The 57,671-nt window shown below is 51.5% G+C and carries 50 protein-coding genes, 3 tRNA genes and 1 pseudogene (1 of these 54 running past the window's edge); 27 read left to right on the top strand and 27 right to left on the bottom strand.

From position 1 onward, the window contains the following. On the bottom strand, positions 1 to 721 hold the beginning of the coding sequence (gene asnB / locus A9165_RS06230; protein WP_065955283.1) for an asparagine synthase B. Its footprint begins 944 nt before the window's first position; only the first 721 of its 1,665 coding nucleotides appear in the window; its start codon is at positions 719 to 721; its stop codon lies off the left edge, out of view. 154 nt (positions 722 to 875) lie between these two features. Here asnB and A9165_RS06225 point away from each other — a divergent pair, with 154 nt between their 5' ends. The 6 genes from A9165_RS06225 to A9165_RS06200 all read left to right on the top strand — a co-directional run bounded on the left by A9165_RS06225 (position 876) and on the right by A9165_RS06200 (position 5,892). Continuing rightward, positions 876 to 1,694, top strand: coding sequence for a DUF3025 domain-containing protein (locus A9165_RS06225; RefSeq protein ID WP_065955282.1), 819 nt, complete (start codon positions 876 to 878; stop codon positions 1,692 to 1,694). A 12-nt stretch (positions 1,695 to 1,706) separates the two neighbouring features. Beyond that, positions 1,707 to 2,507 carry an ABC transporter ATP-binding protein gene (locus A9165_RS06220; RefSeq protein WP_008951827.1) on the top strand — a complete coding sequence of 267 codons (801 nt, stop codon included), beginning with the start codon at positions 1,707 to 1,709 and terminating at the stop codon, positions 2,505 to 2,507. Beyond that, a complete protein-coding gene (locus A9165_RS06215) occupies positions 2,507 to 3,709 on the top strand; it encodes an ABC transporter permease (protein WP_065955281.1) in 1,203 nt (400 codons plus the stop codon). The genes A9165_RS06220 and A9165_RS06215 overlap by 1 nt, the downstream gene beginning before the upstream one ends. Before the next feature lie 93 nt (positions 3,710 to 3,802). Continuing rightward, a complete protein-coding gene (locus tag A9165_RS06210; protein ID WP_008951828.1) occupies positions 3,803 to 4,009 on the top strand; it encodes a bacterioferritin-associated ferredoxin in 207 nt (68 codons plus the stop codon). 133 nt (positions 4,010 to 4,142) lie between these two features. Then, positions 4,143 to 5,036, top strand: coding sequence for an aspartoacylase (locus A9165_RS06205; RefSeq protein ID WP_065955280.1), 894 nt, complete (start codon positions 4,143 to 4,145; stop codon positions 5,034 to 5,036). 52 nt (positions 5,037 to 5,088) lie between these two features. After that, entirely contained in the window at positions 5,089 to 5,892 is an 804-nt protein-coding gene (locus A9165_RS06200; protein WP_065955279.1) for an ABC transporter substrate-binding protein, read from the top strand. Between the two features lie 48 nt (positions 5,893 to 5,940). Here the strand turns inward: A9165_RS06200 and gloA are convergent, their stop codons facing one another. The 12 genes from gloA to A9165_RS06140 all read right to left on the bottom strand — a co-directional run bounded on the left by gloA (position 5,941) and on the right by A9165_RS06140 (position 15,356). Beyond that, positions 5,941 to 6,342, bottom strand: coding sequence for a lactoylglutathione lyase (gene gloA / locus A9165_RS06195; protein ID WP_065955278.1), 402 nt, complete (start codon positions 6,340 to 6,342; stop codon positions 5,941 to 5,943). A gap of 9 nt (positions 6,343 to 6,351) precedes the next feature. After that, a complete protein-coding gene (gene nth, locus A9165_RS06190) occupies positions 6,352 to 6,984 on the bottom strand; it encodes an endonuclease III (RefSeq protein ID WP_065955277.1) in 633 nt (210 codons plus the stop codon). A gap of 12 nt (positions 6,985 to 6,996) precedes the next feature. Continuing rightward, on the bottom strand, positions 6,997 to 7,692 hold the full coding sequence (locus tag A9165_RS06185; RefSeq protein WP_008608215.1) for an electron transport complex subunit E: 696 nt from the start codon (positions 7,690 to 7,692) through the stop codon (positions 6,997 to 6,999). Then, on the bottom strand, positions 7,689 to 8,321 hold the full coding sequence (rsxG, locus tag A9165_RS06180) for an electron transport complex subunit RsxG (protein WP_008951833.1): 633 nt from the start codon (positions 8,319 to 8,321) through the stop codon (positions 7,689 to 7,691). Before rsxG ends, A9165_RS06185 begins: the two co-directional genes overlap by 4 nt. After that, positions 8,318 to 9,385 (bottom strand): electron transport complex subunit RsxD, encoded by a 1,068-nt coding sequence (gene rsxD, locus A9165_RS06175; protein ID WP_008951834.1) that lies wholly within the window; start codon positions 9,383 to 9,385, stop codon positions 8,318 to 8,320. The genes rsxG and rsxD overlap by 4 nt, the downstream gene beginning before the upstream one ends. Beyond that, complete coding sequence (gene rsxC, locus A9165_RS06170; protein ID WP_065955276.1) at positions 9,382 to 11,745, bottom strand: electron transport complex subunit RsxC; 2,364 nt, start codon at positions 11,743 to 11,745, stop codon at positions 9,382 to 9,384. The genes rsxD and rsxC overlap by 4 nt, the downstream gene beginning before the upstream one ends. Before the next feature lie 6 nt (positions 11,746 to 11,751). Further along, on the bottom strand, positions 11,752 to 12,303 hold the full coding sequence (rsxB, locus tag A9165_RS06165) for an electron transport complex subunit RsxB (RefSeq protein WP_008608220.1): 552 nt from the start codon (positions 12,301 to 12,303) through the stop codon (positions 11,752 to 11,754). After that, positions 12,300 to 12,884, bottom strand: a complete 585-nt coding sequence (gene rsxA / locus A9165_RS06160) for an electron transport complex subunit RsxA (protein ID WP_008608221.1) — start codon at positions 12,882 to 12,884, stop codon at positions 12,300 to 12,302. Before rsxA ends, rsxB begins: the two co-directional genes overlap by 4 nt. Before the next feature lie 121 nt (positions 12,885 to 13,005). Beyond that, on the bottom strand, positions 13,006 to 14,934 hold the full coding sequence (locus A9165_RS06155) for an EAL domain-containing protein (RefSeq protein ID WP_083216232.1): 1,929 nt from the start codon (positions 14,932 to 14,934) through the stop codon (positions 13,006 to 13,008). 139 nt (positions 14,935 to 15,073) lie between these two features. Beyond that, positions 15,074 to 15,150, bottom strand: a tRNA-Asn gene (locus A9165_RS06150). A gap of 31 nt (positions 15,151 to 15,181) precedes the next feature. Then, positions 15,182 to 15,258 (bottom strand) — tRNA-Asn (locus A9165_RS06145). Between the two features lie 21 nt (positions 15,259 to 15,279). Beyond that, positions 15,280 to 15,356 (bottom strand) — tRNA-Asn (locus tag A9165_RS06140). Between the two features lie 520 nt (positions 15,357 to 15,876). On the opposite strand from A9165_RS06140, the gene A9165_RS06135 reads away from it, so the two are divergent. From A9165_RS06135 to A9165_RS06125, 3 genes are all read left to right on the top strand, one after another. After that, positions 15,877 to 17,229: an MATE family efflux transporter gene (locus tag A9165_RS06135; protein WP_065955275.1), complete on the top strand. Its 1,353-nt coding sequence runs from the start codon at positions 15,877 to 15,879 to the stop codon at positions 17,227 to 17,229. 8 nt (positions 17,230 to 17,237) lie between these two features. Then, positions 17,238 to 19,253 carry an excinuclease ABC subunit UvrB gene (gene uvrB, locus A9165_RS06130; RefSeq protein ID WP_065955274.1) on the top strand — a complete coding sequence of 672 codons (2,016 nt, stop codon included), beginning with the start codon at positions 17,238 to 17,240 and terminating at the stop codon, positions 19,251 to 19,253. Positions 19,254 to 19,373: 120 nt separating this feature from the next. Beyond that, positions 19,374 to 20,162, top strand: a complete 789-nt coding sequence (locus tag A9165_RS06125) for a putative porin (RefSeq protein WP_065955273.1) — start codon at positions 19,374 to 19,376, stop codon at positions 20,160 to 20,162. 57 nt (positions 20,163 to 20,219) lie between these two features. Here the strand turns inward: A9165_RS06125 and A9165_RS06120 are convergent, their stop codons facing one another. The 9 genes from A9165_RS06120 to A9165_RS06080 form a co-directional block, all read right to left on the bottom strand. Further along, positions 20,220 to 21,497 carry an acetyl-CoA hydrolase/transferase family protein gene (locus A9165_RS06120; RefSeq protein WP_065955272.1) on the bottom strand — a complete coding sequence of 426 codons (1,278 nt, stop codon included), beginning with the start codon at positions 21,495 to 21,497 and terminating at the stop codon, positions 20,220 to 20,222. Between the two features lie 123 nt (positions 21,498 to 21,620). Further along, positions 21,621 to 23,708: an elongation factor G gene (fusA, locus tag A9165_RS06115; protein ID WP_065955271.1), complete on the bottom strand. Its 2,088-nt coding sequence runs from the start codon at positions 23,706 to 23,708 to the stop codon at positions 21,621 to 21,623. 129 nt (positions 23,709 to 23,837) lie between these two features. After that, positions 23,838 to 25,235: a 30S ribosomal protein S12 methylthiotransferase RimO gene (rimO, locus tag A9165_RS06110; protein ID WP_065955270.1), complete on the bottom strand. Its 1,398-nt coding sequence runs from the start codon at positions 25,233 to 25,235 to the stop codon at positions 23,838 to 23,840. A 97-nt stretch (positions 25,236 to 25,332) separates the two neighbouring features. Beyond that, a complete protein-coding gene (locus A9165_RS06105; protein ID WP_008983735.1) occupies positions 25,333 to 25,746 on the bottom strand; it encodes a BLUF domain-containing protein in 414 nt (137 codons plus the stop codon). A 9-nt stretch (positions 25,747 to 25,755) separates the two neighbouring features. After that, positions 25,756 to 26,691 carry a ribosome biogenesis GTPase YlqF gene (gene ylqF, locus A9165_RS06100; RefSeq protein ID WP_065955269.1) on the bottom strand — a complete coding sequence of 312 codons (936 nt, stop codon included), beginning with the start codon at positions 26,689 to 26,691 and terminating at the stop codon, positions 25,756 to 25,758. Between the two features lie 18 nt (positions 26,692 to 26,709). Beyond that, positions 26,710 to 27,216 (bottom strand): DUF3087 family protein, encoded by a 507-nt coding sequence (locus A9165_RS06095; protein ID WP_065955268.1) that lies wholly within the window; start codon positions 27,214 to 27,216, stop codon positions 26,710 to 26,712. 12 nt (positions 27,217 to 27,228) lie between these two features. Continuing rightward, entirely contained in the window at positions 27,229 to 28,275 is a 1,047-nt protein-coding gene (locus tag A9165_RS06090) for a CsiV family protein (protein WP_065955267.1), read from the bottom strand. Continuing rightward, on the bottom strand, positions 28,275 to 31,751 hold the full coding sequence (gene mfd, locus A9165_RS06085) for a transcription-repair coupling factor (protein ID WP_065955266.1): 3,477 nt from the start codon (positions 31,749 to 31,751) through the stop codon (positions 28,275 to 28,277). Before mfd ends, A9165_RS06090 begins: the two co-directional genes overlap by 1 nt. Positions 31,752 to 31,859: 108 nt before the next feature. Continuing rightward, positions 31,860 to 32,438, bottom strand: a complete 579-nt coding sequence (locus A9165_RS06080) for a PilZ domain-containing protein (protein ID WP_065955265.1) — start codon at positions 32,436 to 32,438, stop codon at positions 31,860 to 31,862. 109 nt (positions 32,439 to 32,547) lie between these two features. On the opposite strand from A9165_RS06080, the gene A9165_RS06075 reads away from it, so the two are divergent. The 3 genes from A9165_RS06075 to A9165_RS06065 are packed head-to-tail and all read left to right on the top strand — an operon-like array spanning position 32,548 to position 35,655. Next, positions 32,548 to 33,747, top strand: a complete 1,200-nt coding sequence (locus A9165_RS06075) for a lipoprotein-releasing ABC transporter permease subunit (protein WP_065955325.1) — start codon at positions 32,548 to 32,550, stop codon at positions 33,745 to 33,747. Continuing rightward, complete coding sequence (gene lolD / locus A9165_RS06070; RefSeq protein ID WP_065955264.1) at positions 33,740 to 34,417, top strand: lipoprotein-releasing ABC transporter ATP-binding protein LolD; 678 nt, start codon at positions 33,740 to 33,742, stop codon at positions 34,415 to 34,417. The genes A9165_RS06075 and lolD overlap by 8 nt, the downstream gene beginning before the upstream one ends. Further along, positions 34,411 to 35,655, top strand: a complete 1,245-nt coding sequence (locus A9165_RS06065) for a lipoprotein-releasing ABC transporter permease subunit (RefSeq protein WP_065955263.1) — start codon at positions 34,411 to 34,413, stop codon at positions 35,653 to 35,655. Before lolD ends, A9165_RS06065 begins: the two co-directional genes overlap by 7 nt. A gap of 18 nt (positions 35,656 to 35,673) precedes the next feature. Here the strand turns inward: A9165_RS06065 and A9165_RS06060 are convergent, their stop codons facing one another. Then, complete coding sequence (locus tag A9165_RS06060; protein WP_065955262.1) at positions 35,674 to 36,219, bottom strand: DUF2062 domain-containing protein; 546 nt, start codon at positions 36,217 to 36,219, stop codon at positions 35,674 to 35,676. A gap of 97 nt (positions 36,220 to 36,316) precedes the next feature. On the opposite strand from A9165_RS06060, the gene A9165_RS06055 reads away from it, so the two are divergent. Genes A9165_RS06055 through tcdA form a run of 7 tightly spaced genes read left to right on the top strand, consistent with a single transcriptional unit; the run spans position 36,317 to position 43,682 of the window. After that, positions 36,317 to 38,470 (top strand): ComEC/Rec2 family competence protein, encoded by a 2,154-nt coding sequence (locus A9165_RS06055; protein WP_369799939.1) that lies wholly within the window; start codon positions 36,317 to 36,319, stop codon positions 38,468 to 38,470. Between the two features lie 56 nt (positions 38,471 to 38,526). Then, complete coding sequence (gene msbA, locus A9165_RS06050) at positions 38,527 to 40,254, top strand: lipid A export permease/ATP-binding protein MsbA (RefSeq protein WP_176714597.1); 1,728 nt, start codon at positions 38,527 to 38,529, stop codon at positions 40,252 to 40,254. Further along, entirely contained in the window at positions 40,251 to 41,249 is a 999-nt protein-coding gene (lpxK, locus tag A9165_RS06045; protein ID WP_065955260.1) for a tetraacyldisaccharide 4'-kinase, read from the top strand. Before msbA ends, lpxK begins: the two co-directional genes overlap by 4 nt. Then, positions 41,224 to 41,421, top strand: a complete 198-nt coding sequence (locus A9165_RS06040; RefSeq protein WP_008608245.1) for a Trm112 family protein — start codon at positions 41,224 to 41,226, stop codon at positions 41,419 to 41,421. Before lpxK ends, A9165_RS06040 begins: the two co-directional genes overlap by 26 nt. Next, the gene (kdsB, locus tag A9165_RS06035) at positions 41,409 to 42,161 is read left to right on the top strand and encodes a 3-deoxy-manno-octulosonate cytidylyltransferase (protein WP_065955259.1); all 753 of its coding nucleotides are present in this window, start codon (positions 41,409 to 41,411) and stop codon (positions 42,159 to 42,161) included. Before A9165_RS06040 ends, kdsB begins: the two co-directional genes overlap by 13 nt. After that, positions 42,154 to 42,870 carry a pseudouridine synthase gene (locus A9165_RS06030; protein ID WP_065955258.1) on the top strand — a complete coding sequence of 239 codons (717 nt, stop codon included), beginning with the start codon at positions 42,154 to 42,156 and terminating at the stop codon, positions 42,868 to 42,870. The genes kdsB and A9165_RS06030 overlap by 8 nt, the downstream gene beginning before the upstream one ends. Then, a complete protein-coding gene (gene tcdA, locus A9165_RS06025; RefSeq protein ID WP_008951858.1) occupies positions 42,870 to 43,682 on the top strand; it encodes a tRNA cyclic N6-threonylcarbamoyladenosine(37) synthase TcdA in 813 nt (270 codons plus the stop codon). The genes A9165_RS06030 and tcdA overlap by 1 nt, the downstream gene beginning before the upstream one ends. On the opposite strand, the gene A9165_RS06020 is transcribed toward tcdA, so the two are convergent. From A9165_RS06020 to gltA, 4 genes are all read right to left on the bottom strand, one after another. Next, entirely contained in the window at positions 43,623 to 44,471 is an 849-nt protein-coding gene (locus A9165_RS06020; RefSeq protein WP_065955257.1) for a hypothetical protein, read from the bottom strand. The genes tcdA and A9165_RS06020 overlap by 60 nt on opposite strands. A 115-nt stretch (positions 44,472 to 44,586) precedes the next feature. After that, the gene (locus A9165_RS06015) at positions 44,587 to 45,030 is read right to left on the bottom strand and encodes a SufE family protein (RefSeq protein WP_008951860.1); all 444 of its coding nucleotides are present in this window, start codon (positions 45,028 to 45,030) and stop codon (positions 44,587 to 44,589) included. Between the two features lie 2 nt (positions 45,031 to 45,032). Next, a complete protein-coding gene (locus tag A9165_RS06010) occupies positions 45,033 to 46,247 on the bottom strand; it encodes an aminotransferase class V-fold PLP-dependent enzyme (protein ID WP_065955256.1) in 1,215 nt (404 codons plus the stop codon). Between the two features lie 133 nt (positions 46,248 to 46,380). Continuing rightward, positions 46,381 to 47,658 (bottom strand): citrate synthase, encoded by a 1,278-nt coding sequence (gene gltA / locus A9165_RS06005; RefSeq protein ID WP_008951862.1) that lies wholly within the window; start codon positions 47,656 to 47,658, stop codon positions 46,381 to 46,383. Between the two features lie 364 nt (positions 47,659 to 48,022). Here gltA and sdhC point away from each other — a divergent pair, with 364 nt between their 5' ends. From sdhC to sucD, 8 genes and pseudogenes are all read left to right on the top strand, one after another. Then, the gene (sdhC, locus tag A9165_RS06000) at positions 48,023 to 48,400 is read left to right on the top strand and encodes a succinate dehydrogenase, cytochrome b556 subunit (RefSeq protein WP_138984257.1); all 378 of its coding nucleotides are present in this window, start codon (positions 48,023 to 48,025) and stop codon (positions 48,398 to 48,400) included. After that, entirely contained in the window at positions 48,391 to 48,738 is a 348-nt protein-coding gene (gene sdhD, locus A9165_RS05995) for a succinate dehydrogenase, hydrophobic membrane anchor protein (RefSeq protein WP_008951864.1), read from the top strand. Before sdhC ends, sdhD begins: the two co-directional genes overlap by 10 nt. Further along, a complete protein-coding gene (gene sdhA, locus A9165_RS05990; RefSeq protein ID WP_065955255.1) occupies positions 48,739 to 50,511 on the top strand; it encodes a succinate dehydrogenase flavoprotein subunit in 1,773 nt (590 codons plus the stop codon). A 14-nt stretch (positions 50,512 to 50,525) separates the two neighbouring features. Further along, positions 50,526 to 51,245, top strand: coding sequence for a succinate dehydrogenase iron-sulfur subunit (locus A9165_RS05985; RefSeq protein ID WP_008608256.1), 720 nt, complete (start codon positions 50,526 to 50,528; stop codon positions 51,243 to 51,245). A gap of 100 nt (positions 51,246 to 51,345) precedes the next feature. Then, positions 51,346 to 54,156, top strand: a complete 2,811-nt coding sequence (locus A9165_RS05980) for a 2-oxoglutarate dehydrogenase E1 component (protein ID WP_065955254.1) — start codon at positions 51,346 to 51,348, stop codon at positions 54,154 to 54,156. 62 nt (positions 54,157 to 54,218) lie between these two features. Next, a pseudogene (gene odhB / locus A9165_RS05975) lies at positions 54,219 to 55,415 on the top strand (2-oxoglutarate dehydrogenase complex dihydrolipoyllysine-residue succinyltransferase); the annotation flags it as partial. Between the two features lie 139 nt (positions 55,416 to 55,554). Beyond that, positions 55,555 to 56,721: an ADP-forming succinate--CoA ligase subunit beta gene (gene sucC / locus A9165_RS05970; RefSeq protein WP_008951867.1), complete on the top strand. Its 1,167-nt coding sequence runs from the start codon at positions 55,555 to 55,557 to the stop codon at positions 56,719 to 56,721. Between the two features lie 10 nt (positions 56,722 to 56,731). Beyond that, positions 56,732 to 57,604, top strand: a complete 873-nt coding sequence (sucD, locus tag A9165_RS05965; protein ID WP_008951868.1) for a succinate--CoA ligase subunit alpha — start codon at positions 56,732 to 56,734, stop codon at positions 57,602 to 57,604. Positions 57,605 to 57,671 lie beyond the last annotated feature (67 nt).

The following is a 57,671-nucleotide window of genomic DNA, read 5'->3' as shown; positions in this document are numbered from 1 at the left end:
ATGAATCCAGACCACCGGATAACAGCACACCATAGGGCACGTCTGACATCAGGTGGGTTTTGACACTGTGTTCCAGCGCGGCTTTTAACTCCGCCTCGCTGGCCGGATTATCTTTCACTGCGTCATAGGACATCCAGTCACGCTGGTAGTATTTACGCAGCTCACCGATTTTGCTGTCAAAGTAATGACCCGGTGGGAATTCTTTAATTTGCTTGCACACCGGCACCAGCGCCTTTAACTCTGACGCTACAAATAACTGACCATGCTCGTCATAGCCATAGTACAGCGGAATAATACCGATATGGTCACGGGCGATCAGGTAGCGGTCTTGTTCAGCGTCATACAGCACAAAAGCGAACATACCATGCAGGCTGTCGATAAACTCAGCGCCGTGCTCTAAATACAGCGGTAGAATGACCTCACAATCCGACTTAGTTTTAAACGGATAGGGCGTGGCCAGGTTTTTTTCCAGTTGTTTGTGATTGTAGATCTCGCCATTCACTGCCAGAATGTGATTTCGATTATCATTAATGAGGGGTTGGGCACCATTTTCAGTATCTACGATGGCCAGGCGCTCGTGCACCAGAATGGCATTGTCGTTATTCCAGATCCCGGACCAATCCGGGCCACGATGACGTAATAACTTAGATAACTGCAGCGCCTGTTGGCGCAATGCTTTAACATCAGTTCTGATGTCAAGCACCCCAAATATCGAACACATGATAACCTCTGATAATCAAATTAAATAACACATAGTTTGGCAGTATGTACGTCTAAACGTACTCCCTGACTGTGCCATGCCCGCTTAAAAAAGCAAGTGCTTTTTCATCTGCGGGAACTAAAAATATCACTGTGATGCTGAATGATTACCAATAATGCTGAAAAATTCATCAAGAAGCCGTTTTACCCCACCTACCGACTGGTCTGCCGCCGTACTGACGGCCAATCCTATCTTTACTGATTTGGTGGCGCGTTTTCCTCTGCAAAACCAGAGTCAGTGGCCTGAACCAGCTCAGCTTAACCACTGGCGGAGTAACACCGACTTTAGCTTTGTTGAAAATGCCTTATTAGAGCAAGATGGCCGTTATTATGAAGACTTTATTTTCGCCACCCGGCAAATTCCGACCCGGGCAGCAAACTGGCATGACTTTTTTGGGGCGCTGATTTGGTGTTTGTTGCCCCGCACTAAGGCACTGTTAAACCAACTGCATATTGCGGAAATTGCCAAGCATGGTCAAAAACAACGCACTCAGCTGCGCAATAAGCTGACGCTATTTGATGAGTGTGGAGTGGTACTGTGTCTGGAACCCTCAGCGGTGGCACATGCCAGCTTACTGCGTGATCACCAGTGGCAACAAAGCTTCTGGCTGCAGCGAGCTGACTGGTGGCAGGGGGTGCGGCCGCTGATCTTTGGTCATGCCATCTATGAAATGGCGACTGTGCCCTTTCTCGGGTTGACGGCCAAGGCGGTGTTTATCGAGGTGCCTGCTGGCTTTAGCCAGTGGTCTTTAACAGATGCTTACACTTTTCTCGATGAAAAGCTGCTGCTGCAAATTGCTAACAATCACTTACTGCTTGATAATCTGCAGCTAACACCGCTACCCTTGCTGGGGGTACCAGGCTGGTACGTTGCAAATCAACAGGCGGAGTTTTATGCAAATACGGATTATTTTCGTCCACGTAGAAGGCCATAACAGGACAGGCAGATGATTGAAATAAAAAATCTGGCCAAGGCATTTGCCCTTGGTAAAGGCAGCAAGTTATCCGAGACGGAAAAGCAGGATGTGCGCTATGCCGACAAGGAATTCCGCTCAGTACGGGATGTCAGTTTTCATTGTGGGCAGGGTGAAGTATTGGGTTTATTAGGCCCTAACGGCGCCGGTAAAACCACCACCTTGCGGATGCTCTCTACAGCGCTGAAACCGGATGCTGGCTCGGTACTGATTAATGGTGTCGATGTGCTGCGCGAACCGGTCAAAGCACGAAAGCAAATCGGCTTTTTATCGGCCGATACCGGCCTGTACGGCAAGCTGAGTGCCTATGAAAATATTGCCTATTTTGGCCGCCTGCACGGGATGAAAGAGGCCGCATTAAAACAGCGTATTGATGAGCTGTTCACTATGCTGAATATGCATGACTTCGCCAGCCGCCGTGCTGACAATATGTCGACCGGTATGAAACAAAAAACTGCCATTGCCCGCGCCGTAGTGCATTCACCAAAGGTAGTGATCCTGGACGAACCCACCACCGGCCTGGATATTATGACGGTACAGACGGTACTGGATTTTATTAAAGGCTTAAAGCAAGCCGGTACACCGGTGATTTTCTCCACTCACCATCTGGATGAAGTAGCCAGCTTATGTGACCGGGTGGTGGTGATTGATAAAGGGATCAGCGCATTTTCCGGCGATCTGGCAGAATTTAAAGCCCTGGCGCCGGCTGGCGATTTACGTGACGCCTTTTTAAGCGTGCTAAAACAACAACCCCGCGAGCAAGGAGCAGCCTGATGTGGCAGGTTTATTTAAAAGAATTAACTGAACTGATGCGTGATCGCAAAACCCTGATTTTTGTGATCTTACTGCCAATTTTTATTTTCCCGGTGATTTTCGGTGTGATGGGGTTGGTGCTATCGTCGACCACGGCCAAAGCGATGCAGGAGCAACACAAGTATGTGATTGTAAATGGGGACCAAGCGCCGGAATTTGCCGAAGCCTTGTTTTATCATAAGAATTTTAAACGGGTTGAGTCTACGCTGACTGCGCCTGAGGAGCTGATAGCCGCTATCCGCGCCGGCGAATTTGCCGTGGCGGTAGTGATCCCGGATGATTTTCAGGCCAAGCAAAGCGCGGTAGAACAAAGCCAGTGGCAACTGATTTATAATCAGTCCAGTCAGCTGGATTTTATGTCGCGGTACTTTAATGAATTACTGGAAAACTATACCGGCCAGTTACAACGTCAGTCTTTATCAGCGCTGGGGGTTGATCCGGTAAAACTGACTGCTATTTTAAAACCGGTGTCGGTGCAGAAAGTGGATACTGCTGATAAACGCGAAAATATCGGTGAGAAGTTTGGTGCGCTGATCGCCTATATCCTGATCCCGCTGTGTTTGCTGGGCGCTTCCTATCCGGCCATTGATATGGGCGCCGGTGAAAAAGAGCGCGGTACCCTGGAAACGCTGTTGATCTGTCCGGTTAGCCGCTCGGCCATTGTACTGGGTAAATTCTTAACGGTATTAACTACCGGTCTGGCTGGCGCGCTGATTACCGTCGCCAGCTTCGGGATCTGGGGTGCAGTTATCGGTTCCTTTGCCGGTTTTGCCGTGGTACAGGAGGCAATGGGGGCGATCGCGACCGTCGAGCTGCTGCTGATTTTCCTGATGATTGTCCCTACCTCAGCCATTTTTGCCTCCTTGTTGTTGGCGATTTCCATTTACGCCAAAACCTTTAAAGAAGCGCAAAACTATATGAGCCCGTTGTCAATTCTGATGTTTGTGCCGCTGGCAGCGGCCATGATGCCGGGGGTGGAGCTGAGCACCAAGACCGCGATGATCCCGGTGATGAACGTGGCCCTGGCCATTAAAGAGCTGATTAAAGGCACCGCCGATGGCAGCATGATCGCGCTGATTTTCGGGGCGACAGTGGCGCTGGCCGCTGCCTTGATTGCGTTCTGTGTGCACTGGTTCCAGCAGGAAAAAGTGCTGTTCCGGTAACGGTAGACTTTTTATCCATCAGCATCAAAAAGCTATTGATAACGATTCGCAATAATATTATTATGGCGCAGTTTTCTGAGAAGAGGCTGCGCCATGTTTGTTTGTATTTGCAAAGCGGTAACGGATAAAGCGATTAAGCAAGCGATTGCTGATGGTGCTGAGTCTATGCGTGATTTAAAGGCACAGCTGGGCGTAGCGAGTCAGTGCGGTAAGTGCGTATGCCAGGCGCAGCAAATCTTACACAATGAACTGGTGAAACAGCAGCAATTAATCGATAGTCTGGCCAAGCCAGCAGCCTGAGCCATAATTAAACTGCAGTCTCAGCCTTTTAGTTATTCTCATTCTGGTTAAACACCGCCATAATAAACCCTGATTTTACTCAGGGTTTTTGTTTTTTAGTTACAGACATTTTATCTCTCGTCAGGAGTAGCAAATGGATCAGATCAAACAGGTTGCGATAGTCGGTGGTGTGCATGGTAACGAGTTTTCCGGCATCTATCTGGTGAAACAGTATCAGCAGCAGCCGGAGCAGGTCAGTCGTCGCAGCTTTACTACCGAAACCGTTTGGGCCAATCCGGAAGCGCACTATGCCAATAAAAGGTATCTGCACAGCGATCTGAACCGTCAGTTTAAAACCGTTGATCTGGCCAATCCCAACCTCTGCAATTACGAGCAAAGCCGCGCCAAGGTGCTGAATGCGCAACTGGGGCCCAAGGGTAATGCCCGCACTGATCTGCTGATTGATTTACATAATACCACCAGCAATATGGGCGCCTGCTTAATCCTGACCCAGGCCGGCCCGTTTTACAATAAGTTAGCAGCCTATGTAAAAATGAAGATGCCGGAAGCCATTATCTCTCGTGACGAGGATCATTTTGCCGCTGAAGAGCATGCGCTGATGTGCACACTGGGGCGTTATGGTGTGCTGGTCGAGGTTGGGCCGCAGCCGCAATCGGTGTTGCGACAAGACGTGCTGGAGCTGATGCATCGGATGACGCAGCATATTTTGGATTTTGTCGAGCTGTACAATAACGATGCCTTGCCGGTACTGCCAAAACAAACCGAAGCTTTCCGCTACTTGCACAGTATCAAGTTACCCATGAACGAACGTGGTGAGCGTATTGGTATGGTGCACAAAAATGTGCAGGACCGTGATTATCAACCGATTTACCCCGGTGATCCGCTGTTTACTCTGTTTGATGGCACTGTCGTAAAGTACGAGGGCGAGCAGGTGGTGTACCCGACCTTTATTAATGAGGCGGCTTATTATGATAATAATCTGGCGATGTCGCTGAATGAAAAAGTGCTGATTGAGCTTGAAGAATAGCGCTATATTGATTAAACCGCCCAAATGCTTAATGGGTTACAGGATGTAATTTATGCTTAAGCGACTTCTGCCCGGCCTGTTGTGTGTCTTAGTGTACGCAGAGCTTTGTGGGGCTGAACCGGCAAAAGACGTTGTCTATCTCACTGAACACAGTATGCCAGGGACTTTTCTGGATGCTGAAAATCAGCCGGCAGGACCTACTGTCGAGCTGGTCAAAGAACTTAGTCGTCGGATGGAGCAGGGGGGGTATTATTACTTAATGCCCTGGGCCAGGGCTATGCAACGTGCGCAGCAAACTCCCCGCAGCATCCTGTTTGAGACAGTGCGTAATGCTGAACGCGAAGCCTTGTTTAAATGGGTTGGCCCGGTTAAGTTTTATGATATGTACCTGTATGGACCTTCTGATATTGCGGGATTAGGCTTAACCGCCGCTGAGCTCAGCCAGCGCTATATTGCTTGTGGCTACCGCGGTGCTTCGTATCATGCTGCGCTGGAAACCATGGGATTTGATGATGACAAAAATCTGGTTCTGATGACCCGGGCTGGCGATTGTATCCAGATGTTAAAGCTGGGGCGGGCGGAGCTAACACCATTAAACCGTTTACGACATGGTGAACGCTTTAGCGCCTTTGGCATTGAGTTAGCACCGCTGCAACCCATCCGTAATGTAGAACTGTATCTGGCCTTTTCGCTGGACTTTAGTGATGAAGAAATTCAGCGCTGGCAATATCAATTGGATCAGATGTTTTTAGATGGCACGGTGCGCCGTCTTTATCAGCAAGACTTTCCGGAAGAGTTGATCAACAGGTTGGAGCAGGCCGCAGCAAAGTCCTTGCAACGGCGTGGTGCCAACTAGCTCGATACTACTTCGACTCGCGGCGCTATAGCGCTGTTCGGCTGTGGGTTATAGCGTGGTGTAGCTGGCTTTTTTCTGGATCAGCTCGATAGCATAGTTATCCGGATCCCTGACAAAAGCAATCTCTGTTGTCCCCCCCTTCACCGGCCCGGGTTCACGGCTAATTACACCGCCCTTAGCACGAATTTTGTCACAGGCCTCATAAACATTATCTACTTCCAGCGCGATATGACCAAAGGCCGTGCCCAGCTCATAGCTCTCTACCCCCCAGTTATAGGTCAATTCCAGCACCGAATTACTGCTTTCATCACGATAGCCGACAAAGGCCAGTGTATATTTATACTCCGGGTTTTCTGACTGACGCAGCAGCTGCATCCCCAGCACTTCAGTGTAAAAAGCGATCGACCTTTCCAGGTTACCGACCCGTAACATCGTATGTAGCATACGCATGCTTAACTCCTATTCGGTTTTTTCTTTAAATTCACACAGCTCTTCGATTAAACAGCTGCCACAGCGCGGCTTTCGTGCCACGCAGGTATAGCGGCCATGCAGGATCAGCCAGTGGTGGACGTCTAGTTTAAACTCGGCCGGTACCACTTTAAGCAGCTTCTGCTCAACTTCGTCGACATTCTTACCGGGTGCCAGCTTGGTGCGGTTACTGACTCGGAAAATATGGGTATCCACTGCTATGGTTGGCCAGCGAAAGGCAGTATTTAGTACAACATTAGCCGTCTTACGGCCGACACCCGGCAGTGCCTCCAGTGCCTCGCGATCCTCGGGCACTTCGCCATTGTGCTGCTCGACCAGGATGCGGCAGGTTTTAATCACATTCTCAGCCTTAGTATTAAACAGGCCAATAGTTTTAATATAGTCTTTTACGCCATCTACGCCCAGTGCCAGCATCGCGGCCGGCGTACGTGCGACCGGAAACAGTTTACGGGTGGCTTTATTAACGCCCACATCAGTGGCCTGCGCTGAAAGCAGGACCGCAATCAGTAACTCAAAAGGTGAGCTGTATTCGAGCTCAGTAGTCGGGTTTGGATTGGCCGCACGCAGGCGGCTTAGCATAGCAATACGTTTGTTTTTATTCATGCGTTGTTTGTCTTATTGCACCGAGCCGGTAACCCGGGCGCGGGCAATACTGCCTTTTTCAATGATCTGCCGCTTAGCCAGGCGCTGGTCAATACTGTTCTTTAACGCAATCAGCAGCCCCATACCAATAAAGGCGCCTGGCGGCAGCATCGCCAGTAAGAAATGATTGTCGCTGTGAAATACTTCAATTCGCAGTACTCTGGCCCAGTCGCCCAACAATAGCTCAGCACCGTCAAACAAGGTGCCCTGACCCAGCAGCTCGCGCATGCCGCCTAACACCAGTAACACCAGTAAAAAGCCCAGCCCCATCATCAGCGCATCAATAGCGGACGGTAACACCGGGTTTTTCGACGCAAAGGCTTCGGCGCGGCCGATAATGGCGCAGTTGGTAACAATCAGAGGAATAAAGATCCCCAGTGATTGATAAAGCCCGAAGGTAAAGGCGTTCATCAGCAGCTGCACCACTGTCACAAAGCTGGCAATAATCAGTACGAAAATTGGGATCCGGATTTCATTAGGTACGTGTTGGCGTACCAGAGATACCACGATATTCGAACCGAGTAACACCAGTAGCGTTGCCAGGCCCAGCCCCAGCGCATTGGTCAGGGTACCTGTTACCGCCAACAGTGGGCAGAGCCCGAGTAACTGCACCAGGCCAGGGTTATTTTTCCATAGCCCCTGCAGGCTAAGCTCTTTAAATTGACTCATGGCATGATCTCACAATTTGCCGTGGCGTCTGCCAGTTCCGGGTGTTGTTGCACGAAGCGGGCGGTGCGATAGATGGCATTGATCACTGCTCGGGGGGTAATGGTCGCGCCGGTAAACTGGTCAAAGTCACCGCCATCTTTTTTTACCGCCCAACGTTTGGCATCAGCTTCGGTTGCGCTCTGGCCGCTAAAGGCATAAATCCAATTGTTGCGACGGCTCTCAATTTTGTCACCCAGCCCCGGTGTTTCCTGATGGTTCAGTACCCGGCTGCCTAATATTTCGCCGCCAGGCGTTACTGCAACCAATAAATCGATATTGCCGCTGTAACCGTCCGGTGCTGTCGTTTCGACAATAAAGGCTTTTAGCTGTTGCTGATCGCGCCAACGGTATACCGCCTGTGCTGTGCTGCGCCCCAACGCCTCAGGTGCCGTTACCTGGACACAATCGGCCAGTAAGGTGCGAACATCGGCTGGCTCGGGCAACACCTCCTGCAGGGTATTCATCCGGCTTAACAGCTGTTGTTCGGCAATGCGCTCTGCCGTGAGCTGGTTTATGGTACCAAGAATAGCGACACAAAGCAGGGCAACCAGTGCCAGGATCAGAGCATTTTTACTGATAAAGCGGATCATTTCAGGTCCCGTTTTGCTTTGTGGCCATAGGTGCGGGGCCGGGTGTAATAATCAATCAAGGGGACGCTCATATTGGCCAGCAGCACAGCGAAGGCAAAGGCATCCGGATAACCGCCATAGCTACGGATCAGATAGACCAACAGACCAATTAAAGCGCCATACCAGAGGCGGCCTTTATCGGTAGTAGAGGCGGAAACCGGGTCGGTGGCAATAAAAAAAGCCGCCAGCATAGTCGCGCCGCTAAACAGATGGAATAGCGGGCTTGGGCTGGCACCGGCTGAACCCAGCCAGAATAACAGCGAAGGCACGGCCAGACCTGCCAGCACGGCTGCAGGAATACGCCAACTGATCACCTTTTGTTGGATCAGTAGCAGTCCGCCCAGTAAGTACGCCAGATTCACCCATAACCAGCCGGCACCGGCAAAGCTATAAAATACCGGCCGCTGTAAGCTCTCTGCCAGTGTCATCCCGGCCGCCAGATCCTGGCGCAAACTATCCAGCGGCGTCGCTTGTGTGCTGCCATCAATGCCTTGTTGCAGCTGCGACAAACTAAAGCCACTGCAGCTGTACTCAGTAAATACCATACAAAACGCATCGAGCGGGCTGAGCGCGACCGGCTGTAAACTGACCGACGGCAGCCATTGCGTCATCTGTACCGGAAAAGAAATAAGCAGCATGACATAGGCGGCCATCGCCGGATTAAACAGATTGTTACCCAGGCCGCCATACAGCTGCTTTACCATCACAATCGCAAAGGCCGTACCTATCACAATCAACCACCAGGGCGCATAGGGCGGTATTGCTATCGCCAGCAGTACCGCGGTTACCAGGGCACTATGATCAAGCAGGCGCGGCAATACCGCTTTCTGACGCAGCCGGAGGATCAGGGCTTCGCAAAGCCAGGCGGTACAAATAGCCAGCAGCAGTTGCACCAGCACACCGTAGCCGAAAAAGACTGCCTGAACTGCTATACCGGGCAGGGCAGCCAGCGCCACCCATTGCATCAGACTGCTGGTAGTGCGCTGGTTATGGTGGTGTGGTGAGCTGGCTATTTTAAAGCTCATTCTGTTTTACTCTCTTCACTGTCTCGTTGTTCACTGAGCTGTTGCTCAGTAGTCTGGTGCTCAGTACTCTGCTGCGCTTTGCGGGCTTTGGCGCGGGCCAGGGCGGCGGCGACTGCGGCTTTGCGCGGGTCGTCATTGCCGGCAGCGTCAGGCTGTATCCCAGTATCAGCTGCCTGGCGCTGCTGCTCTGTGGTCACAGCGATGTCTGCCACAGCAGGCTTAACTATGGCTGTTTCTTGTGCCGGCGTTGCCGATTGCTTTGCTTTGGCTCTGGCCAGTGCTGCGGCAATAGCCGCTTTACGCGGATCTTCCGGCATCGCAGCTGCATCTGCGGTCACAGGCTCTGCCACTGTTGTTGCTGTGGTCGTTGTTACTGATTGTTTGGCTTTGGCTCTGGCCAACGCTGCAGCAATAGCTGCCTTACGCGGATCCTGTTGTTCGGGCTCGGCAGCGATGGCAGAAGGTTCTGCCATGGTGCTATTGGTCTGCCCGGCTTGTCGGGCTTTGGCTCTGGCCAGAGCGGCGGCAACAGCGGCTTTGCGCGGATCGGCAGTATCTTGTGTTGTTGGCTCAGCAGCTGTGGTTTGCTCCACAGTAGGACTGGAAGCGGCATCTGCCTGACGCGCCTTGGCGCGAGCGATGGCAGCGGCGACGGCAGCGGCTTTACTGTCTACCGAGCTGTCCGATGTACTGGCCAACGTGCGGTCTGCCGCACTGGCTGCGGCTGTAGCCTGTTTCTGCGCCTGATATTCGCGGGCTTGTTGTTTTTTTAACTCGCGTTCGGCCAGAATTTGTTGATGATCTTTGGCGCTATCGGTTGCCTGCAGCGCTGCTTTTTCTGCTTGCTGGGCTTTAACCCGCGCCAGAGCTTCGGCGACAGTCTGGTTTTGATTCGGTTGCGTCTGTTGTCTGGCGGCCGCCAATTGTTGATTGCGCGCCAGGCGCTGCTGTTTTTCCTGCTCCAGCCGGGCATTGCGGGCTTCAAAGCGGGCTTTTGCCTGCTCCGCTTTTAGGGCTTCGCGTTGTTGCTCACGGATTTCAGCCTTGGCCACGCGGTAATATTGCACCAGCGGAATTTCACTGGGGCAAACGTAAGCGCAGGCGCCACACTCTATACAGTCAAATAGATTGTATTCCTGCAGCTTTGCCGGATCCCGGGCCTTGCTGTACCAGAGCAACTGCTGGGGTAATAGTGTAGCCGGACAGGCATCCGCACATTGGCCGCAGCGGATACAGTCGAGTTCAGGACCATTATCCGGCAGTTCGTCGCGGGTTGGTGCCAAGATACAGTTAGTGGTTTTCACAATGGGGACCGCCAGATCCGGTAGCGTAAAGCCCATCATCGGGCCACCCATAATGACTTTCTGCTTTGCTTCGCTTTGAAAGCCACAAAAATCCAACAAGGAACTGACCGGAGTACCCAGCAGTGCCAGTACATTTTGTGGCTGGCGCAGCGTTTCGCCGGTCACCGTAACAATTCGCGAAATTAACGGCTGATCATCCAATACTGCCTGAGCAATGGCAAAGGCCGTGCCGACGTTTTGCATTACGATGCCGATATCAGCTGGCCGACGACCAGCCGGGACCTCTTTATTGGTCAGCAACTGGATCAGCTGCTTTTCACCGCCAGACGGGTATTTAACCGGAACTTCCCGTACATAGTAGTGTTCGCGTTGGCTGCAGGCGGCTTTAAGGGCGGCGATTGCAATAGGTTTATCCGCTTCAATCCCAATCAGTACTGCCTTGGGGTTTAGCAGTTGACACAGAATATCAATACCTTTGACGATGGTAGTAGGCGCTTCCTGCATCAGGGCATCATCGGCACTGATATAGGGTTCGCACTCCACGGCATTAATAATCAGATAATCTACCGGTTGCTGCATTCCGGCTTTTAAATGCGTTGGAAAGCCAGCGCCACCCATGCCAGCAATACCGCTATCCTGGATCCGCTCCAGTATTTGATGCCGGCTGCTGGTGGCAATATTCAGTGGCCGCCGCTCGCGCCATTCGTCTTTGCCATCCGGAACTAAGACTATCACCGGCTCAGGTAGGGCTGAAGGGTGAGCGCTGGTATGCTGGCTGATACTATGAATAACACCTGAGGTTGGCGCATGTACCGGCACCGCCATAGAATTATCGGCGCTGGTTAAGGCTTCACCCTTGAGTACCCGTTGTCCGACAGCGACAATCAAACGGCCGGCAACACCAATATGCTGACGTAATGGCAGATAGAGCCGATCAGGCAGCGGTAACTGCGCCACCGGCTTACTACTGGTTTGACTTTTCCGTACCGGCGGATGGATGCCACCGTGAAAGTCCCACAGGGTGCCGGCCTGAATTTGCTGAAATAAGGTTGGCAAATATTGTTACTCCACCATCTTAACCGGTATGGCCTGCAGATCCCATTTCCAGCGCTCCACAGAGTCGGCAACAGGGATCATATCAATACAATCGACCGGGCAGGGTTCAACACAGAGATCGCAGCCGGTACATTCATCGGCAATCACCGTATGCATTTGTTTTGACGCACCGACGATGGCATCAACCGGACAGGCCTGAATACATTTGGTACAGCCGATACATTCATCTTCACGGATAAAGGCCACCCTTTTGATGGCGACTTCCTGCGCGGCATTCAGCGGTTTGGCTTCGACGCCTAACAATTCCGCTAATTTCTTAATGGTTGCCTCACCACCGGGGGGGCATTTATTAATGTCATCGCCATTGGCGATGGCTTCAGCATAAGGCCGGCAACCAGGGTAACCACACTGTCCACATTGGGTTTGCGGCAGAATATCATCAATCTGCTCTACCAGTGGGTCGCTTTCGACTTTAAAGCGGATTGCTGCATAGCCGAGCAGTGCGCCGAAAATTAAAGCCAGGGTACCTAACGCCAGTAATGCATTGAATAAGGTCATAGCGCTTTCACCAGACCACTAAAGCCCATAAAGGCCAGCGACATCAGACCGGCGGTAATCATCGCAATGGCCGCGCCTTTAAAGGGTACTGGTACGTCAGCGGCGGCCAGCCGTTCACGCATGGCAGCAAACAGGATCAGCACCAACGAGAAGCCGACTGCCGCACCAAAACCATAGAGGGCGGAGTTAATAAAATTATGCCGGGCGTTGACGTTTAATAAGGCGACGCCAAGCACCGCGCAGTTAGTGGTGATCAACGGCAGGAAGATGCCCAGTAAACGATATAATCCCGGGCTGGTTTTATGCACTACCATCTCCGTAAACTGCACCACCACGGCAATCACCAGAATAAAACTCAGAGTGCGTAAATACAGCAAGCCCAAAGGCGCCAGTAAATAGCTGTCGACCAGATAGCTGCAAATCGAGGCCAGGGTTAACACAAAGGTTGTCGCCAGCGACATACCAATAGCCGTCTCCAGCTTACCAGACACCCCCATAAAGGGGCAGAGGCCAAGAAATTTGACCAGTACAAAGTTATTCACCAGTACTGTGCTGATTAACAGCAGCAAGAATTCAGTCATAAGGGTAAAGTACTCAGCATAGGGCCTATATTATGCAAGCTTGGGCTAAGGCTTACAACCTGATAAAACAAAGGGTTTTACCTTGCAGTAAAACCCTGGTTGTAAAGCAATACAGACTGGACTACAAAGGTTGCGGCTTGCCGATGTAGTAACCCTGGGTGCCATCGATAAACAGCGACTCCAGCATATGTTTTTCTTCCTGAGATTCAACACACTCGGCAAAGACGCCGACACCGATACGGTGTGCCAGGTCGATCATCAGGCGCATAAAGTATTGATTGTTTTTGTCGTTATCAATATGACGGGTATAGCTACCGTCCATTTTAACGTAATCCGGTTTCAGGTCACGGAAAAACTTGAAGGAAGTGATACCAACACCGAATTTCTCTACGGTGATCCGGGCACCGGCGCGGTGCACCATATCGATAAAGCGTTTACTGGTTTTCAGGTTCTGCTGCAGACCAAATTCGGTCACTTCAAATACCAGCCGTGAGGCAATATTGGCATCCTTTAACAAACGCCGCTCTAGCCAGATATTAAATTGGTCATCGTGGACAGTACGTGGGGACAAGTTAATACCAAAATACTGGTCTTGCATACTGCGCTCTTTGATTGTCGTCAGCGCGGTCTCAATAATCATCCGATCAACTGAAATAATTTTATCCAGTTTTTCTGCCATCGCTAAAAAGGATGCGGTAGGTAAAATCTGATCTTCGTGCGTTTTAAAGCGCACTAAAATCTCGGAGTAGGCCTTGGCCGCGCGACTGGAAGGCTGAATGGTTTGCACTAACAAGCTGATTCTGCTGTTCGCTAACACCTCTTCAATCACATTGCGCCAGTTCTGGTTGCCGTAGCTGTTGCTGGCATTTTCCAGACCACTGCTGTCTTTCTGCAGATGCCAGGCGTTAGGCTGTTTGGTTTGCGCCAGGCTAATCGAGGTATCGGCTGTTGCCAGCAACTCCCCGAGCGGTTTCCCGGCTTCGTAACTCACCAGGCCGGTATAGGCAACAGACTCCAGCTCCGCCAGCTTCTGGAACTCGTTAAAACGACTTTGCAGCTGCAGCGCAAAATTCTCCGCTTCTTTTGGCGTGACATGAGGTAACAGCAAACCAAAATCGGAGCTGTTCAGCCGATATAAACGCGCATGCTTATAGGTTGCGATGGTTTTCTTGATAATTTCCGCGACCTGGCTGACATAGTTGTCACCTTCCTGGAAGCCCCGGCTCTGATTAATACTCTGTAATTCGGTACAACGGGTAATAGCAAAAATGCCAAATTTATTTAAGTCTTCGTTTTGGCTAAGTTCGTCATAGCCTTGAACAAAGCGATTACGGTTCGGCAGGCCGGTTACCGGATCTTTATAGGCTTCCTCGGCAATTTGCTGAGCGTCGGCTGTCATTCTTTCATATTGCTGGCGGGTGTGTTGTGCCAGGCGCTGTAAAGCCTGAGCAAGATCAGAAAACTCCGCCGGGAGCTTCCGAAAGGCATGAACATCCGGTTGCTGTTGATTCAGGAAGCCTTCGATTGCCTGATTCACGGCCGCGCTGGTGCGAGTGTATTTACGCTCCAGGCTACTTTTAACAAAAAACACGGGCACCCAGCCTAATAACAGTGGCAATACCAGCAGTAGCCAGAAAAAGCTTTGTAGTGGCGCCAGAATTTGCTGCGGGTTTAACTCAAAGCGTACCACCAGCTCTTGCGCTTCATCTCTGACATACTGTGACGCAAAGTTATGTCCGGTCAGATTTAATAGCGCATGCAGCAGACTGGATTGACGTTGAGGGTTGTTATACTCGTAAAGAATGGTGCCATCAGTTTTGCTGATCTGCAGACTGTTTAACGGGAAACTGCGTTCAACCTGACGGCTGAGTGCTTTACCATCTACGCCCACGTGTGAGATCAGCACCTGTTCCATGGCGAGCTTGGTTTGTACTTCCTGTTGCTGCAGTAAATTTTTACTCTGGTGTAAGAACGCAATCATTAAAAGCAGGATTAACAGCAGGGCAGAGACAAGTTGCGCGATAAGCAGTGTACGAAAATTTTTGATCATGCTAAGCCACCTTCAGAGCCAAGTTCCTGTGCGCAGGTCGGGTATTCCTTAATCACTTATATTAAAGCAAAAAAAACCTTAAAAATAAATAAATAACCAAAAAGGCTGATTTACGCGATGAGTGACACAGAAAAGAATGTGGCTCCCCAGACTGGACTCGAACCAGTGACCTACGGATTAACAGTCCGCCGCTCTAACCAACTGAGCTACTAGGGAACGATAAGTGCCTTTACGGCTGATAGTGAAGTGGCTCCCCAGACTGGACTCGAACCAGTGACCTACGGATTAACAGTCCGCCGCTCTAACCAACTGAGCTACTAGGGAACAAAAATGCCGTTGAGGAAGTGGCTCCCCAGACTGGACTCGAACCAGTGACCTACGGATTAACAGTCCGCCGCTCTAACCAACTGAGCTACTAGGGAACAGCATTCAACGGGGCGCAATACTAATGCCAGCACATCAGCCTGTCAACACTTTGGCTATGGGATTTTCAGCACAATGATTCACTTGCATAGAGTTTCGCCAGTATGCTGCTTTTGCCAGCATTTATTCTGTGTTTCAGATGCCACAATTAGTAAGTGAGCAAAGTGCCAGGTTCCCGATCTGGGTTGCAATTCATGTCTGGCAAGGCATTAAAAAAGTTACTCACAGAAGCTGTGGATAACTCTGTGAGTTATCCGTTATCTGTTGTAGCCAAGCCTTGCCGGTGCTGTGTTTCCGCTGGGTCAATAGGTTTGCGATAAAAATTTATTTCCTTTTAAAACATGATCTTAGCATTGGCTCCGGTTAGTTGGGTGATGCGATTTTGCGAAGTGTTGCTTTAAGCAACGATTTGTCTTTATTGTGCACTTTTTCATGCTGACTGGCGTAATTTGCCTCTGGGCATGGCACTGCCCACCGATCTTCACTACAATGGCGTGCCCTTATCCGCTGATGTGTGTCATGTCTGAAACAAGTATTCATACCAAGAATCCGTTGTTAAGTACGGCTATTGCGCCTTTATTAAAACAACTGACCTGGCCGGTGCTGGGCGGCATGTTGACACTAATGAGCTTTAACCTGGTTGATACTTTCTTTATTAGTTTGCTGGGGACCGCACAGCTGGCGGCGATCAGCTTTACCTTCCCGGTAACCTTTACGCTGATCAGCCTGGCAATTGGGCTGAGTATCGGAACATCTGCGTTAATTGCTAAGGCGCTAGGCGCAGGTTTGACAGATTCGGCAAAAGCGGACAGTATCGCCGCACTCTGGCTTGCTGCAATATTGGTGTGCTTGCTGGCAATCGCCATAGGAATGGCGTTGGATCCGCTGTTTGTGTTGCTTGGTGCAACCGACGCTACCTTAGGCTATATACGTGACTACATGTATATCTGGTTAGCCGGCTCGGTGCTGTTGGTAACACCGATGATTGGTAATGCTATTTTACGCGCTGCCGGGGAAACTAAAATCCCCAGTTTGGTCATGGCGGCTGGTGGCTTGGTAAATGCGGTACTCGATCCCTTACTCATATTCGGTCTTGGACCTTTTCCGGCACTCGGTATGCAAGGCGCCGCTCTGGCCACAGTGATTTCATGGCTGACCGGCTTTGTCTTTATCCTGTATTGGTTGGCTGTGCGGCGCAAGTTGTTAGATCGCTTCATATTGCCTTGGACTGTGTTTTGGTCTATCTGGCGGCGGATTCTGCACATTGGCATGCCGGCTGCGGCAGCAAATATGTTGACTCCTGTTGCAATGGCTATCTTAACAGCAATGATAGCTGGCTATGGCCCCGAAGCAGTAGCTGCGCTTGGTGTAGGGATGCGCCTTGAGAGTATTGCTTGTTTGGTAGTTCTGGCGCTCTCGATGACTTTACCCCCTGTGATCAGCCAGAACTTTGGTGCAGGGCTGTTGGGGCGGGTGCAACAAGCCTACTTTACCGCTTGTCATTTTGTTTTAAAGTGGCAGGCAGGCGTATTTCTATTGCTGGCAGTACTGGCTTATCCGATAGCAGCCTTATTTACCCAGGATCAACAGGTTGCGACCTATATCCGCTACTTTATCTGGTCATTGCCACTCAGTTATGGCTTGCAGGGGGTAATCATCTTAACCAATTCCTCGTTCAACGCTTTACATCTGCCAGCGAAAGCAATGATATTAAGTTTAGTACGCTTTTTTATCTGTTATATCCCTTTGGCATGGTTGGGTGCTCAAATCGCCGGGGTACCGGGATTATTTATCGGGGCTATGGTTGGCAATTTACTGACCGCCAGTCTGGCCTATTATTGGTTTAGGCAGGTTATACAACGTTATCAGTAGGGAATATTATGTCGCGCGCTTTCGAACTTGTATCAGACTATCAACCGGCCGGTGATCAACCTGAAGCCATTCGTAAGTTAGTCGAGGGGCTGGAAGCCGGACTGGCGCATCAAACCCTGCTTGGGGTCACCGGCTCCGGTAAAACCTTTACCATGGCCAATGTGATTGCCAAAGTGGGGCGGCCGACGCTGATTATGGCGCATAACAAAACCCTGGCCGCGCAATTGTATGGCGAGATGAAGGCGTTTTTCCCACACAATGCCGTCGAATACTTTGTTTCTTACTACGATTATTACCAACCTGAAGCCTACGTACCCTCGACAGATACCTTTATTGAAAAAGATGCCTCGATCAATGAGCATATTGAGCAGATGCGGTTATCCGCCACTAAAGCGCTGATGGAGCGCCGCGACGTAGTGATTATTGCATCGGTATCGGCGATCTATGGTTTGGGTGATCCCCAGTCCTATATGCAAATGTTATTGCATCTGAAGCAGGGCGATATCGTCGATCAGCGTTTTATCCTGCGCCGCCTGGCGGAGCTGCAATATACCCGCAATGATCTGGCCTTTGAACGCGCCACTTACCGCGTGCGTGGTGAGGTGATCGATATCTTTCCAGCGGAATCGGATGATATTGCGGTAAGAGTTGAGCTGTTCGATGAAGAAATTGAGCGTATCAGCTTGTTTGATCCCCTGACCGGCGCTGTTGAGAAAATTGTCACCCGTTTTACTGTTTATCCGAAAACCCACTATGTGACACCGCGGGAGACTATTTTAGCGGCGGTAGAGCAAATTAAAGTAGATTTGGCCGAGCGGCGTCAGGAGTTACTGGCGGCCAATAAACTGGTGGAAGAGCAGCGCTTGGCGCAGCGCACCCAGTTTGATATCGAAATGATGGTCGAGCTGGGTTACTGCTCGGGTATTGAAAACTATTCGCGCTATTTGTCTGGCCGGGAGCCCGGCTCGCCACCGCCAACGCTGCTGGAATATTTCCCGGGTGATGGCCTGATGTTTATTGATGAGTCGCACGTCACCATTTCACAAATTGGCGCCATGTATAAGGGCGATCGTTCGCGCAAAGAAAACCTGGTGAATTATGGTTTCCGGCTGCCGTCGGCTCTGGATAACCGGCCGCTGAAATTTGAAGAGTTTGAAATTATCGCACCGCAGCGGATCTATGTGTCGGCAACACCAGCGGCCTATGAACTGGAACACTCGGCCGGTGAGGTGGTAGAGCAGGTGGTGCGGCCAACCGGCCTGGTGGATCCTGAGATTGAGATCCGGCCGGTGGCGACCCAGGTCGATGATTTGATGTCGGAAGCGATGCAACGGGCAGAGCGGAATGAGCGGGTACTGGTCACCACCTTAACTAAGAAAATGGCCGAGGATTTAACTGAGTATCTGAGCGAACATCAAATCAAAGTGCGTTATTTGCATTCAGATATTGATACCGTCGAACGGATGGAAATTATCCGGGATCTACGGCTGGGAGTGTTTGATGTGCTGGTCGGTATCAACCTGCTGCGGGAAGGCCTGGATATTCCGGAAGTGTCGCTGGTGGCCATTCTGGATGCCGATAAAGAAGGGTTCTTGCGCTCGGAACGCTCGTTAATTCAAACCATTGGTCGGGCGGCACGTAACCTCAGTGGTCGCGCCATCCTGTATGCCGATCGCATCACCGACTCCATGCAGCGGGCGATTTCGGAAACGGAGCGGCGGCGGGCAAAACAGCAAGCCTTTAATGCGTTGCACGGCATAGCGCCACAAGCGATTAAAAAGAAAGTGGCCGATGTGATGGATCTGGGGCAGGCACCTCAACCGATGGATCCGAAGCTAAGGCAGGTGGCGGAACAAAGCCGGTTGCGCCAGGGCAAAACGCCTTATCAGTTGCAGGCGGAAATTAAGCAACTGGAGCAAAAAATGCTGCAGCATGCCCGCGATCTGGAGTTTGAACAGGCGGCGGCGTTACGGGATCAGATCCACCAACTAAAGCTATTATTGCTTGAATTACCGGCAGATTAAGGTGTGATTGCTTAAAGTCTAAACGTTTTCATGGGGTTATTCAGTTTTCATTAAGTTGCAACGCCTAAGATGCGCTCAGTTGCACGATATCAACGGAAAACTGACTAAGTGAGGTCAACTATGAAACGTACTTTAATCGCAACCGCCTTATCTCTGTGCTCTGCCGGCGTACTGGCCAATAGCTTCCAGCATCAGACTAATCTGGACTATCAGTGGGGCGATATCCTGAATGCTGATTTGCGCTCTTACAATCTGTCACACCAGTTCTATTTAAATCCGGTGCAGGCTGCCAACAATATGCCATTGGCCGAAGCCGGCTTTTTAAGCCGCAGCAGCAGCCTGCAGTTTGGTTACAGCTACAACCAGTTCGACTTCGGTAATCTGGGCAAAACCAGTTTAAGTGGTTGGAGCCTGGGTGGTGAATACCGTGATGTTAGCCATAACTTCTATGCCAGCTTATTATGGACTGAGCTAAACAATAGCGATGACCGTGTTGGTCAGGCTAGTCTGGGTTATTACCTGGATCCGAGCTGGTTGTTGAAACTGGATGTAGAACACCTGCGCCCTGATGGCGATGGCAGTGTTACCCAGTACGGTGTGAGCACCAAAAAGTTAATGACGCTGGCACATGGCGATTTTATCAGTGTTGAAGCCAGCTATATGGATCAGGCCAATAGCTCACTGGGCCGTTTCGGTGTCGCGGGTGATTACTATTTCGGTCGTAACCTGTCACTGGGACTGGCGTACGACTGGACCAGCAAGGGCGTATTTAATTCTGAGTCTGATGCCTTTACGGTTCGCGGTCAGTGGTATGCCATGCCAAATCTGGCGTTACGCGCTGGTGTAACCTTTGATAGCCTGGAAACCGGTGACGATCTGTACCACATTGGTGCCAGCTTCCGCTTCTAAGCTACTAAACCTTTGTTGCTGATGTTAGGGGCCATGCTGGCCCCTTTTTTATACCTGTTATACCGATAAGCCCCAATCATCACGGGCTTGTCGCGCCAGGGTTTCCTGAAACTGTGGCGCTGCTATTGCGATCAGCGCTTTTGCCCGTTCGGTTAAACTGCGGCCACGCAACTGGGCGATACCGTACTCCGTCACAATATAGTTGACGTGGGCACGGGTCGTCACCACACCAGCACCAGGAGCCAGCAAGGAGCTTATGCGGGAAACCTTGCCAGCAGCGGCGGTAGCGGGCAGGGCAATGATCGCCCGGCCACCTTCGGACAGACTGGCACCGCGGACAAAATCCATCTGGCCACCGACACCGGAATAAATTTTGGTACCGAGCGAATCGGCACAAACCTGACCGCTAAGATCAACCTGCAGCGCACTGTTAATCGCCACCACTTGCGGATTCTGGCGGATCACCGCGGTATCATTGGTATATTCGACATCCAGGAATACCACTTGCGGATTGTCATCGACAAAGTCATACAAGGCTTGTGAGCCCATCGCGAAGGTGGTGACAATTTTGCCGCGATGTTTCTTTTTATTTTGATTAGTAATGATGCCCCTTTCCAGCAGCGGTAACACGCCATCGGAAAACATCTCGGTATGTACACCCAGCTGCTGATGTGAGCCCAGACAGGCTAGGGTGGCATCCGGGATAGCACCGATGCCCATTTGTAAACAGTCGCCATCGCGGATCAGGCTGGCAACGTGCTGGCCAATTTGCCGGGTCACCGGATCCAATTCTGCCGGCAGATGCTGCGGCATCGGTGCACTAAATTCAACATAACGGTCTATTTGACTCAGATGAATAAAAGAATCGCCATGGGTTCTTGGCATTTGCGGATTAACCCAGGCGATCACTTTTTTTGCCATTTGTAGGGCTGCCCGGGTGGCTTCAACCGAAATGCCCAGGCTGCAGTAGCCATGTTTATCCGGCGGTGAAACCTGGATCAGCGCTGCATTCAATGGCTGCTCACCACTTCTAAACAACTTCGGGATTTCTGACAGAAATAACGGCACGTAGTCGGCCTGACCGCACTGGATAGCACTGCGGGTACTGCCACCGACAAAGAAACAACGTTGCCGCAGATGGCCCTGTAACGCCGGATCGCACAGCATATCACTGTGTTCGGTGTGTAACTGCAATAACGTTAGATTACGATAATGGGGGGCGATATTCGCCAGGCCCCGCAATAAAAACCACGGGGTGGCGGCCATCGACTGACACCAGATTTGATCGTGGTCGGTGAGAATACTTAAAGCCTGTTCGGCGGTTTCGCAGCGCATAGGGTCTCCACTGAGCGGTAAAGCTCCAGTTTAGCTGTTTTTGCGCGGCGCAAAGCTGATAACGATCAAGTCGCAGCCATAAAAAAGCCCCGCACGGGGCGGGGCTGTTTCGAAACGCTACAATTACTTGTTAGCTTTCTTTTCTTTTTCTTTGGCGATTACCACTTCAGCCACGTTGTTTGGACATGGTGAGTAGTGATCGAATTCCATTGAGAATTGGCCACGACCAGAGGTCATAGTACGCAGGTGGCTGATATAACCGAACATCTCGGCCAGTGGTACGTGCGCTTTAACGCGAACGCCCATAGCGCCTGATTCCTGGCCTAAGATCATACCACGACGACGGTTCAGGTCACCGATCACGTCACCGATGTTGTCTTCTGGTGTGAAAACGTCAACTTTCATGATTGGCTCTAACAGCTGAGGAGCGGCTTTCGGCATAGACTGACGGAAAGCGCCCTTGGCAGCGATTTCGAACGCGATAGCTGATGAGTCAACAGCGTGGAAACCACCGTCGAACAGCTCAACTTCAACGTCCAGTACCGGGAAGCCTGCCAGAGGACCGGTAGACATCATTTCTTTAAAGCCTTTCTCGATAGCCGGGAAGAATTCCTTCGGAACGCTACCACCCACTACGGTTGATTTAAAGGTGTAACCGGTATTAACTTCGCCCGGACGGATGCGGTAGTCGATCTTACCGTACTGACCAGAACCACCAGACTGCTTCTTGTGTGTGTAGCTGTCTTCGATTTCACGGGTAATGGTTTCACGGTAAGCAACCTGCGGCTGACCTACGATCAGCTCTACGCCATAGGTCCGCTTCAGGATGTCAATCTTGATATCCAGGTGCAGTTCACCCATACCTTTCAGGATAGTTTCACCTGAGTCGACATCAGTTTCAACACGGAAGGTTGGATCTTCAGATACCAGACGGCCGATAGCCACGCCCATCTTCTCGATGGCGCCTTTATCTTTTGGCTGTACTGCGATAGAGATTACCGGCTCAGGGAATACCATTGGCTCCAGCGTACATGGGTTTTTCACGTCACACAGGGTGTGACCGGTTTGTACGTTTTTCAGACCGATCAGCGCAACGATGTCACCGGCCTGAGCCGTAGTCAGGTCAGTACGGTCGTTAGCATGCATTTCAACCATCCGGCCAACGCGCTCGGTTTTGCCGGTGAACGAGTTCAGAATAGTATCGCCTTTGTTCAGTACACCAGAGTAGATACGGATAAAGGTCAGGGCGCCGAAACGGTCGTCCATGATCTTGAATGCTAACGCACGGAATGGCTCGTCAGCAGAAACGATAGCATACTGACCAGTTTCATTACCCTCTTCGTCAGTCAGCGGCTGCGGGTTAACTTCAGTCGGGGCAGGCAGGTAATCTACTACGCCGTCCAGAACCAGTTGCATACCCTTGTTTTTGAAGGCTGAACCACAGAAAGTTGGGAAGAATGCCAGTTCGCGGGTACCTTTACGGATACAACGCTTGATTTCTTCGATTGAAGGCTCTTCACCTTCCATATAAGCCATCAGCAGATCGTCGTCCATTTCCAGCGCTGTTTCAATCAGTTGCTGACGGTACATTTCAACATCATCAGCCATGTCGGCTGGGATATCAGTAACTTTGAAGTTTTCTGGCAGACCTGATTCGTCCCAAACGAAGGCTTGACGGGTTAACAAGTCAACCACACCCACGAAGGTCTCTTCGCGACCAATTGGCAGCACCATGATCAGCGGGTTAGCACCCAGTACTTTTTTAACCTGCTCAGTAACACGGATAAAGTCAGCACCGATCCGGTCTAACTTATTGACGAAAATCAGACGTGATACTTTAGCGTCGTTCGCGTAGCGCCAGTTGGTTTCTGATTGTGGTTCTACACCACCAGAGCCACAGAATACGCCGATGCCGCCGTCCAGAACTTTCAGTGAACGGTATACTTCTACGGTGAAGTCAACGTGACCCGGGGTATCGATAACGTTGAAACGGTGACCTTTCCAGTAACAGCTAACAGCAGCTGACTGGATAGTAATACCGCGCTCAGCTTCCTGTACCATGAAGTCAGTAGTCGATTCACCTTCGTGAACTTCGCCCAGCTTATGGATTTTACCGGTCAGTTTCAGGATCCGTTCGGTGGTAGTGGTTTTACCGGCATCAACGTGAGCGAAGATACCAATGTTTCTGTATAACGATAAATCAGCGGCCATAGTAGTCTCTATAAGCTTGGGTTTGAAAATAGGGCGACAATATACAGGATTTTTTTTCAGTTTGCCCGAAAAAAAATCAGTGAAATAAATGAAATTTCGATGTCATTGTCAGTTCTTTGGCTCGGCGCCTTATTCAGCGACCGTGGCCCATAAGTCATATTCATCCGCATGTTCTACCACCGCCTGCACCAGTTGACCTGGTTTTAGGCTGGTTTCACCATTCAGATAGACAGCACCATCAATCTCCGGCGCATCAGCAAAACTACGGCCAATGGCGCCTTCGTCGTCCACTTCATCAATCAGCACACTGATGGTGCGGCCGACTTTAGCTTGCAAGCGCTCAGCACTAATGGCTTGCTGTAGCTGCATAAAACGATGGTAACGCTCTTCTTTTACATCCTCTGGCACCGGATCCGGCAGCTCGTTGGCTTTGGCACCGTCGACCGGGCTGTACTTAAAGCAGCCAACCCGATCCAACTGCGCTTCTTGCAGCCAATCCAGTAACAGCTGGAAATCTTCTTCGGTTTCACCCGGGAAGCCGACAATAAAGGTGGAACGGATAGTCAGATCCGGGCAAATTTGCCGCCATTTCTTGATCCGCTCCAGTACCTTTTCCGCCTGTCCCGGCCGTTTCATCAATTTTAAAATCCGTGGGCTGGCGTGCTGGAACGGGATATCCAGATAGGGTAATACTTTACCTTGCGCCATCAAAGGAATAATGTCATCGACATGCGGATAGGGATACACATAATGCAGCCGCACCCAAATGCCCATTTCGCCCAGTGCTTCGCACAGCGATTGCATTGAGGTTTTTACCGGCTGACCATTCCAAAAGCCCGTGCGGTGTTTCACATCAACGCCATAGGCACTGGTATCTTGCGAGATAATCAACAGTTCTTTTACGCCTGCGTTTTTCAGGCGCTGCGCTTCATCCAGCACTTCACCAATCGGCCGGCTGACCAAATCACCGCGCATTGACGGAATAATGCAAAAAGTACAGCGGTGATTACAGCCTTCAGAAATTTTTAAATACGCATAATGCTTGGGCGTCAGTTTTACACCGTGGTCCGGCACCAGCATGGTAAAGGGATCATATTTCGGCTTCGGTACAAACTCATGCACCTGTTTTAACACATTCTCATAACTGTGCGGGCCGGTAATACCCAGCACATTAGGGTGCACTTCACGAACTTCATCTTCCCGGGCGCCTAAACAGCCGGTGACAATAACCTTGCCATTTTCCGCCAGCGCTTCGCCGATGGTGTCTAAGGATTCCTGCACCGCAGAGTCAATAAAACCGCAGGTGTTAACGATCACCAGCTCGGCGTCGTCGTAGCTTGGAACGATATTATAGCCTTCAGCTTTAAGTTGGGTCAGGATCCGTTCTGAGTCGACCAGGTTTTTCGGGCAACCGAGCGAAACAAAGCCTATTTTGCTGCCAGTACCATTGCTGTCTTGGGCGGCTAAGGTTTTGGCCGGGGTATCCAGGGTTGTAGTCTGGCTGGGATCGAAAGTCTGAACGCTCATAATTGCCTGTGCTGGTTAAAGGAAAAAACCGGGCGCGCATTATACCTAAAGCGCGCTAAAGATACAGTGGCTGCTGTTTAAAAAAGCAGCGTTGAGCTTAAACCGCCTGAAATAACAGGGCGATAGCCTCGGCGTGCTGTGGTGAGAAGTGTTGCTGTTGGCCGTAGAGGTTGATTACAGCCGTCAGATCGGCATCTTCATCCTGATCTAACAGTCGTTTTAATCCCATGTGCCAGTTTGGGAACTGCCGGCTGGCGATTGACCGTTCGCTGATTAATCGCACCTGCTGATGCCGCGGATCGGCGGCGATAATGGCAAAGCGTGAACGCACCAACGGCGCCGGACCTTCCAGTAATTGCATAAAATGCCGTCCGGTATGCAACAGCAGCCCGGTTAATCCTAACTGCTGGTTGTTGCGATTAGCTTGTTGATGAATAGCCGCAATATCCGATGCTGTGAGCGAGGAGGGAATATCGCTAATATACGTCAGTTGTAACAGCGGCTCGCTCATCTCAACTCCTTAACGGTAACGTTTTTGCGCTTTGCGTTTGCGCTCGGCTTCGCGTTCGGCTTTCTCTGCCGACTTTGCCGCTTCTTCGGCCTTGGCGTCGATCAGTTCCTGACTCACCATCGCCGGTGTTTCCAGAGTAATGGGGCCAAGGTTACCGGCTCGCAGCTCCGTAATCAGGATAGCACCGGCTTTTTCTAAATCGACCACGCCGCCTTTACGCATCGCACCGCGGCGCATGCCGATCGCATCCAGCAGCGCCAAATCGTTCTCTGGCTGCTCAGTCAGTCCGAACCGTGCCATTACTGCTGCCGGATAGGCTTGTAGCAGATAGTCGGCGGCAAAGAGCGCGATATCGGCATAATCAAAAACCGTGTCTTTGATGGCGCCGGTCACCGCCAGCCGGTAACCACAGGTGGTCGGGCTAAGTTTGGGCCATAAAAAGCCCGGCGTATCGGTTAAGATCACGTTATTTTCCAGCTTGATCCTTTGCTGTGCCTTGGTCACGCCGGCTTCGTTACCGGTTTTAGCGATAGTACGGCCCGCCAGGGTATTGATCAGCGTGGATTTGCCGACATTGGGGATACCCATAATCATCGCCCGGGCGGCACGCACCTCAAGATTGCGCTCCGGCAACATGCTATTGCAAAGCTCCAGCAGGGCTTTGATTTGTTCCGGTTGCTGTTGGCTGATCGGGATGGCGCGGACATTTTTTTGCTCGGCAAAATAGTCAACCCAGCGCGCGGTGAGGGCAGGATCGGCCAGGTCGGCTTTATTCAATACCTTGATACAGGGGGTATCTTTGCGCAGTTGCGGCACCAGCGGATTCTCGCTGGAAAAGGGGATCCGCGCATCCAGCATTTCGATAATAATATCGACCTGTGGCATCACCTCGGCGATTTCTTTGCGGGCCTTGTGCATATGGCCCGGAAACCAGTTAATTGACATGGGGTATCCTGTATAAGGTTAAAATTGGTCCAGCAGCTCGCGCCGGTAATCTGCTGGGTCCAGCTTAAGTCCCAGCTCGGCTATCTGCTGTTGTAATTGATTATCAGCCAGATTTAGCTCCGACATCATCAGCGTATTATCGTCGAGTTGCCAGATCAGCCTGGAGCCGGCATAGCTGTATGCCAGTATCAGCAGTGCGCTTGGGTTATGCTGTTCGGCCGCCACCTGGATTGCCCGCAGTTTGCGCTGAATTAAATTCAGTTCGTGTTTCAGATCCCAGATATAGGCGACTTCGCTAAAGTAGGGATGACGCTTTAGTTTTTTTAAAGCGCTGCCAACCAGGATACAGCCGATAACGACCCCTGCGAAGTTTAGCCAGAAATTAGAGCCGCTGCCGTCCGATAGCAGGCTGATCAACAGCGTCGAACTGGCAAGGCTGACAATCAGCAGCGCCAGTATACTTAGTACCGTAATCCGGTTCAGGCGTTTACGGTATAGCGCTTTATCAATCACTTTCAGTTGCATAATTTTCCTAGACTACTCGATGATGCTGGCATCAGAGCGTGCCGTCGCCGGATCAAAACGGCGGATCTGTAAAATAATGCCCAGTTTGGGATGATCCAGATAATGGATTTCGCCACTGATTAAGCGCCGGCTTTGTTTTACGTTAATGCTTTGCAGGCTGTTAGCCTGAGGGCGGCGCAGGTTAAAGTCGGTATTCACAAACAGATAACGATCCAGGTGTAAGCGAAACAGGCCATCCAGCTGCCAGACCTGAGACGGTAAATTAGCCGCGCTTTGCTCCAGCCGCCGCTGTTCGTCTGTGCTGCTTTCCGGCTGGGTCAGCGCCACACCGGCCGCCAGTTGTTGCCGCCGGCTGGCGATCTGGGCCAGTAAATCGGCTTCCTGCTGCTCTTCTGTGGCAAACGCCAGATTGCTGTCCACTTCACTCGGCAGCGGCTGGCCCCAGTAATCAAACTGCTGGCTAAAGTTTTTGCCGGCAAACCAGCGGCTGGGGATCGCCCGGCGCTCTGTTACCGGTGCCTGACGCCACACCGTATGCAGTAATATCTGATGCTGGCGCTGCCGTCTTAAGCGGTTAACTACCTCATTAAGCTGAAAGGCGTTTTCGTCCGCCAGATAGGGCACCGGCTGGTGCAGGCCTTCGCCAAAGACCCGTACCGGCAGTTGTTCTGGCCAGTATTGATGTGGGGTGGCTTGTTCCAGCACGGCAGCCAGCAAGGCATCAGTGTTGTCACTCGCAAGCGTTGTCTGTTCTGTCGGCTGCGGCATGCACTCTGCTGCTGGTTCAGCTTCGCCCGGGATAGCTAAGCCTGTCGCATCGACAGCGTCTGACGTTTGACATTCAGGATCTACCGGCAGCGGGATATAAAATTGATCTGTCAGTAAATCGATATGCCGCCCCAGTCTGATTGGGGTGACCTGGGTAGGGAAATGTTCTTTTAGCGCACTGTCGCCGGTGCGTTCAAAAATAATCATTTCTACCTCAAACCAGCGTTCGTTGGCTTGCAGTGTCAGGGCGTTGACGAGTAAACAACTGCCAAGTAACAGCCGAAATTTCATTAATGTCCCACCTTATGTTTGGCCAGTTCGGCCAGCATATTACTGATAAGTTGTAACCGATCTTTGTAGTCCGCTGCGGCAATAGTAAAACGCAGCTTTTGGCCCTGTTCCAGCTTAAAGATCCGCGACTGAGTCTGGATCAGCTGAATAATATAGGCCGGACTCACCAAAGTCCGCTCGGCGAATTCTAGCACACCACCCTTGGCATTGGCTTCAATCCGTTTAATGCCAAGCTCCTGTGCTAACAATTTAAACTGACTGAGTTGCACCAGGTGTTTGGCCGCGTCCGGTAATAATCCAAAGCGATCGATTAATTCAACCTGAACCTCGTCCAGTTCCTGCTCATTGCGCACGCTGGCCAGCTTTTTATAGAACGACAAGCGTAAATTGACATCTGGAATATAACTATCAGGTAATAGCGCCGGGATCTTTAAATCAATTTCTGTTTGCTGACTTAGCAGACTATCTAAACTGGGTTCACGGCCGGCTTTCAAAGCATGCACGGCTTCTTCCAGCATTTCCATGTAGAGCGTAAAGCCAACCGCTTCAATCTGACCGCTTTGCTCGTCGCCCAGCAGTTCACCAGCCCCGCGGATCTCCAAATCGTGGGTAGCCAGCGCGAAGCCGGCGCCGAGATCTTCCAGGCTGGCAATAGCCTCCAGCCGCTTTTCCGCGTCCTTGGTTAAACGCTTCGGTGGCGGCGTTAACAGATAGGCATAGGCCTGATGGTGCGAGCGACCGACCCGGCCCCGTAACTGGTGCAGTTGCGCCAGGCCAAAGTTATCGGCGCGGTTAATAATAATGGTATTGGCAGTGGGGACATCGATACCGGTTTCAATAATGGTCGAACACAGCAGCAAGTTATAACGCTGATGATAGAAATCGGCCATAATCTGCTCCAGTTCGCGTTCGCGCAGTTGGCCATGGGCAATCGCAATATTGGCTTCCGGTACCAGCTCCAGCAAATCGCTGGCCATTTTCTCAATGCTGGCGACATCGTTATGCAGAAAGTACACCTGACCGCCGCGCAGAATTTCGCGCATGATGGCTTCGCGTAACAGACCATTTTCGAACTCGCGGACAAAGGTTTTCACTGCCAGCCGCCGGGCTGGTGGTGTGGCGATAATGGAGAGATCGCGCATGCCGGACATCGACATATTCAGGGTGCGTGGAATGGGAGTGGCGGTCAATGTCAGGATATCGATATTGGCACGCAGCGCCTTGATCTTCTCTTTTTGCCGTACGCCAAAGCGGTGTTCTTCGTCGACAATCAGTAACCCCAGATCGGCAAACTTAATATCGTCCTGCAGCAATTTATGGGTACCAATCAGAATATCGACCTTGCCCTGGCTCAGGTCGTCCAGAATGACTTTTTGCGCTTTACTGCTGACAAAGCGCGACAGTACTTCAACCCGTACCGGCCAGTTAGCGAAGCGATCTTTAAAGTTTTCAAAATGCTGCTGTGCCAGCAGAGTAGTCGGCACCAGTAGCGCGACCTGTTTTCCATCGTTAACTGCCACAAAAGCGGCGCGCATCGCCACCTCGGTTTTACCAAAGCCAACATCACCGCACACCAGCCGATCCATCGGTTGCGGCTGTTGCATATCCTGCAACACGGCGCTAATGGCATCAAGCTGATCCGCGGTTTCTTCAAACGGGAAGCTGTCGGCAAAGGCGGCATACTGCTCCTGGTCCAGTTTGAACGCATAGCCCTGGTGGGCCGCACGCTGGGCGTATATATCCAGCAGCTCAGCGGCAACATCGCGCACCTTTTCTGCCGCCTTTTTGCGGGCCTTTTCCCAGGTATCGTTACCCAGCTTATGCAAGGGCGCATGCTCGGCATCACTGCCGGAATAGCGGCTCAATAAATGCAACGAGGTCACCGGCACATAGAGCTTGCTGCCACCGGCATATTCAATGGTGACAAACTCGGCGCTGATGCCGGCGGCGTCTAATACCTGTAAACCCTGATAACGGCCAATACCATGTTGTAAGTGCACCACCGGCTGACCAAGGCTCAGCTCCGCCAGATTACGGATAATGGTTTCTGAGGAAATCTGCTGGCTTTGTTTGCGTCGCCGGCGCTGGCTGATCTTCTGGCCAAACAGTTCGTTTTCGCTGATCAGTGCCAGCGGTGTGGCTAGCTGCAGCAGCGCACCTTGCTCCAGATTCCCCACCATCACGCCGAGATCATCATCAGCTTGCCAGAAGGCTGTCAGGCTGGGGTATTCGCGTAAATGCACCGCAGCTTTATGCAGCAGTTGCAGCAGACTTTCGCGCCGGCCTTCACTTTCCACCAGAAACAGGGCCCGGCCTTTTTGCTGCTTCAGGCTGAGCAAGAATGCCAGTAAAGCATCCAGTGGCTGCTTGAGCTGATGATTAATATTCAGTGCCGGTAGCTCTGCCACCGGTAAGTTGTGCATTCCGGCTTTGGCCGGCAGGCTGGCGCGGCTGAGTTTCAGTCTGGGTAGCCCTTTAAGCAGGCCAAACAGCTCATCTACCGCCAGATATAACTCCTGGGGTGGCAGAATTGGTCGCAGTAAATCGATGGCTCTGTCCTGATAGCGGCGCTTCAGTTCGCTCCAGAATTGCTGTGCGCTGTGTTCAATATCACCACAGATCAATACCCGGCTATCGGTCGGCAGATAGGCAAATAAGTTGCTGGTCGTCTCGGCAAATAACGGCAGATAATACTCGATCCCGGCTGGCAGGATGCCCTGGCTGACTTGCTGATACAGCGATTCCTTCTCGTTGCGGGCAGCAAAACGTTCGCGATAGCGCAGCCGGAAGCGCTCAATGGCTGCCTTATCGGTCGGGAACTCATGGGCTGGCAACAGCGCGATGTGCGGCACTTTGTCCAGACTGCGCTGCGTATCCGGATCGAAAGTACGGATGGCCTCGACTTCGTCATCAAAAAAATCGATCCGATAGGGGTTATGGGTACCCATCGGAAACAGGTCAAGCAGTGAGCCACGTACAGAAAACTCACCGTGCTCCATCACCTGTTCTACATGGCGGTAACCGACGGCAGCCAGCTGTTGTTTCAGTGCTGTCAGATCCGTTTGCTGTTGTTCACGGATCAAAAAACTGTGTTGCTCCAGATGCTCCCGACCGGCAATTCTCAGTAGCAATGTGCTGACCGGTACAATCACCAGCGCCTGTTTCAGGCGTGGCAACTGATACAGGGTTTCCAGCCGCTGTGAAATAATATCCTGATGCGGGGAGAACACATCATAGGGCAGGGTTTCCCAATCCGGTAAGGTCAGTAACGGACACTGACTTGGTTGCAAAAACACCGCCAGCTCCTGCTCCAGACGCAGGGCAGCAGGGGTGTCTTGCACGATAAGTAGCGTAACCCCGGGCTGTTGTTGCAATAATTCGCTGATAAAAAGAGGTAGGGCGGCGCCCGTTAACTGGCCCAGGCTTTGCGGTTCGCTGGCGTTGACCAGGGCAGGAATAGTCGAAAAAAGCTGCATCTGAAGTTTAAACCTGTTATTTCTTAAAAACGGGGCGGTCGCGGCTATTGCCAAATTACCGGCCCCGGCTTGCCGGTTGCTTGCTTACGTTAAGCGCTAGAGTTTTGTTCAACGCTCAGCGGCTTTTTGTTTCAGTTGCCGGGCTTGTTGTTGCAAACTGGCGCGCACCAGCAGTTCGCGGTCTTCTTCCCGGATCCGCATAAACACGACCTGAGTCAGATAGCCGTTTGCATCAGGTTCGCAGCTTAGCACCTGCCCATAGCAGAATACGGCACCGGCATTGTCGGACAAAAACAGTTTGACCTCCAGCACCGACAGTGGTGCCAGCGCCTCCCGAGCCAAAAAGGTCAGGCCGGCACCGCCATAGCTTAGCGTTTGGTAGCGATACTCAGCCAGGTCCTGTTGTCGCAGCACATAATGTAACAGCAGATCGAGCTTATGCGCCTGTTGTTGCAGATAGTGCGCCAGTTCTTCCGCCAGTTCACCCAGTCGCTGTAGCGAGCGCAGAGCGCTGATATTTAGCTGCCCGATATTACCGGCTAACAAAAACGGCTCCGGAATTGCCGCCTGAAATTGTGTTTCATCCGGCAGTGGACTGTGCGTCGGTTGGATATTGATGGCGATGGCGTGTTCCACTTTAAAAAACTGCGAAAAGGCCTCGCTCAATTGCTGCAATTCGGTGTCCATGGTTGTTACCTCAGGCTGCCGCTTGTTATTGTGCCGAATAGTCTCTATCATCGGCACCAGTCTGAACGCTAATTTATCATCTAACCGGCTCAAAGTCCTGAATTATCACATGCATCTGCCAGTCAGTCTCTACATAGGGCTAAGATATAGCCAAAGCCGAAAAGGCAATGCGTTTATCTCCTTTATTACTCTGTTTTCGGTTACCGGTATTTTGCTGGGGGTTATGGCCTTGACCATTGTCAGCTCGGTTATGAATGGCTTTGAAGCCGAGCTTAAAAAACGCATTCTCGGCGTTATTCCGCATATTCTGCTAAAGCCTGCCGCGCCAGATAGTGACTGGCAGCAACACTTGCAACAACAGTATCCGGTACTGGACGTCAGTCGCTTGCTACAAACCGAAGCCCTGATCCAGTCGCCGAGGCAAATGACAGCGGTAATGCTGCAAGGCGTCGATGTCAGCGCTATCCCGCAATTTTTACAACATTCTCTGCTACTGGGCGACTGGCAAAGTCTGGATCAGCAGCGTTACAGCATTATGCTGGGCCGCGAGCTGGCCAAGCAATTGGATGTGCATCTGGGGCAACAGATCCGGGTGTTATTGGCGCAAGGCGGTAGTTATACGCCCCTGGGCTGGATGCCGCGGCAACGGTTATTTACGGTAGCCGGTTATCTGGATACCGGCTCTGAGCTGGATAGTGTGATAGCGATTACGGCACTGGATGATCTGAGTCGGCTTCTGCCGGCCGAGCAGCGCGAGGTCAGTTGGCGGGTTAGCTTAGAGGAGCCTTTCCAGGCCCCGGTGCTGGCAGCGCAATTACAACAACAGGGACACTTTAGCCTGGTGCAGGACTGGCGCCAGAGTCATGGCAAATTGTTTGCTGCGGTAGCGATGGAAAAAGCCATGATGTCGCTGATGCTGCTGCTGATTGTTGCAGTAGCGGCTTTTAATATCGTGTCGGCGCTGGTGATGATGGTTACCGAAAAGCAAGCGGAAGTGGCGATCCTGAAAACCCAGGGCATGACCGATCGGGCATTGTTTACCGTCTTTGCCGTGCAAGGCTTCTTGAATGGTTTGCTCGGTGCTCTGCTTGGCGTGGTGCTTGGCGTGCTGATCAGCTGGCAGCTTAATCCGTTACTGGCGTTATTTTCATTACAGGTTGCCGGTGGGATCGAGCTACCGGTAGTGATGAAGCTATCGCAAATCCTCAGTATTTTTGCCAGTGCGCTGGGCCTGACGTTGCTGGCAGTGCTGTATCCGGCCTGGCGGGCCGTTAAACTTAATCCGGCGGAAATTTTACGAGATGAATAAGGTGTTACAGGCCAGCGGGATCAGCAAAAGCTACCGTGATGGCAAGAATATAACCCAGGTGTTACATCAGGTCGATTTGGCTGTACCTGTGGGTAAGATGGTGGCGATTGTCGGTAGCTCAGGCTCAGGTAAAAGTACCCTGTTACATATTCTCGGTACCCTGGATCAGGCCGATAGCGGGCAACTGACCATTGCCGGTCAGGATGTCAGCCGCTTATCGGCTAATGCCAAAGCCCGGCTCAGAAATGAAAAGCTGGGTTTTATCTACCAGTTTCATCATCTGTTGATGGACTTTACGGCGCTGGAAAATGTGGCGATGCCGCTGCGGATCCGCGGCACTGCTGCGGCCCAGGCAGAGCAACAGGCTGCTACGTTATTACAGCGGGTAGGGCTTGGGCATCGGATGCAACACAAGCCTTCTGAGCTCAGTGGTGGCGAGCGGCAACGGGTGGCGATAGCCAGGGCGCTGGTTAATCAGCCGGCATTAGTGCTGGCGGATGAGCCGACCGGTAATCTCGATCAACAGGCTGCCGAGTCGATCTATCAGTTATTGCGCAGCCTGAATCAGGATTTAAAAACCAGCTTTATTGTGGTGACACACGACCGACAGCTGGCCTCAAGGCTTGACCAGCAATATCAAATGCACGACGGACATCTGCAACCATGTTAAGCCGCGCTCTTGTCTGGCAACTGGCCCGCCGTTACCGCTCAACCCGCCATACCAGTGGTTTTATCCGTTTTATTTCGGCGTCATCGACCCTGGGTATAGCACTGGGGGTGGCGATTCTGATCCTGGCATTATCCGTGATGAATGGTTTTGAGCAGGCATTGAAGCAACGTTTACTGGCGGTGATCCCGCATGTTGAGCTGGAGGCGGTGTCGAATCAACTGGATAACTGGCCCGATAAACTGCCTGCGTTAGCATCGGTACCGGGCGTGGTGGCAGCAGCACCCTATATTAAAGCCAACGGTATGCTGCGTAAGGGTAATCAGATTAAGGCGGCACAGTTCCGTGGTATTGAGCTGGCGCTGGAGCAGCAAATCAGTGATTTTGCCGATTACCTGCAAAGTGGCAGCCTGCAAAGTCTGAACGATGAACAGCTGGTACTGGGCAGCGGTATAGCTGAACTGCTGCAATTAGAGGTCGGAGATAGCGTGCAGCTGATGTTGCCGCGTTTTACCGAGGATGGCCGGCTGGCCAGCTATTCCAATCGCCTGTTAACCGTTAGTGGTATTGTGCATATGGGCGGGCAGTTGGATCAGAGTCAGGTCTGGTTGTCGTTAACGGCGTTAAACAAATTTCTGGAAATGCCACCCGGCGCGGTACAGGGCTTTGCCTTCCGGCTGGACGATATTTTTGCCGCCCAGCAAATGGCCAGAACTCTGGGCCAGGTCTCAGAAGACTATGTCTATCTGCTCGATTGGTTCCGTACCCAGGGCCATGTTTACAACGATATCCAACTGGTACGCGGTATTTTGTATCTGGTGCTAACCCTGGTTATCGCAGTCGCTTGTTTTAATATAGTCGCAACGCTAGTGATGGCCGTGCGGGAAAAGGAATCAGATATTGCGATCTTACTGACCATGGGCATGCAGCCTGCCAGGATAATTAAAGTATTTGTGCTGCTAGGCTCTTTAAATGGCGTGGTCGGCACTCTGAGCGGCGCGCTCTGTGGTGTACTGCTGGCGCTGAATATCGAACAGATTTTTTACTGGGTCACTCAGGCGCTGGGCCGCTCTTTGCTCGATCCCAGCATCTACTTTATCGATTTTATTCCGTCGCTGCTGCAGTGGCAGGATGTCGCAGTAACAGTGGCGCTGGCGCTGGCGCTGAGTACCCTGGCGACGCTTTATCCGGCTTACCGCGCCAGTTTGGTTAATCCGGCGCGGGTGCTGGGGCAGCGTTAATATCGGTAAGATAATCCTCTAGGGGGTATCTTCAGGGGGTTGCTGTTTATTGCGCCGTAGTAATAAACGGCTGAGTTTTTCTTTGCGGATTGAAAAACGCCACAGCCAGTCAATGGCAAAATAGCCGACGATGCTGGCGGTAATGCCCATCAGCAGACAGCCAGTCATAAGTGGCTTACCGATCGTTTGCATGCTGTGCCACAGCCAGGCAAAGTTGGCTTCAAAGGCAAAGGGTTCGGCCGGCGCCGCCAATACCACAGTGCCAACCAGATAACACAGGTACAGCATAACCGGCATCGTCAAAGGGTTAGAAACCCAGACCAGCGCCACCGACAGTGGCAAATTAACCCGTAACGGCACCGCCATCACCGCCGAAAATACCATCTGAAATGGCAGTGGCATCCAGGCCCAGAATAAACCCACAGCAAAGGCGCCGCGCGCTGAACGGCGGTTCAGATGCCAGAGGTTGCCATCATGCAGCATGGTCCCGAACAGATTCAGGATTTTCATCTGCTTGATTTTTTCCGGCGATGGTAAATATTTCTTAATAGTTTTCTTTGGCATTACAATTCATTTACATAAAGTAAAAATGCACAGGCTCTATTATGGTGTGCTGGCTGGTTGTCTATTGTCGTTATTTTTGCCGCTTCTGCCAGCTTTTTTGAAAATTATTTTGCCATTGCTGCTACTGTTGGCGGCACTGTACCGCTGCTGGTTAATTACCGGGCTGTTAGGTTTTCTCTGCAGCTGGCATTGGCAGTTGCTGAGCCATCATCAAGCCGTATCGCAGCTACTCGCTGCTGCGCCAGCTTACTATGAGGTGCGGATCCGGGCTGTGCAGCAGGACAGTGAAAGCAGTTTGTTGCAGCTGGAGATACTGGACCCGCAAGCCAGAGGCTATCAGCTTAGAGTGCGCTGGTTACAGGCACCTGCGCTTGAAGTAGGCGAGCGGTGGCGCCTACCGCTGCGCTTAAAGGCCGTATCTAGCCGGCAAAATCCCGGTGCGGTTAATGCTGAGCTAAGTGCGTTACAACAAAGGGTCATTGCAACCGGCTATTTGGACCGGCAGCGCCCGGCGATTAAGCTGGCATCCAGCCGGGCTTTACGTCCACGACTTCTGCAGCAACTGGAACTTGCCTGGCAGGAGCGGGAGACGGCTATCCTGCTGCGGGCTCTCAGTAGCGGTGAGCGGGATTTTTCGCCTGAACTCTGGCAGGGATTGCGGCACAGTGGCCTCGGGCATTTACTGGTGATCTCGGGATTACATATTAGCCTGGTCTACGGCTGGAGTCTGGCGCTGTTGCTGGGGCTTGGCACCATATGTCGTCGTAAGGCACCGCTGCCGCTGGCATTAGTACTGTCGCTGGTACCGGCACTGGCTTACGCCTGGCTGGCCGGCTTTGCGGTGCCGACGTTGAGAGCCATAGTAGCACTCGGATTATTTTTAACCGGGCGCTTGCTGTTACGTCCGGCAAATGCGGCTAATTACTGGCTGCTGCTCTGTAGCACGCTGCTACTGCTCAATCCGTTGTGGGTAATCAGTGTCAGTTTCTGGTTATCGATCCTGGCCGTTGGCATGATTTTGTTGCTCAGTTGGTATCTGGGGCCGCTGCCACAGCCCTGGCCGCAGCGTCTGCGCTACTGGCTGTGTTTTCATCTATTGCTTACCGCGAGCATGAGCCTGCTGACCGCGGTGTTTTTTAATGGCTTAAGTGCGCTGACGCTAATTTCTAATCTGTTATTTATCCCCTGGTGTACTTTGCTGGCGATCCCGCTGGTCTTACTAGCGCTACTCTATAGCCTGAGCGGCTTGCCTTTTGCCACCGAGGTCTGGCTGCTACCGGATCTGGCGCTCAGGCCATTACAGCTTTGGCTGGATTGGGCGGCGCAGTGGCCGGTGTGGTGGAGTTTACCAGAGTTAAGTGGCACGGTTGCGCTGCTGTTATGTGCGCTGTTTTTACTATTGTTACTGTTAAGAGTAAGGTATCTGGTTTGGGGCTGCTTTGTATTAACCTTTAGCATTGCCATGCTGCTAACGCCAACAGCGGGTGTCAGACTGACGTTGCTGGATAGCGGTCAGGCAACGGTGTTACTGCTCGAGCAAAGAGACACTAAGCTGCTGTATCTGGACATCCCGGCGCCTCAGGCCGAACAACTGGTACGGCAACAGCTGCTGCCGCTATTGCAGTTCTACCGCATTCGCCAACTGGATGCCGTGATCTGGCCACGCTTAACGGCAGAGCATCTGCCTGCTGTAGCGTTATTACGTCAACACACTGCAGCCTGGCCGCTGTTTAGTGCCGATGCGCTGCCGGCGACCAGCCAGGCTTGTGCTGCTATTGAAAAGCATGAACTGGCGGCGAAACTGACGCTACGGCACTGGTCACTGCCTGACAAGGATCCTTGCAGCTTAAGTATTAGCCTGAATGGCTGGCAACTACTGTTGCCCGGCAGGTTGCAGCGACTGACTGAGCAACGGCTACTGGCACGTTATCCTGAATTGAGCGCAGATCTCTATTTGCTAAGTGATTTTGGGCGTGACAGCGCGAATTCACTGGCCTTATTACAGCAGTTGGCACCGGTACAACTGCTGCTTGCTGCCAATGGCGCCGCTGCGCACCCGTATCCGGTGACGGCGGTTCGGCAACGCATTGCCTTGTTGCAGTTGCCGCTCTACCACAGTGGGGAACAAGGTGCTATTGTCGTGGATTTTCAGCCAAGGCAGCTTAAAATTTCAACCTGGCGACAGCGGCAGCGACCGCGCTGGACAGAAAACGTGACGCCAGGTGCTGAAACTGAGATCAGAACGCGCTAGAATAGCAAGCTTAGAATAAAAAGGTGCTTATTTTGCAGTCAGATAACGATACAAGCATGGTAGTTTACCGCCGTCTTCTTGGTTACTTAAAGCCTTACCGGCTCGGCTTTGTCGCCGCCATAGTCGGCATGATTGGTTACTCCCTGGTTGATGCAGGATTTATCGCGTCGGTACAGCCTTTTATTGACCGCGGTATTCAGGAAAAAGACACCGACTTTTTGCGTTATGCTCCGCTGGTCGTGATCTTATTATTTATTTTGCGTGGTATTTTTCATTTTACGGCAACTTATTGCATCAGCTGGGTCGGTAATCAGATCGTAAAGGATATGCGGCAACAGCTGTTTGGTCATATGATGCGCCTGCCGGTCAGTTTTCATGACAAACACTCCACTGGCGAGCTGATCTCAAAAATTACCTACGACGCCGAGCAGATTAAACAATCCCTTACTAAGGCGCTGATCGTGCTGGTACGTGACGGCGCCCTGGTGGTTGGCCTGATTTTCGTTATGTTCTGGTATAGCTGGCAGTTGTCACTAATCTTCTTTCTGATCGCGCCGGTGATCGCCGTTATCGTCAGCCTGGTATCAAAGCGCTTCCGGCAACTGAGCTATAAAATCCAACATGCGATGGGCGGCGTTACCACGGCGTCGGAGCAGATGTTAAATGGCCATAAGGTGATCCTGTCTTTTGGCGGCCAGCAACTGGAAGATCAACGTTTCGCCGAGGTGAATAACCAAACCCGTTTGCAAGGGGTAAAAATGGACTCAACCTCGGCCATCAGCTCTGGTGTGATCCAGTTGATAGCCTCCTTCGCACTGGCGTTCGTCGTCTTTATGGCCAGCCAGCCGGACATGCTGGAAAGCCTGACACCGGGTATTTTCTCATCCATCGTTACGGCGATGGTGATGATGCTTAAACCACTAAAGCAATTAACCACCGTTAACAGTGAGTTTCAACGTGGTTTAGCCGCTGCCGCCAGTATTTTTAAGATCCTCGATCAACTGACGGAGCAGGAAACCGGCCGGATAGAGCTCAAAGCTGCCAAGGGAGATATCAGCTTTAGCCATGTCAGTTTTCATTACCCCGGACATCAGCAACAGGTACTAAAGGATATCAGCTTCAGTATTAAAGCTGGCCAGACGGTGGCGCTGGTCGGGCGCTCCGGCAGCGGCAAAACCACGATATCCAGTCTGCTGCCGCGTTTTTACGAAGTGGAGCAGGGCGAAATCCTGCTCGATGATCAAAATATCCAAAGTTACACCCGGGCCTCGTTGCGCAGTCAAATTGCTGTGGTGTCGCAGCATGTCATGCTGTTTAACGATACTATTGCTAATAATATTTGCTATGGCATGCCCGGTCCGGTTAGCCGCGAGCAGCTGCTTGATGTCGCGGAAAAGGCGCATGTGCTCGAGTTTACCGACAAGCTGCCGGATGGGTTGGATACACAGATCGGCGAGAATGGCGTCAGTTTGTCAGGCGGCCAGCGCCAGCGTATTGCCATTGCCCGAGCCCTGCTACGTCAGGCACCTGTGCTGATTCTGGATGAAGCGACCTCGGCGCTGGATACCGAGTCGGAGCGGAAAATTCAGGCGGCACTGGATGTGTTATTAAAGGGCCGCACCAGCATTGTGATTGCGCATCGTTTATCGACCATCGAAAAAGCTGACAATATTATTGTGATGGATCAAGGACGTATTCTGGAGCAGGGCACCCATCAGCAATTGTTGGCAAAGGACGGTGCCTATGCCTCGTTGCATAAACTGCAGTTTGGTGGCGACGCATGAATCTGTTAGAGCAAGCCTGGTATAAAAAACACTGGTGGTGTGCCTTGTTGCTGCCGTTTAGCGCCTTGTTCTATCTGGTTAGCAGTGTCAGGCGCTTATTGTTTCGCACTGGGATGCGAAAGACCGAAACATTGCCGGTACCGGTGCTGATTGTCGGCAATATCACGGTAGGCGGCACCGGCAAGACACCTTTTACGATTTGGTTGTGTGACTATCTGCGGCAGCGGGGTTATACACCCGGCATTATTTCACGTGGTTATGGTGGTAAGGTTAAGGCGCCGCGGCTGGTCACCGAGTTGGATAGTCCGGCGCTGGTTGGTGACGAACCCCTGTTATTGGCCCAGCGCAGCGGCTGTCCCATAGTGGTGTCACCCGATCGGGTAGCAGCAGGGCGTTTTTTGCTGGAGAAGCGACCGCAGGTTGATATTATTATTTCCGATGATGGTTTACAGCATTACCGTCTGGCCCGGGATCTGGAAATCGTGTTGCTGGATGGGCAACGCGGTCTGGGCAATGGCTGGTTATTACCGGCCGGGCCGCTACGGGAGTTACCAAAACGCCTTGCCAGTGTCGACCTGGTGATTGCCAATAGTGGTAGCTCAGCGCTGGCGGCTGGCGAAATCAAGCTCAGTTCTGCGGCGGCATTGCCGTTATTACCCGATGCAGTGCCACTGACGCCTGACACCGAAATTCAACTGGTCGCCGGTATTGGCAATCCGCTACGTTTTAAAGCCTCTGCCGAGCAGGCTGGATTTAAAATCAAGCATTGCCATTTCTGGCCCGATCATCATCCTTTTCAGGCGGATGACTTTAACATGGTCTCAGGTCCGATCCTGATGACGGAAAAAGACGCGGTAAAATGCCGCAAATTTGCCCGGCCCGACTGGTATTATCTGCCAGTGCAGGCGGAGCCGGACGCGGCAGTCGTCGCCCGTCTGAACGCTTTAATAAATACTTTGGGAATTCGTTATGGCACTCAATCCGGCATTGACTGATATCCTGGCCTGCCCGGTCTGTAAAGGTAAACTGAAATACGATAAAGATGGTCAGCGTTTGATTTGTACGCTGGATCGGCTGGCCTATCGTTTAAGTAATAATATTCCGGTATTACTGGCCAATGAAGCCACCATATTAAGCGCTGAAGAGTGTGAAAAATGGCGTTCCTAGTGGTGATACCGGCGCGCTTTGCCAGTAGCCGCCTGCCAGGTAAACCGCTGGCTGACATCAACGGTAAAACGATGATTGAACGGGTGTACCGTCAGGCGTTGCAAAGTGGAGCGGCTCGGGTGCTGGTGGCAACCGATGATCAGAGGATCAAAGCGGTTGTAGAAAGTTTTGGTGGTGAAGTCTGCGTTACTGCCACTCACCACAACTCCGGTACTGAGCGTCTGGCAGAAGTGGTGACGAAACTGGGGCTGCCGGCAGATACTATAGTCGTTAATGTCCAGGGTGATGAGCCCTTTATTCCACCGGCATTAATCGGTCAGGTGGCGGCAAATCTGGCGGCCCAGCAGCGCGCGCGCATGGCCACGCTGGCATTGCCGCTTAGCGATGCCAGTGAGATTTCCAATCCCAATATCGTCAAAGTAGTGACCGACCAACAAGGTTATGCGCTGTATTTTAGCCGTTCGGTGATCCCCTTTGATCGCGATCAGGCGTTTCAGGCCGAGCTCGCTCAGCATTACCGGCGCCATATCGGCATCTATGCCTACCGCGCCGGTTTTATTCAGGATTATGTGCGCTGGCCGGTGTCGACCCTGGAGCGACTGGAAGCGCTGGAGCAATTGCGGGTGCTGTGGCAGGGTGAATCCATCCATGTTGCCGATGCAATAGCACCGCCGGCGATGGGGGTAGATACTGCCGAGGATCTGGCAAGGGCCATCGCCCATGCTAAAGCCTATGACTGATGCTTTTCAGATAGTGGCGCAAACCGACGATTTCTATGTACTGAATAAGGCCGCCGGCGTCAGTTTTCATTCTGAGCAAGGCCCCGGGCTGGTGGCGTTGGCCGAGCAACAGCTGGCACAAAAGCTTTATCCGGTGCACCGGCTGGATAAAGTCACCTCTGGCTTGCTATTACTGGCACGCCGGCCTGAGGCCGCGGCTGAGCTAACCCAGTTATTTGCCAGGCGGCAGGTGCAGAAATGCTATCTGGCACTTAGCGCCGCGCGGCCACAAAAAAAGCAAGGCTGGGTAAAGGGGCCCATGCAACCGGCACGGCGGGGCGCCTGGCGTCTTGGTCAGGGCGAGCAAGCGCCTGCGGTGACCTATTTTGTCAGTCAGGGCTATCAGGATGCGCCTTTTCGGGCTTTTCTATTAAAACCTTTCACCGGTAAAACTCATCAGTTAAGAGTGGCGCTAAAGAGCGTGGGGGCTGCTATTCTGGGAGATGAACTCTATGGTGGGGTGGCGGCAGATCGGGTCTACCTGCATGCCTATGCGCTCAATTTCAGCTTATTTGGGCATCAGTATAGGTTCCAGGTATTACCCGATAGCGGTGTGGCCTTTGCCGAATTGTTGCAACGGGGCTTACCGCAGAGCTGGTTAACGCCGGCTGATTTTCCCTGGCCAGCTGCCCCTGCGCAGTTGGCTGCTTGTTCAGATCAGGATGAATAATGTCAGATTATGAAACCCGTTTTGCCGGCATTGCCCGGCTTTATGGTCAGACTGCATTGCAACAATTTCGTCAGGCGCATGTGGTGGTGATAGGCATTGGTGGTGTGGGCAGCTGGGCGGCGGAAGCGCTGGCCCGCTCCGGTATTGGCGAGCTGACGTTGATTGATTTGGACGATGTTTGTGTCAGCAATATTAATCGCCAGTTACATGCGCTGACTGCAACAGTGGGGCAGGATAAGGTCGCGGTAATGGCAGAGCGGATCCATCAGATCAACCCGGAATGCGTAGTACATCAGGTAGCGGATTTTATAGCAGCTGATAATCTGGCGCAGTTATTACACGGCAAAATTGACTATGTGCTGGATGCGATTGATGCAGTAAAAGCCAAAACAGCATTGATTGCCTGGTGTAAGCGGCGCAAAATCCCGCTGATCACCACCGGCGGCGCCGGTGGTCAGCTTGACCCGACGCAGATCCAAATCGCCGATCTGACGCAGGCCTACAACGACCCGCTGTTGGCGAAGGTACGTAATATGCTGCGACGTGATCATCAGTTTAGCCGCAATCCCAAGCGGCGTTTTGGCGTCGATTGTGTATTTTCAACCGAGCAGTTACGTTATCCGGCCGCTGACGGCAGTGTTTGTCAGCAAAAGCCGGATAATGGCGGGGCTATGCGGCTGGATTGCAGCGGCGGTTTTGGTGCCGCCACTGTGGTGACGGCCAGTTTTGGTTTTGCTGCAGTGTCGCGCCTGTTAGTCAAACTGGTCCGCAAGGGTGTAAGCGAGCAACAAGCTGAGCACAATCCAGGGTAACTTACTACGTTGTTGGTCACTGCGGTGCTGGCGTAATTGCCGCAGCGCCAGCAAGGCTTGCTTACCATCTTTACCGAGTAAGCCATGGCTTAGTTCCAGTAACGGATAAACTAACCACATCTGCTCGACCACCGCCAGACTATCGCGCCATACCCGTCCAGGCGCGAGGCGGCGATACTCGGTAATGACTTCTTCAATCAGCGGATCTGTGTGCTCAAGATAGCGATACAGGCCATGGATAAAGATCAGTACATCCCGCACCATACACTGGTCAATACTCAGTTGTTGATGCGGATTTTCTTCAAAATCAATAAAGCCAATCTGCTTACCATCCCAACACAGATCGCGTAATGCCGGCCGGCCATGCCAGCGATTATGCTGATGCAATTTAGCCAGCGCCGCTGCTGCCCGCAGCAAAATCTCGCGTCGCTGTTTGGCGTCGGGTTGTGCTTCCGTTAGCCAGTACTTTAGTGAGGGCCCGACATCGGAGAGCACCAGGTATTCTTCCGACGCGACCAAAACCCGCGGCACATTAAAACCCAGGCTACCCAGCAGCTGTAAGCGTTTAGCTTCGCCGGCCAGTGCGGCAACAGGTTCAATACTGGGAAAGTACAGCGGATTAGAGCTCAGGCTGGCAATAAGTTTTGGTAACACGCGGCGCCAAGCCGGCAGGGCAGGCTCCTGCTGTTTTATCCAAAGCTTTTGGCCTTGCCAGTTAAAGCTGAACGAGCGCTGTGGTTGTTGTTGCCGTAACTGCAGACTGAATTCAGGAAGAGAGAGATTATCCATAGCGCGACCCCGATAAGCCTGGGCATAGAGTGCGCCCAGGGTGAGGCATTAAAGCTTATTACAGCTGAATTTAGGCTGAATACCGGCTACGTCAGCGAGTAACTAACGGCGAGTGTTAAGCTTTAATAGTACTCTGAATACGTTGCAGCATCATAGTCAGGCCATTGCCCCGGGATTGACTAAGGTAAGGGCGCAGGTTTAGCGCGTCAAAATGGCGACTGAGATCCAGTTCGGCCAGTTCAGCGCCGGTTTTACCATTCACAAAACAGAGCATTATCGCCAACAGGCCTTTAACGATACGGGCTTCACTGTCCAGTACAAAATAATGTTTGCCGCTTACCGGCTCCTGATAGTGCAGCAGCCAGGCCCGGCTTTCACAGCCACGTACCAGATATTCAGTCTGGCGCATTTTCTCCGGTAGGGCAGGTAATTGTTTGCCCAATTGCATTAACAACCGGTATTTGCTTTGCCAATCAGCAGGTTGTTGCAGCAAAGGTAGCTCGTGCTCTGCGATCTGCTGCAGGCCGGTGGCGGTATCGGCAATAAGTTGTTGTAGCATGGTTACCTCAGGATCTCAGTGGCTGCCGCTAATGCCTGCAGGGTGACATCGACCTCGGCCGGTAAATTATAAGGTGCAAAAGCAAAACGCACCGCGCCTGGCAACTGTAGCGTGGCAAATAACGGCATGGCACAATGAGCACCGGCACGCACAGCTATTTTTTGTTCATTTAACAACATTGCCAGATCATTTGGATGCTCTCCGGCCAGCTGCAGACTAACAATACCGGCACTGTGTTCAACCCTGGTCAAGGATCTCAAGCCGGGAATTTGACTAAGCCCAGCAGCAAATTGTTGTAATAACTCGCCTTTATACTGATTTATTTGCTTAGCGTCAAACTGCCGGATAAAGTCAATGGCAGCGGCCAGGCCTATGGCGCCGGCAATATTGGGTGTGCCGGCCTCGAGCCGGGCCGGTAGTGCAGCAAAGCTAGAGCGCTGAAAGCTGACATCGCTAATCATCTCGCCCCCGCCCAGTAAGGGCCTTAACTGTTCCAGATAGCGCTGTTTGCCATACAAGACGCCAATACCAGTGGGGCCATAGAGCTTATGGCCGGAGAAGCAGTAAAAATCTACCGGCCATAGTTGCACATCCGGTACCTGCCAGCTCACGCCCTGAGCCCCATCCACTATGGTAATTGCCCCTGCGGCTTTAGCTGCCCGTAACATAGTTGCTAAAGGCAGAATATGCCCCAGCGCATTGGATACCTGGGTCAGGCTGACGATCTTAGGTTTGAGCGCCAATAACTGCTGGTAGACGTCAAGGTCAGGCATTAACTGCGGGTCCAATGGGATCACATCCAGCTGTACACCATGACTCTGGCAATGTAGCTGCCAGGGTACGATATTGGCATGATGTTCCAAGGCAGAAATTAGGATCCGATCGCCAGGCTTGAGTACAGTATCCATTAAACCAAAGGCCAGCTGGTTAAAGGCGGCAGTGGTGCCGCTGGTAAAAATGATCTCCGAGCGGCTTGCCGCGTTCAGAAATTGCTGTACCTTGTCCCGGGCCGCTTCAAAAGCGGCGGTGGCATGCTGGCTTAGCTGGTGGGCACCGCGATGCACATTGCTGTTTTGTCGCTGATAGAATGCTAATTCGGCGTCGATCACCTGCTGTGGTTTCTGGCTGGTGGCTGCGGTGTCCAGATAGACCCAGTCCGGGTTATTGTTAAAAAACGGAAAAAACTGCCGGAAGGCCAGGGCATCAAAACTTGACATGAGAACTTTGGACTCCATAACACCAATGGCATAATTATGCCAATTTATGGCCAATTTATCGAATCAGAGCTTGCATAAAAATGCAAAAAATAAAAAAGCGGCCTCAGGCCGCTTTGATAACTAGCAAAAAATATTATTTCTTGCTGACATAATCACGGGCAGTATAACCGGTATACAGCTGACGTGGCCGACCGATTTTATGGCCTTTATCCGACAGCATTTCATCCCAGTGTGAGATCCAGCCGACAGTACGTGACATGGCGAAGATCACGGTGAACATACTGGTTGGAATACCAATAGCTTTTAAGATGATACCAGAGTAGAAATCGACGTTTGGATACAGTTTCTTCTCGATAAAGTACGGGTCTGACAGCGCAATACGCTCCAGCTCCATCGCCACATCCAGCAGTGGATCCTTAATATTCAGCTCGCTCAGTACCTCATGGCAGGTTTCACGCATCACTTTAGCCCGTGGGTCAAAGTTCTTGTACACGCGATGACCAAAGCCCATCAGACGGAAAGAGTCATTCTTGTCTTTGGCGCGGGCGACGAATTCAGGGATACGATCAACAGAACCAATTTGTTGTAACATCTTCAGGCAGGCTTCGTTGGCGCCACCGTGTGCCGGGCCCCATAACGATGCCACACCTGCGGCGATACAGGCATAGGGGTTAGCGCCCGATGAACCGGCTAAGCGTACTGTTGAGGTTGAAGCGTTCTGCTCATGGTCAGCGTGCAGCATAAAGATGCGGTCCATTGCTTTCGCTAATACCGGGCTGACTTTGTACTCTTCGGCCGGCACTGAGAACATCATATGCAGGAAGTTTTCTGAGTAGCTCAAATCGTTGCGTGGATACACAAACGGCTGGCCAACTGTATATTTATAAGCCATAGCTGCGATGGTTGGCAGCTTGGCGATTAAACGGTGCGCGCTACGCTTGCGCTGCATCGGATCGTTAATGTCCAAATCTGAGTGATAGAAAGACGACATCGCGCCTACTACGCCACACAGCATCGCCATAGGGTGCGCATCAACACGGAAACCCTGGAAAAAGGCAGCGATTTTTTCGTGGACCATGGTGTGGCGGGTGATGGTTTTTACGAAATCCTGATACTGCTGTTCAGTGGGTAATTCACCTTCTAACAGTAAATAACAGGTTTCCAGATAGTTTGATTTTTCAGCAAGTTGTTCAATCGGATAACCGCGGTGCAGCAATACGCCATTGTCGCCATCGATATAGGTAATCTTCGATTCACAGGAGCCGGTAGACATAAAGCCCGGGTCAAAAGTGAAGTAGCCCTGTTGCCCGAGAGTACGTACGTCGATTACGTCAGTGCCTGCCGTGCCAGCGTAGATCGGTAGCTCGAAGGTCTTACCATCAATCTGCACGACGGCCTTTTTATCTGCCATTGGATTTCTCCTATTGTTGTAGTATCGGATATTAGGGTTTGGGCTATTCTACTCGCAAACCACACCTGAAAGTCAATTCTAAAGACTAATCGTTGAATAAGTATTCGACTCTAGTCGTATTGCTGCTTTTGACAATTTATGTAACTTTTCACCTGCGGAATTTTCCGTGTAAAACCAAACAAAAATTGTAATAGCCTTTTATGAAATATATACTATTGGCGGCGTAAAAGCAGTTCACCTGACACCAGCTTTTTTGCTGAACCAGCTTGGGGCATAAAGAGTATATTGGCGTTGGGATGTCACTGGTTTTACAGCGACAATAATGACAACTACGCTCTACACGGGCATCGATGGGCAAGAAACTGTGAAAAAGCAAAGACCAATAAATCTCGATTTATCGACTATCTCTCTACCTGCGACTGCCAAAGCTTCTATTCTGCACCGGGTTACTGGTGTGGCAATGTTTTTCGCACTGCTGTTTGTGATTTGGGCATGGGCGACTTCATTGCAAAGCGCAGAAGGCTTTGACTACGTGAAGTCCTTGCTAAATTCACATTTAGCGAAATTTATCGCTTGGGGCACTATCACGGTACTGATTTACCACCTGTTGGGTGGCATTCGCCATATGATTATGGACCTGGGGCACTGGGAAGAACTGAAGTCCGGTAACCTGAGTGCAAATCTGACCATAGGTTTGTGGATTGTATTAGCCGTTTTAGCAGGAGTTTGGGTATGGTTCTGAATCAGGCAAGCCTGAAGCGCGATGGCGTTCAGGATTATGTTTCTCTGCGCGCGTCGGCTGTTGTGCTGGCGTTATATAGCTTGTTTATCCTGGGTTTCTTCCTGTTCACTCCCGAAGTGACCTTTGAAGTCTGGCATGCACTCTTTGCCAACCTCTTTGTAAAAGTATTTACCTTACTTGCCCTGATCTCTATCGCTATCCATACCCGTATCGGGTTATGGCAGGTACTGACTGACTATGTCAAATGCGCTCGCTTACGCGCCGCCTTGCAGTTTGTACTTTATGTGATTGCCTTCGCGTATGTGGCAGTAGGTTTATTTGTGTTGTGGGGTGCTTAAGTGACTATTCCAGTAAGAGAATTTGATGCCATCGTTATTGGGGCCGGTGGTGCAGGTATGCGTGCGGCGTTACAGATCACCCAGTCTGGTTTAACTTGCGCCTTATTGTCTAAAGTGTTTCCAACCCGTTCGCACACTGTATCTGCCCAGGGCGGTATTACGGTCGCACTGGGTAATTCCCACGAAGATAACTGGGAGTGGCACATGTTCGATACCGTTAAGGGTTCGGACTATATCGGTGACCAGGACGCCATTGAATATATGTGTAAGACCGGCCCGGAAGCTATTACCGAGCTGGAAAATATGGGCTTACCGTTCTCTCGTTTTGAAAACGGCCGCGTCTATCAGCGCCCATTTGGCGGTCAGTCGAAGAATTTTGGTGGTGAGCAGGCTGCCCGTACTGCCGCTGCTGCTGACCGTACCGGTCATGCTTTGTTGCACCTTTTATATCAGCAAAACGTTAAGAACCGCACTCAGGTGTTCTCCGAGTGGTATGCCTTAGATCTGGTGAAAAACCAGGATGGCGCTATCGTTGGTTGTACGGCGATTGATATTGAGACCGGCGAAATTGTCTATTTCAAAGCTAAAGCGACCGTGTTAGCGACCGGCGGTGCCGGTCGGATTTATGCTTCGACCACTAACGCCCACATTAATACAGGTGACGGTGTTGGTATGGCGCTGCGTGCTGGCGTGCCGCTGCAGGATATGGAAATGTGGCAGTTCCACCCAACAGGTATTGCCGGCGCCGGTACCCTGGTTACTGAAGGTTGTCGTGGTGAGGGTGGCTATCTGCTGAATAAAGACGGCGAGCGCTTTATGGAGCGGTATGCACCAAACGCCAAAGACTTAGCCGGCCGTGACGTGGTAGCCCGCGCCATGATGACCGAAATCCGTGAAGGCCGCGGTTGTGATGGTCCTTGGGGCGTCCATATCAAGCTGAAACTAGATCACTTAGGTGAAGAGGTTCTGGAAAGCCGTCTGCCAGGTATTTGTGAATTGTCACGTACTTTTGCGCACGTTGATCCGGTAAAAGAACCAATTCCGGTTATCCCAACCTGTCACTATATGATGGGTGGTATTCCAACCAACGTCCATGGTCAGGTGATTTCGCCAAAAGCTGACGGCTCAGAAGCGGTGGTACCTGGCTTATTTGCCTGTGGTGAAATTGCTTGTGTATCGGTACATGGTGCTAACCGTTTAGGCGGTAACTCACTGTTAGACTTAGTGGTGTTTGGCCGTGCTACTGGCTTACACCTGGGCGAAGCGCTGGCTGCTACCGCAGAAGCCCGTGCCGCCTCTGCTGACGATATTGATGCTGCTCTGGCCCGCACCCGTCGCTGGGAAGACAGCAAACCAGGTCAGGGTGAAGATCCGGTACAGATTAAGAAAGACCTGCAAAACTGCATGCAACTTAACTTCTCGGTATTCCGTGAAGGTCAGGCGATGGCCGAAGGTCTGCAACAGTTAAAAGAAATCCGTGAGCGGCTGAAGTTTGCCCGTCTGGATGACAAGAGCTCAGATTTCAATACCCAGCGTATTGAATGTTTAGAGCTGGACAACCTGATGGAAACCGCTTACTCAACTGCGGTAGCAGCGAACTTCCGTACTGAAAGCCGTGGTGCCCATGCCCGTTTTGACTTCCCGGATCGTGATGATGAAAACTGGTTATGCCACAGTGTTTACACACCGGATACTGAATCTATGTTTAAGCGTAAAGTGAATCTGGAACCGAAGTTCCGTGAAGCTTTCCCGCCAAAAGCACGTAAGTACTAAGAGGGGCCACAACGATGCAGAAGTTAGTATTTTCCATCTATCGTTATAACCCTGATGTCGACCAAGCGCCGCGCATGCAGGATTACACGCTGGATAACCCGGAAGGCCGGGATATGATGGTGCTGGATGCACTGTTAAAGTTAAAAGAGCAGGACCCTACCTTGTCGTTCCGTCGCAGCTGCCGTGAAGGTGTTTGCGGTTCAGATGGTCTGAACATGAACGGCAAAAACGGTCTGGCTTGTATTACGCCATTATCTGCCGTTGGTTTAAAAGGCGGCAAGATTGTATTGCGGCCACTGCCAGGTTTACCGGTAATCCGCGATCTGGTGGTAGATATGAGCCAGTTCTACACCCAGTATGAGAAGGTAAAACCGTACCTGATCAACGACAGCAAGTTACCACCAGCGGGTGAGTTCCTGCAGTCGCCGGAAGAACGTGCTAAACTTGACGGCCTGTACGAATGTATTTTATGTGCTTGTTGTTCGACCTCTTGTCCGTCGTTCTGGTGGAACCCGGATAAGTTTATCGGCCCGGCTGGTTTACTGCATGCCTACCGCTTCCTGGCTGACAGTCGCGATACTGCGACTGAACAACGCTTAAATGATCTTGACGACGCTTTCAGCGTGTTCCGCTGCCACGGTATTATGAACTGTGTCAACGTCTGTCCAAAAGGACTGAACCCGACTAAAGCTATCGGACAGATCAAATCGATGTTGTTAAACCGGGCGCTGTAATGCGCCCTTTTTTAGTATTTAACTGAAACTGTCCGGGCTGCATGCAGCACGGCAGTTTTTTTGCTAATTTTTCCAGGTGCTCAGAAATAAGGGAAACTAAATGCACGAAGGTGTAATGAAGGCGTGGTTAGAGTCTTCACATCTTGGCGGTGGCAACATGGCCTATGTGGATGAACTCTATGAATCCTACTTAGCAGAGCCCACCAGTGTTGGTGACGAATGGCGCGAATTTTTTGCCAAGTTACCAAAAATCGATGGGGTCGATCTCGAAACCCGGCACAGTGATGTCCGGCAACAGTTTGCTGAACTGGCTAAAAACAAACACCGTGAAGTGGTGGTCGTCAATAGCGGCAGTGGTGCCGACAGCCGTCAGGTCAAAGTGCTGCAATTAATCAACTCCTATCGGTTCCGTGGTCACCAGCATGCCAATCTTGACCCGCTGAATTTATGGAAGCAACCCAGGGTACGTGACCTTGAATTGTCTTACCATGAACTGTCTGAAGCTGATTACGATACAGAGTTCCATGTTGGATCATTCGCAGCTGGTCAGGAAACGATGAAATTAGGCGATTTGCACAAAGCCCTGGAGCGCACTTATTGCGGCTCTATTGGTGCTGAGTATATGCACATCGTATCGACTGATGAAAAACGCTGGATCCAGCAACGTTTGGAGAGCATTCAGTCACAGCCTCGCTATGATAAAGCTACCAAGTTACAGATCTTAAAAGGTCTGGTTGCCGCTGATGGCCTGGAAAAATATTTAGGGTCAAAATTCCCGGGTGCCAAACGCTTTGGTCTGGAAGGTGGCGATGCCATGATCCCGATGCTCAAAGCCATGATCCACCGTGCCGGTGAGCAGGGCGCACAGGACTCTGTTATCGGTATGGCACACCGTGGCCGCTTAAATACGCTGATCAACGTACTGGGTAAAAACCCGTCAAAATTATTTGACGAGTTCGCCGGTAAATACGAAGTGGTGGGTGCCGGTGACGTGAAATACCACATGGGTTTCTCGTCTGACTTTGAAACCAAAGGTGGTATCGTCCATTTAGCCCTGGCGTTTAACCCGTCGCATCTGGAAATTGTTAACCCGGTAGTGTTAGGTTCAGTGCGCGCCCGCTTAGATCGTCGTGGTTGCACTGACGGCTCTTTAGCACTGCCAATTACTATTCACGGTGACTCTGCGTTTGCCGGTCAGGGTGTGGTAGCCGAAACCTTTAACCTGTCGCAAACCCGTGCCTTTAAAGTGGGTGGCACCGTGCGGATCGTGATTAACAACCAGGTTGGCTTTACCACCTCTAACCCGGAAGACACGCGTTCTACACCTTACTGTACTGATATCGCTAAGATGGTACAGGCGCCAATTTTCCACGTTAACGGTGATGACCCGGAAGCCGTCGTATTTGTGGCACAACTTGCCGTAGATTACCGCAACACCTTTAAACGCGATGTGGTGATTGACCTGGTTTGTTATCGTCGTAATGGCCACAACGAAGCGGATGAGCCGAATGCGACCCAACCGCTGATGTACCAGAAGATTAAGAAGCACCCGACGCCGCGTGAAATCTATGCCGAGAAACTGCAGTTAGAAGGCATTGTGACGGCGGAAGAAGTGAAGGCACTGATTGATGGTTATCGTGATGCCCTGGACAAAGGTGATTGCGTAGTAGAAGAACTGCGTCCTATGGCTCCTACTTCAGTTGATTGGACGCCATACCTGAATAAAGATTGGGATAGTCCTTACGACGCCAGTGTACCGGTGGAGAAACTGGTCGCGCTGGGTGAAAAAGCGATCCAGGTTCCAGCCGCACATGCTTTACAACGTCAGGTCGGTCGTGTTTACGAAGACCGCGCCCTGATGCTAAAAGGTGAGAAGAAAATCGATTGGGGCTTTGCTGAAATTCTGGCCTACGCTTCTACGGTTGCCGAAGGTAGCCGGGTGCGGATTGTTGGTCAGGATTCTGGTCGTGGTACCTTCTTCCATCGCCATGCAGTACTGCACAGTCAAACTGATGCCAGCACTTATACGCCACTTGAGCATATTGACGAGAAACAGGGTGTGTTTCAGGTCTATGACTCGGCGTTGTCTGAAGAAGCGGTATTGGCCTTTGAATATGGTTATGCCACCGCAGAACCTCGCGCCATGGTGATCTGGGAAGGTCAGTTTGGTGACTTCGCCAACGGTGCCCAGGTGGTCATTGACCAGTTCTTAAGTTCAGGCGAGCAGAAGTGGGGTCGTCTCTGTGGTTTAACGCTGTTATTACCACACGGTTACGAAGGCCAGGGCCCGGAGCACTCTTCAGCCCGTTTGGAGCGTTTCCTGCAACTGTGTGCCGACCACAATATGCAAGTCTGTGTGCCAACCACACCGGCTCAGGTATTTAATATGTTGCGTCGGCAGATGGTGCGGCCAATGCGCCGGCCATTGATCGTGATGTCGCCAAAATCGTTACTGCGTCACCCACTGGCAACCTCTACGCTGGAAGAGCTGGCGTCAGGCGTCTACCATAACGTGATTGGCGAGATTGACGAGCTGAACCCGGCCGATGTGAAACGCGTGGTGTTCTGTAGCGGTAAGGTGTACTACGAACTGCTGGAAGAGCGGCGTAAGCGCGAGCAGAAAGACGTGGCGATCATCCGGGTTGAGCAGCTGTATCCATTCCCGCATCAGGAAATGGCGCAAGCGCTGGCAGCCTATCAGCATGTCACCGATTTCGTCTGGTGTCAGGAAGAGCCGCAAAACCAGGGGGCCTGGTACTGCAGTCAGCACCATTTCTGGGCTGCTATTCCGCAAGGCGCTAAGCTGACCTATGCCGGTCGTGAAGCTTCGTCTTCACCTGCTGTTGGTTACCTGTCGGTACATAACAAGCAGCAGCAAGCGCTGGTAAATGACGCCCTGACACTGAAATAAAACGCTTTGCAGCCCGCTGTGGCGGGCTGTTATAACTGATAAGACCAACCGTTAAAGGTGAAAAAGTGGAAATTAAAGTACCCGTATTACCGGAATCTGTTGCAGATGCAACTATCGCCACCTGGCACGTAAAAACCGGTGAAGCCGTAAGCCGTGATCAGGTATTAGTCGATATCGAAACCGACAAAGTTGTGCTGGAAGTCGTCGCTCAGGCCGATGGCGTGATGGGCGAGATCCTGCATGATGTTGGCGCCACTGTAACTGCTGAGCAGGTCATTGGTAAGATGTCTGCCGGTGGTGCACCAGCTGCGAAAGCTGACGCACCAAAAGCAGAGACTGCACCAGCCGCCGCTGCGCCAGCTGCCAGCGATGACAGTGATGATGCCTTAAGCCCGTCAGTGCGTCGTTTAATTGCCGAAAAAGGTCTGGATGCCAGCAAAATCAAAGGCACCGGCAAAAACGGCCGTGTCACCAAAGAAGACGTTGAAAAATTCTTAGCCGGTGCACCTGCTAAAGCCGCTGCGCCTGCCGCTACCGCACCTGTGGTTGCTGCCGGTGACCGTAGCCAGAAACGCGTACCGATGACCCGTTTGCGTAAGACCATCGCGAACCGCTTACTGGAAGCGAAAAACTCTACCGCTATGTTAACGACGTTCAATGAAGTGAACATGAAGCCCATTATGGATCTGCGTAAGCAGTATCAGGACGTGTTTGAGAAGCGTCATGGTATCCGTTTAGGTTTTATGTCGTTCTATGTTAAAGCAGTTACCGAAGCCCTGAAACGCTTCCCGGAAGTGAATGCGGCGATCGATGGTGATGATATCGTTTATCACAACTACTTCGATGTCAGTATCGCGGTATCTACACCTCGTGGTCTGGTAACGCCAGTACTGCGTGACTGTGACAAGATGAATCTGGCCGAAATCGAAAAAGCGATTAAAGATCTGGCCATCAAAGGCCGTGATGGCAAGCTGGCGATGGACGACCTGATGGGCGGTAACTTCACTATCACTAACGGTGGTGTGTTCGGCTCTCTGATGTCTACGCCAATTATCAATCCACCACAGTCCGCTATTTTGGGTATGCACAAGATCCAGGACCGCGTGATGGTGGTAGACGGTAAGATGGAAATTCTACCAATGATGTATCTGGCGCTGTCTTACGACCACCGGATTATCGATGGTAAAGAGTCTGTGGGCTTCCTGGTTACTGTAAAAGAGTTACTGGAAGACCCAACCCGTATTCTGCTGGATATCTAAGCGGTAAAAGCGGATAAAAATGCTGTTGTTTGCGCAACAGCGTTTTTAAATACATCGGGTTGGCGCTATAATGCGCGCCGACCTAAACGACAGGCTGCGATAACTGCAGCCTTCAATCAAAAATGAACGGAAAATAGCCATGAATTTGCACGAGTATCAGGGTAAGCAACTGTTTGCCCAATATGGTTTGCCTGTATCTAAAGGCATCGCTGCAGCCACTGTAGAAGAAGCAGTTGCCGCAGCTGATCAGATCGGCGGCGATATGTTTGTTGTTAAGGCTCAGGTTCACGCTGGTGGCCGCGGTAAAGCGGGCGGCGTAAAGCTGGTCAAGAGCAAGGACGAAATTCGCGCCTTCGCAGAAAAATGGCTGGGTAAGAATCTGGTAACTTACCAGACAGACGAGAAAGGTCAGCCAGTTAGCCGTATTCTGGTAGAAACCTGTACTGATATCGCCAAAGAGCTGTATTTAGGTGCGGTAGTGGATCGCTCTTCACGCCGTATCGTGTTTATGGCCTCTACTGAAGGTGGCGTGGAAATTGAAAAAGTTGCCCACGAAACCCCGGAAAAAATCTTAAAAGCCACTGTTGACCCACTGGTTGGCGCTCAGCCATACCAAGGCCGTGAACTGGCATTCAAACTGGGCCTGGAAGGCAAGCAAGTTAACCAGTTTGTTAAAATCTTCTTAGGTTTAGCGAAACTGTTCCAGGATAAAGATCTGGCGCTGTTAGAAGTAAACCCACTGGTTATTACACCAGCCGGCGATCTGCACTGTTTAGATGCCAAGCTGGTTATCGATGGTAACGCCTTATACCGTCACCCGGATTTAAAAGCGATGCAGGATCCGTCACAGGAAGATCCTCGTGAAGCTCACGCGGCATCATGGGAACTGAACTATGTTGCTTTAGGTGGTGATATCGGTTGTATGGTTAACGGTGCCGGCTTAGCCATGGGTACCATGGACATCGTAAAATTACACGGTGGCCAACCAGCTAACTTCCTGGACGTTGGCGGCGGCGCGACCAAAGAGCGCGTTGTAGAAGCATTCAAAATTATCCTGTCTGACGCTGCCGTTAAAGCAGTATTTATCAATATCTTCGGTGGTATCGTGCGTTGTGACATGATCGCTGAAGGTGTGATCGGCGCCGTAAAAGAAGTTGGCGTTAAAGTACCGGTAGTCGTGCGGTTACAAGGTAACAACGCTGAACTGGGCGCGAAGGTACTGTCAGAAAGTGGCCTGAACATTATTGCTGATACCGACTTAACTGGCGCTGCCCAGAAAGTGGTTGCAGCTGCGGCCAAGGCATAAGGGGTAAGCAATGAGCGTTTTAATTAACAAAGACACCAAAGTAATTTGTCAGGGTTTCACTGGCGCCCAGGGTACTTTCCACTCTGAGCAAGCTATTGCTTACGGTACCAAAATGGTTGGCGGTGTAACACCGGGTAAAGGCGGTCAAACGCATTTAGGTCTGCCAGTGTTTAACACGGTAAAAGAAGCGGTTGACGCCACTGGCGCAGAAGCTTCTGTGATCTATGTACCAGCACCATTCTGTAAGGATTCTATCCTGGAAGCAGCTAACGCCGGTATCAAACTGATCGTCTGTATCACTGAAGGTATCCCGACGTTAGATATGCTGGATGCCAAAGTAAAATGTGACGAATTAGGCGTACGCTTAATCGGCCCGAACTGCCCAGGCGTCATCACGCCAGGTGAATGTAAGATTGGTATTATGCCAGGCCACATTCACAAGCCAGGTAAAGTCGGTATCGTGTCACGTTCAGGCACCCTGACTTATGAAGCCGTTAAGCAAACCACTGATTACGGTTTTGGTCAGTCTACCTGTGTTGGTATCGGTGGTGACCCAATCCCGGGTTCTAACTTTATCGATATTCTGAAGTTATTCCAGGAAGATCCACAAACTGAAGCCATCGTGATGATCGGTGAAATCGGTGGTTCTGCTGAAGAAGAAGCTGCAGCTTACATCAAAGCACATGTCACTAAGCCAGTGGTATCTTATATTGCCGGTGTCACTGCACCTGCTGGTAAGCGCATGGGCCATGCTGGCGCCATCATCTCTGGTGGTAAAGGTACTGCTGATGAGAAATTTGCTGCGTTAGAAGACGCTGGTGTAAAAACCGTGAAGAGCTTAGCCGATATCGGTAAAGCCCTGAAAGAGCTGACTGGCTGGTAAGCTATTACTGTGTTAGTCTGAAAACCCGCTCATCTGAGCGGGTTTTTTTGTGGTGCGCCGGGCATGG

This window comes from Alishewanella sp. HH-ZS, from assembly GCF_001704375.1.
Taxonomy (GTDB): Bacteria; Pseudomonadota; Gammaproteobacteria; order Enterobacterales; family Alteromonadaceae; genus Alishewanella; species Alishewanella aestuarii.
Note: the sequence above shows the minus strand (reverse complement) of the source record. Positions and strands in the feature narration are given on the sequence as shown.

Bases quoted from the DNA above. Each gene is read 5' to 3' on its own strand.
- A9165_RS06225 (WP_065955282.1), top strand. From the start codon at position 876: ATGCTGAAAAATTCATCAAGAAGCCGTTTTACCCCACCTACCGACTGG.
- A9165_RS06220 (WP_008951827.1), top strand. From the start codon at position 1,707: ATGATTGAAATAAAAAATCTGGCCAAGGCATTTGCCCTTGGTAAAGGC.
- A9165_RS06215 (WP_065955281.1), top strand. From the start codon at position 2,507: ATGTGGCAGGTTTATTTAAAAGAATTAACTGAACTGATGCGTGATCGC.
- A9165_RS06210 (WP_008951828.1), top strand. From the start codon at position 3,803: ATGTTTGTTTGTATTTGCAAAGCGGTAACGGATAAAGCGATTAAGCAA.
- A9165_RS06205 (WP_065955280.1), top strand. From the start codon at position 4,143: ATGGATCAGATCAAACAGGTTGCGATAGTCGGTGGTGTGCATGGTAAC.
- A9165_RS06200 (WP_065955279.1), top strand. From the start codon at position 5,089: ATGCTTAAGCGACTTCTGCCCGGCCTGTTGTGTGTCTTAGTGTACGCA.
- gloA (WP_065955278.1), bottom strand. From the start codon at position 6,342: ATGCGTATGCTACATACGATGTTACGGGTCGGTAACCTGGAAAGGTCG.
- nth (WP_065955277.1), bottom strand. From the start codon at position 6,984: ATGAATAAAAACAAACGTATTGCTATGCTAAGCCGCCTGCGTGCGGCC.
- A9165_RS06185 (WP_008608215.1), bottom strand. From the start codon at position 7,692: ATGAGTCAATTTAAAGAGCTTAGCCTGCAGGGGCTATGGAAAAATAAC.
- rsxG (WP_008951833.1), bottom strand. From the start codon at position 8,321: ATGATCCGCTTTATCAGTAAAAATGCTCTGATCCTGGCACTGGTTGCC.
- rsxD (WP_008951834.1), bottom strand. From the start codon at position 9,385: ATGAGCTTTAAAATAGCCAGCTCACCACACCACCATAACCAGCGCACT.
- rsxB (WP_008608220.1), bottom strand. From the start codon at position 12,303: ATGACCTTATTCAATGCATTACTGGCGTTAGGTACCCTGGCTTTAATT.
- rsxA (WP_008608221.1), bottom strand. From the start codon at position 12,884: ATGACTGAATTCTTGCTGCTGTTAATCAGCACAGTACTGGTGAATAAC.
- A9165_RS06155 (WP_083216232.1), bottom strand. From the start codon at position 14,934: ATGATCAAAAATTTTCGTACACTGCTTATCGCGCAACTTGTCTCTGCC.
- A9165_RS06135 (WP_065955275.1), top strand. From the start codon at position 15,877: ATGTCTGAAACAAGTATTCATACCAAGAATCCGTTGTTAAGTACGGCT.
- uvrB (WP_065955274.1), top strand. From the start codon at position 17,238: ATGTCGCGCGCTTTCGAACTTGTATCAGACTATCAACCGGCCGGTGAT.
- A9165_RS06125 (WP_065955273.1), top strand. From the start codon at position 19,374: ATGAAACGTACTTTAATCGCAACCGCCTTATCTCTGTGCTCTGCCGGC.
- A9165_RS06120 (WP_065955272.1), bottom strand. From the start codon at position 21,497: ATGCGCTGCGAAACCGCCGAACAGGCTTTAAGTATTCTCACCGACCAC.
- fusA (WP_065955271.1), bottom strand. From the start codon at position 23,708: ATGGCCGCTGATTTATCGTTATACAGAAACATTGGTATCTTCGCTCAC.
- rimO (WP_065955270.1), bottom strand. From the start codon at position 25,235: ATGAGCGTTCAGACTTTCGATCCCAGCCAGACTACAACCCTGGATACC.
- A9165_RS06105 (WP_008983735.1), bottom strand. From the start codon at position 25,746: ATGAGCGAGCCGCTGTTACAACTGACGTATATTAGCGATATTCCCTCC.
- ylqF (WP_065955269.1), bottom strand. From the start codon at position 26,691: ATGTCAATTAACTGGTTTCCGGGCCATATGCACAAGGCCCGCAAAGAA.
- A9165_RS06095 (WP_065955268.1), bottom strand. From the start codon at position 27,216: ATGCAACTGAAAGTGATTGATAAAGCGCTATACCGTAAACGCCTGAAC.
- A9165_RS06090 (WP_065955267.1), bottom strand. From the start codon at position 28,275: ATGAAATTTCGGCTGTTACTTGGCAGTTGTTTACTCGTCAACGCCCTG.
- mfd (WP_065955266.1), bottom strand. From the start codon at position 31,751: ATGCAGCTTTTTTCGACTATTCCTGCCCTGGTCAACGCCAGCGAACCG.
- A9165_RS06080 (WP_065955265.1), bottom strand. From the start codon at position 32,438: ATGGACACCGAATTGCAGCAATTGAGCGAGGCCTTTTCGCAGTTTTTT.
- A9165_RS06075 (WP_065955325.1), top strand. From the start codon at position 32,548: ATGCATCTGCCAGTCAGTCTCTACATAGGGCTAAGATATAGCCAAAGC.
- lolD (WP_065955264.1), top strand. From the start codon at position 33,740: ATGAATAAGGTGTTACAGGCCAGCGGGATCAGCAAAAGCTACCGTGAT.
- A9165_RS06065 (WP_065955263.1), top strand. From the start codon at position 34,411: ATGTTAAGCCGCGCTCTTGTCTGGCAACTGGCCCGCCGTTACCGCTCA.
- A9165_RS06060 (WP_065955262.1), bottom strand. From the start codon at position 36,219: ATGCCAAAGAAAACTATTAAGAAATATTTACCATCGCCGGAAAAAATC.
- msbA (WP_176714597.1), top strand. From the start codon at position 38,527: ATGGTAGTTTACCGCCGTCTTCTTGGTTACTTAAAGCCTTACCGGCTC.
- lpxK (WP_065955260.1), top strand. From the start codon at position 40,251: ATGAATCTGTTAGAGCAAGCCTGGTATAAAAAACACTGGTGGTGTGCC.
- A9165_RS06040 (WP_008608245.1), top strand. From the start codon at position 41,224: ATGGCACTCAATCCGGCATTGACTGATATCCTGGCCTGCCCGGTCTGT.
- kdsB (WP_065955259.1), top strand. From the start codon at position 41,409: ATGGCGTTCCTAGTGGTGATACCGGCGCGCTTTGCCAGTAGCCGCCTG.
- A9165_RS06030 (WP_065955258.1), top strand. From the start codon at position 42,154: ATGACTGATGCTTTTCAGATAGTGGCGCAAACCGACGATTTCTATGTA.
- tcdA (WP_008951858.1), top strand. From the start codon at position 42,870: ATGTCAGATTATGAAACCCGTTTTGCCGGCATTGCCCGGCTTTATGGT.
- A9165_RS06020 (WP_065955257.1), bottom strand. From the start codon at position 44,471: ATGGATAATCTCTCTCTTCCTGAATTCAGTCTGCAGTTACGGCAACAA.
- A9165_RS06015 (WP_008951860.1), bottom strand. From the start codon at position 45,030: ATGCTACAACAACTTATTGCCGATACCGCCACCGGCCTGCAGCAGATC.
- A9165_RS06010 (WP_065955256.1), bottom strand. From the start codon at position 46,247: ATGTCAAGTTTTGATGCCCTGGCCTTCCGGCAGTTTTTTCCGTTTTTT.
- gltA (WP_008951862.1), bottom strand. From the start codon at position 47,658: ATGGCAGATAAAAAGGCCGTCGTGCAGATTGATGGTAAGACCTTCGAG.
- sdhD (WP_008951864.1), top strand. From the start codon at position 48,391: ATGGTTCTGAATCAGGCAAGCCTGAAGCGCGATGGCGTTCAGGATTAT.
- A9165_RS05985 (WP_008608256.1), top strand. From the start codon at position 50,526: ATGCAGAAGTTAGTATTTTCCATCTATCGTTATAACCCTGATGTCGAC.
- A9165_RS05980 (WP_065955254.1), top strand. From the start codon at position 51,346: ATGCACGAAGGTGTAATGAAGGCGTGGTTAGAGTCTTCACATCTTGGC.
- sucC (WP_008951867.1), top strand. From the start codon at position 55,555: ATGAATTTGCACGAGTATCAGGGTAAGCAACTGTTTGCCCAATATGGT.
- sucD (WP_008951868.1), top strand. From the start codon at position 56,732: ATGAGCGTTTTAATTAACAAAGACACCAAAGTAATTTGTCAGGGTTTC.